The organism is Streptomyces sp. NPDC015144 (assembly GCF_043079735.1).
Taxonomy (GTDB): Bacteria; Actinomycetota; Actinomycetes; order Streptomycetales; family Streptomycetaceae; genus Streptomyces.
The window spans coordinates 255642-312601 of record NZ_JBIBUU010000005.1; the positions used below are offsets into that span (position 1 = coordinate 255642).

48 protein-coding genes and 1 CRISPR repeat array (2 of these 49 cut by a window edge) are annotated in these 56960 nt (G+C 72.3%); of the genes, 26 read left to right on the plus strand and 22 right to left on the minus strand.

The window, feature by feature from the left end:
• Positions 1-445 carry the 3' end of a GGDEF domain-containing protein gene (locus tag ACF08W_RS11900; RefSeq protein ID WP_352273456.1) on the plus strand. It extends 713 nt beyond the left edge of the window, so 445 of the gene's 1158 nt are visible here — the last part of the coding sequence; its start codon lies beyond the left edge, outside the window; it ends in the stop codon at positions 443-445.
• 100 nt (positions 446-545) lie between these two features.
• Entirely contained in the window at positions 546-2105 is a 1560-nt protein-coding gene (hutH, locus tag ACF08W_RS11905; protein ID WP_385214487.1) for a histidine ammonia-lyase, read from the plus strand.
• A 115-nt stretch (positions 2106-2220) separates the two neighbouring features.
• On the opposite strand, the gene ACF08W_RS11910 is transcribed toward hutH, so the two are convergent.
• Together ACF08W_RS11910 and ACF08W_RS11915 are read right to left on the minus strand one after the other, a co-directional pair.
• On the minus strand, positions 2221-6312 hold the full coding sequence (locus ACF08W_RS11910) for a hypothetical protein (protein WP_392279170.1): 4092 nt from the start codon (positions 6310-6312) through the stop codon (positions 2221-2223).
• 433 nt (positions 6313-6745) lie between these two features.
• Positions 6746-7057 (minus strand): hypothetical protein, encoded by a 312-nt coding sequence (locus ACF08W_RS11915; protein WP_392279171.1) that lies wholly within the window; start codon positions 7055-7057, stop codon positions 6746-6748.
• Positions 7058-7164: 107 nt separating this feature from the next.
• Here ACF08W_RS11915 and ACF08W_RS11920 point away from each other — a divergent pair, with 107 nt between their 5' ends.
• Together ACF08W_RS11920 and ACF08W_RS11925 are read left to right on the plus strand one after the other, a co-directional pair.
• Complete coding sequence (locus ACF08W_RS11920; protein ID WP_392279172.1) at positions 7165-7587, plus strand: hypothetical protein; 423 nt, start codon at positions 7165-7167, stop codon at positions 7585-7587.
• Between the two features lie 275 nt (positions 7588-7862).
• Positions 7863-9122 (plus strand): Ig-like domain-containing protein, encoded by a 1260-nt coding sequence (locus ACF08W_RS11925; protein ID WP_352273451.1) that lies wholly within the window; start codon positions 7863-7865, stop codon positions 9120-9122.
• A 183-nt stretch (positions 9123-9305) separates the two neighbouring features.
• Here ACF08W_RS11925 and ACF08W_RS11930 read toward each other — a convergent pair whose 3' ends face one another.
• Positions 9306-9920, minus strand: coding sequence for an RDD family protein (locus ACF08W_RS11930; RefSeq protein ID WP_392279173.1), 615 nt, complete (start codon positions 9918-9920; stop codon positions 9306-9308).
• A 62-nt stretch (positions 9921-9982) separates the two neighbouring features.
• Between ACF08W_RS11930 and ACF08W_RS11935 the strand changes: the two genes are divergently transcribed.
• Positions 9983-10495, plus strand: a complete 513-nt coding sequence (locus ACF08W_RS11935; protein ID WP_392279174.1) for a hypothetical protein — start codon at positions 9983-9985, stop codon at positions 10493-10495.
• Positions 10496-10715: 220 nt separating this feature from the next.
• Here the strand turns inward: ACF08W_RS11935 and ACF08W_RS11940 are convergent, their stop codons facing one another.
• Positions 10716-11777, minus strand: a complete 1062-nt coding sequence (locus ACF08W_RS11940) for a hypothetical protein (RefSeq protein WP_392279175.1) — start codon at positions 11775-11777, stop codon at positions 10716-10718.
• A 197-nt stretch (positions 11778-11974) separates the two neighbouring features.
• On the opposite strand from ACF08W_RS11940, the gene ACF08W_RS11945 reads away from it, so the two are divergent.
• From ACF08W_RS11945 to gdhA, 3 genes are all read left to right on the plus strand, one after another.
• Positions 11975-12142 carry a hypothetical protein gene (locus ACF08W_RS11945; protein ID WP_392279176.1) on the plus strand — a complete coding sequence of 56 codons (168 nt, stop codon included), beginning with the start codon at positions 11975-11977 and terminating at the stop codon, positions 12140-12142.
• A 375-nt stretch (positions 12143-12517) separates the two neighbouring features.
• Entirely contained in the window at positions 12518-12697 is a 180-nt protein-coding gene (locus ACF08W_RS11950) for a hypothetical protein (protein ID WP_352273448.1), read from the plus strand.
• Between the two features lie 209 nt (positions 12698-12906).
• The gene (gene gdhA / locus ACF08W_RS11955; protein ID WP_352273447.1) at positions 12907-14286 is read left to right on the plus strand and encodes an NADP-specific glutamate dehydrogenase; all 1380 of its coding nucleotides are present in this window, start codon (positions 12907-12909) and stop codon (positions 14284-14286) included.
• A 97-nt stretch (positions 14287-14383) separates the two neighbouring features.
• Here gdhA and ACF08W_RS11960 read toward each other — a convergent pair whose 3' ends face one another.
• A complete protein-coding gene (locus tag ACF08W_RS11960) occupies positions 14384-14779 on the minus strand; it encodes a YrdB family protein (protein WP_392279177.1) in 396 nt (131 codons plus the stop codon).
• Positions 14780-14888: 109 nt separating this feature from the next.
• Positions 14889-15326, minus strand: coding sequence for a peptidase inhibitor family I36 protein (locus tag ACF08W_RS11965; RefSeq protein WP_392279178.1), 438 nt, complete (start codon positions 15324-15326; stop codon positions 14889-14891).
• 883 nt (positions 15327-16209) lie between these two features.
• Between ACF08W_RS11965 and ACF08W_RS11970 the strand changes: the two genes are divergently transcribed.
• Together ACF08W_RS11970 and ACF08W_RS11975 are read left to right on the plus strand one after the other, a co-directional pair.
• Complete coding sequence (locus ACF08W_RS11970) at positions 16210-16977, plus strand: MarR family transcriptional regulator (RefSeq protein WP_392279179.1); 768 nt, start codon at positions 16210-16212, stop codon at positions 16975-16977.
• Positions 16978-17348: 371 nt separating this feature from the next.
• Positions 17349-17930: a GNAT family N-acetyltransferase gene (locus ACF08W_RS11975; RefSeq protein WP_392279180.1), complete on the plus strand. Its 582-nt coding sequence runs from the start codon at positions 17349-17351 to the stop codon at positions 17928-17930.
• Between the two features lie 67 nt (positions 17931-17997).
• Positions 17998-18333: a CRISPR direct-repeat array (repeat unit 31 nt; unit sequence CGGACCACCCCCGCATGAGCGGGGACGACAC).
• A gap of 83 nt (positions 18334-18416) precedes the next feature.
• Here the strand turns inward: ACF08W_RS11975 and msrA are convergent.
• Together msrA and ACF08W_RS11985 are read right to left on the minus strand one after the other, a co-directional pair.
• Entirely contained in the window at positions 18417-19082 is a 666-nt protein-coding gene (gene msrA, locus ACF08W_RS11980; RefSeq protein ID WP_392279181.1) for a peptide-methionine (S)-S-oxide reductase MsrA, read from the minus strand.
• Between the two features lie 119 nt (positions 19083-19201).
• Positions 19202-20305: a hypothetical protein gene (locus ACF08W_RS11985; protein WP_352273442.1), complete on the minus strand. Its 1104-nt coding sequence runs from the start codon at positions 20303-20305 to the stop codon at positions 19202-19204.
• Positions 20306-20373: 68 nt separating this feature from the next.
• Between ACF08W_RS11985 and ACF08W_RS11990 the strand changes: the two genes are divergently transcribed.
• Positions 20374-21519: a cystathionine gamma-synthase gene (locus ACF08W_RS11990; protein ID WP_352273441.1), complete on the plus strand. Its 1146-nt coding sequence runs from the start codon at positions 20374-20376 to the stop codon at positions 21517-21519.
• 71 nt (positions 21520-21590) lie between these two features.
• Here ACF08W_RS11990 and ACF08W_RS11995 read toward each other — a convergent pair whose 3' ends face one another.
• The 3 genes from ACF08W_RS11995 to ACF08W_RS12005 form a co-directional block, all read right to left on the minus strand.
• Entirely contained in the window at positions 21591-21839 is a 249-nt protein-coding gene (locus tag ACF08W_RS11995) for a hypothetical protein (protein ID WP_385214452.1), read from the minus strand.
• Entirely contained in the window at positions 21836-22330 is a 495-nt protein-coding gene (locus ACF08W_RS12000) for a sigma factor-like helix-turn-helix DNA-binding protein (RefSeq protein ID WP_392279182.1), read from the minus strand. The genes ACF08W_RS11995 and ACF08W_RS12000 overlap by 4 nt, the downstream gene beginning before the upstream one ends.
• Positions 22331-22430: 100 nt before the next feature.
• Positions 22431-22928 (minus strand): MarR family transcriptional regulator, encoded by a 498-nt coding sequence (locus tag ACF08W_RS12005; RefSeq protein ID WP_352273438.1) that lies wholly within the window; start codon positions 22926-22928, stop codon positions 22431-22433.
• A gap of 168 nt (positions 22929-23096) precedes the next feature.
• On the opposite strand from ACF08W_RS12005, the gene ilvA reads away from it, so the two are divergent.
• Entirely contained in the window at positions 23097-24326 is a 1230-nt protein-coding gene (gene ilvA / locus ACF08W_RS12010; RefSeq protein WP_385214446.1) for a threonine ammonia-lyase, read from the plus strand.
• Between the two features lie 97 nt (positions 24327-24423).
• Here ilvA and greA read toward each other — a convergent pair whose 3' ends face one another.
• Positions 24424-24921, minus strand: coding sequence for a transcription elongation factor GreA (gene greA, locus ACF08W_RS12015; protein ID WP_352273436.1), 498 nt, complete (start codon positions 24919-24921; stop codon positions 24424-24426).
• A gap of 218 nt (positions 24922-25139) precedes the next feature.
• Positions 25140-25556, minus strand: a complete 417-nt coding sequence (locus ACF08W_RS12020) for a DUF4307 domain-containing protein (protein ID WP_385214443.1) — start codon at positions 25554-25556, stop codon at positions 25140-25142.
• 112 nt (positions 25557-25668) lie between these two features.
• Between ACF08W_RS12020 and mca the strand changes: the two genes are divergently transcribed.
• Both mca and ACF08W_RS12030 read left to right on the plus strand, forming a co-directional pair.
• Positions 25669-26550, plus strand: coding sequence for a mycothiol conjugate amidase Mca (mca, locus tag ACF08W_RS12025; protein ID WP_385214440.1), 882 nt, complete (start codon positions 25669-25671; stop codon positions 26548-26550).
• A gap of 1 nt (position 26551) precedes the next feature.
• Positions 26552-26788, plus strand: a complete 237-nt coding sequence (locus ACF08W_RS12030; RefSeq protein ID WP_352273433.1) for a hypothetical protein — start codon at positions 26552-26554, stop codon at positions 26786-26788.
• 97 nt (positions 26789-26885) lie between these two features.
• Here ACF08W_RS12030 and ACF08W_RS12035 read toward each other — a convergent pair whose 3' ends face one another.
• The gene (locus ACF08W_RS12035) at positions 26886-30158 is read right to left on the minus strand and encodes a tetratricopeptide repeat protein (protein ID WP_392279183.1); all 3273 of its coding nucleotides are present in this window, start codon (positions 30156-30158) and stop codon (positions 26886-26888) included.
• Between the two features lie 155 nt (positions 30159-30313).
• On the opposite strand from ACF08W_RS12035, the gene ACF08W_RS12040 reads away from it, so the two are divergent.
• Entirely contained in the window at positions 30314-30904 is a 591-nt protein-coding gene (locus ACF08W_RS12040) for a helix-turn-helix domain-containing protein (protein WP_392279184.1), read from the plus strand.
• A gap of 90 nt (positions 30905-30994) precedes the next feature.
• Here ACF08W_RS12040 and ACF08W_RS12045 read toward each other — a convergent pair whose 3' ends face one another.
• Positions 30995-32014 (minus strand): SMP-30/gluconolactonase/LRE family protein, encoded by a 1020-nt coding sequence (locus ACF08W_RS12045; RefSeq protein WP_392279185.1) that lies wholly within the window; start codon positions 32012-32014, stop codon positions 30995-30997.
• Between the two features lie 177 nt (positions 32015-32191).
• On the opposite strand from ACF08W_RS12045, the gene ACF08W_RS12050 reads away from it, so the two are divergent.
• The 8 genes from ACF08W_RS12050 (at position 32192) to ACF08W_RS12085 (ending at position 44484) form a co-directional block, all read left to right on the plus strand.
• The gene (locus ACF08W_RS12050; RefSeq protein WP_392279186.1) at positions 32192-34015 is read left to right on the plus strand and encodes a flavin-containing monooxygenase; all 1824 of its coding nucleotides are present in this window, start codon (positions 32192-32194) and stop codon (positions 34013-34015) included.
• Between the two features lie 364 nt (positions 34016-34379).
• Positions 34380-37211 carry a CRISPR-associated endonuclease Cas3'' gene (locus ACF08W_RS12055; protein ID WP_392279187.1) on the plus strand — a complete coding sequence of 944 codons (2832 nt, stop codon included), beginning with the start codon at positions 34380-34382 and terminating at the stop codon, positions 37209-37211.
• Between the two features lie 189 nt (positions 37212-37400).
• A complete protein-coding gene (gene casA / locus ACF08W_RS12060; protein WP_392279188.1) occupies positions 37401-38963 on the plus strand; it encodes a type I-E CRISPR-associated protein Cse1/CasA in 1563 nt (520 codons plus the stop codon).
• A 26-nt stretch (positions 38964-38989) separates the two neighbouring features.
• Positions 38990-39634: a type I-E CRISPR-associated protein Cse2/CasB gene (casB, locus tag ACF08W_RS12065; RefSeq protein ID WP_392279189.1), complete on the plus strand. Its 645-nt coding sequence runs from the start codon at positions 38990-38992 to the stop codon at positions 39632-39634.
• A 52-nt stretch (positions 39635-39686) separates the two neighbouring features.
• Positions 39687-40880: a type I-E CRISPR-associated protein Cas7/Cse4/CasC gene (gene cas7e / locus ACF08W_RS12070; protein ID WP_392279190.1), complete on the plus strand. Its 1194-nt coding sequence runs from the start codon at positions 39687-39689 to the stop codon at positions 40878-40880.
• A 2-nt stretch (positions 40881-40882) separates the two neighbouring features.
• Positions 40883-41713 carry a type I-E CRISPR-associated protein Cas5/CasD gene (gene cas5e, locus ACF08W_RS12075; protein ID WP_352273424.1) on the plus strand — a complete coding sequence of 277 codons (831 nt, stop codon included), beginning with the start codon at positions 40883-40885 and terminating at the stop codon, positions 41711-41713.
• Positions 41710-42378: a type I-E CRISPR-associated protein Cas6/Cse3/CasE gene (gene cas6e, locus ACF08W_RS12080; protein WP_392279191.1), complete on the plus strand. Its 669-nt coding sequence runs from the start codon at positions 41710-41712 to the stop codon at positions 42376-42378. Before cas5e ends, cas6e begins: the two co-directional genes overlap by 4 nt.
• A gap of 90 nt (positions 42379-42468) precedes the next feature.
• Positions 42469-44484, plus strand: coding sequence for a thioredoxin domain-containing protein (locus ACF08W_RS12085; protein WP_392279192.1), 2016 nt, complete (start codon positions 42469-42471; stop codon positions 44482-44484).
• A gap of 119 nt (positions 44485-44603) precedes the next feature.
• On the opposite strand, the gene ACF08W_RS12090 is transcribed toward ACF08W_RS12085, so the two are convergent.
• The gene (locus ACF08W_RS12090) at positions 44604-45302 is read right to left on the minus strand and encodes a hemolysin III family protein (protein WP_385214406.1); all 699 of its coding nucleotides are present in this window, start codon (positions 45300-45302) and stop codon (positions 44604-44606) included.
• A gap of 212 nt (positions 45303-45514) precedes the next feature.
• On the opposite strand from ACF08W_RS12090, the gene ACF08W_RS12095 reads away from it, so the two are divergent.
• Positions 45515-47338, plus strand: a complete 1824-nt coding sequence (locus ACF08W_RS12095; RefSeq protein ID WP_385214403.1) for a phosphoenolpyruvate carboxykinase (GTP) — start codon at positions 45515-45517, stop codon at positions 47336-47338.
• Positions 47339-47643: 305 nt separating this feature from the next.
• Positions 47644-49398 (plus strand): Ig-like domain repeat protein, encoded by a 1755-nt coding sequence (locus ACF08W_RS12100; RefSeq protein ID WP_392279193.1) that lies wholly within the window; start codon positions 47644-47646, stop codon positions 49396-49398.
• 97 nt (positions 49399-49495) lie between these two features.
• On the opposite strand, the gene ACF08W_RS12105 is transcribed toward ACF08W_RS12100, so the two are convergent.
• The 6 genes from ACF08W_RS12105 to ACF08W_RS12130 all read right to left on the minus strand — a co-directional run bounded on the left by ACF08W_RS12105 (position 49496) and on the right by ACF08W_RS12130 (position 55819).
• Positions 49496-50149, minus strand: a complete 654-nt coding sequence (locus ACF08W_RS12105) for a hypothetical protein (protein ID WP_392279194.1) — start codon at positions 50147-50149, stop codon at positions 49496-49498.
• Positions 50136-51791 (minus strand): substrate-binding domain-containing protein, encoded by a 1656-nt coding sequence (locus ACF08W_RS12110; protein ID WP_392279195.1) that lies wholly within the window; start codon positions 51789-51791, stop codon positions 50136-50138. The genes ACF08W_RS12105 and ACF08W_RS12110 overlap by 14 nt, the downstream gene beginning before the upstream one ends.
• A 29-nt stretch (positions 51792-51820) precedes the next feature.
• Positions 51821-52924, minus strand: coding sequence for a hypothetical protein (locus ACF08W_RS12115; RefSeq protein WP_385214390.1), 1104 nt, complete (start codon positions 52922-52924; stop codon positions 51821-51823).
• A 143-nt stretch (positions 52925-53067) separates the two neighbouring features.
• Positions 53068-53463 (minus strand): hypothetical protein, encoded by a 396-nt coding sequence (locus ACF08W_RS12120; RefSeq protein ID WP_352273415.1) that lies wholly within the window; start codon positions 53461-53463, stop codon positions 53068-53070.
• Between the two features lie 83 nt (positions 53464-53546).
• Complete coding sequence (locus ACF08W_RS12125; protein ID WP_352273414.1) at positions 53547-54758, minus strand: pyridoxal phosphate-dependent aminotransferase; 1212 nt, start codon at positions 54756-54758, stop codon at positions 53547-53549.
• A gap of 227 nt (positions 54759-54985) precedes the next feature.
• Positions 54986-55819 (minus strand): arylamine N-acetyltransferase, encoded by an 834-nt coding sequence (locus ACF08W_RS12130; RefSeq protein ID WP_392279196.1) that lies wholly within the window; start codon positions 55817-55819, stop codon positions 54986-54988.
• Between the two features lie 273 nt (positions 55820-56092).
• Here ACF08W_RS12130 and ACF08W_RS12135 point away from each other — a divergent pair, with 273 nt between their 5' ends.
• A protein-coding gene (locus ACF08W_RS12135; protein WP_352273412.1) for a serine protease crosses the window boundary here: on the plus strand, positions 56093-56960 show its 5' portion. It continues 2 nt past the right edge of the window; 868 of the gene's 870 nt are visible here — the first part of the coding sequence; the start codon lies at positions 56093-56095; its stop codon straddles the right edge of the window (only 1 of its three bases is visible, at position 56960).

Here is a 56960-nt window from a genome sequence, read left to right on the forward strand (position 1 = left end):
CGGCCTCAAGTGCGTCAACGACACCCATGGCCACGCGGTGGGCGACCGGCTGCTGGAACGTTTCGGCTCGGTGCTGTCGCGGTGCGGGGCGATGCTGCCGGGGGCGCTGGCGGCGCGGCTCGGCGGGGACGAGTTCTGCCTGCTCGCGGTGGGGCCGGAGGAGGACGAGGTGATCCGGGTGGCCACCGAACTCTGCGACCGGGCGGCCGAGTTGGAGCTGGGGAACGGGGTGGCCTGCGGGATCGCGTCGACCGGGGACCCGGTCGGACCGGTGGTGTCGGCGCGGCGGCTGTTCCGGCTGGCGGACGCGGCCCAGTACCGGGCCAAGGCGGCGCGCGCCACGGGGCCGGTGGTGGCCGGGCGGGACGACGAGGCGATCCGGCTGGCGGACGCCCCGCCCCGGCACGGCCACGACCGCCGCCACCTGCGCGGCAGCCGGCCCTGAGACGCCGTTCCGGTCGCCGGAGCGCCCCGCTCCGGTCGGTAAGGGGTCAACCGGGCGACCGCTAGTGACATGAAGGGATTCAATCCGTACGCTGCTGAATATGGATATGCACACAGTCGTGGTGGGGACGTCCGGGACCACCGCACAGGACGTCATCGCCGTGGCCCGGGGCAACGCCCGCGTCGAGCTCTCGCCCGCCGCCCTCGACGCGCTCGCCGCCGCCCGGGAGATCGTGGACGCGCTCGCCGCCAAGCCCGAGCCGGTCTACGGCGTCTCCACCGGCTTCGGGGCCCTGGCCAGCCGGCACATCGGCCACGACCTCCGGGCCCAGCTCCAGCGCAACATCGTCCGCTCGCACGCCGCCGGCATGGGCCCGCGCGTCGAGCGCGAGGTGGTCCGCGCCCTGATGTTCCTGCGGCTGAAGACGGTCGCCTCCGGGCACACCGGCGTACGCCCCGAGGTCGCGCGGACCATGGCCGACGTGCTCAACGCGGGCATCACCCCGGTCGTCCACGAGTACGGCTCGCTGGGCTGCTCCGGCGACCTGGCCCCGCTCTCGCACTGCGCGCTGACGCTGATGGGCGAGGGCGAGGCGGAGGGCCCGGACGGCACCGTGCGCCCCGCCGGCGAGCTGCTCGCCGCCCACGGCATCACCCCGGTCGAGCTGCGCGAGAAGGAGGGCCTGGCCCTCCTCAACGGCACCGACGGCATGCTCGGCATGCTCGTGATGGCCCTGGCCGACCTGCGCCGCCTCTACACCTCTGCCGACATCACCGCCGCCCTCTCCCTGGAGGCGCTGCTCGGCACGGACAAGGTGCTCGCCCCGGAGCTGCACGCCATCCGCCCGCACCCCGGCCAGGGCGCCAGCGCGGACAACATGCTGCGGGTGCTGGCCGGTTCCGGCCTCACCGGGCGGCACGCCGAGGTCACGGGCGACGCGCCCCGCGTCCAGGACGCCTACTCGGTGCGGTGCGCGCCCCAGGTGAACGGCGCGGGCCGGGACACCCTCGACCACGCCGCGACCGTCGCGGCCCGCGAACTGGCCGCCGCCGTCGACAACCCGGTGGTCCTGCCCGACGGCCGGGTCGAGTCGAACGGGAACTTCCACGGCGCGCCCGTCGCGTACGTACTCGACTTCCTGGCGATCGTCGCGGCCGACCTGGGCTCCATCGCCGAGCGCCGCACCGACCGCCTGCTGGACAAGAACCGCTCGCACGGGCTGCCGCCGTTCCTCGCCGACGACGCCGGGGTGGACTCGGGCCTGATGATCGCCCAGTACACCCAGGCCGCCCTGGTCAGCGAGATGAAGCGGCTCGCGGTGCCCGCCTCGGCCGACTCGATCCCGTCCTCCGCGATGCAGGAGGACCACGTCTCGATGGGCTGGTCGGCGGCGCGCAAGCTCCGTACCGCCGTGGACAACCTCACCCGGATCGTGGCCGTCGAGCTCTACGCGGCGACCCGCGCCGTCGAACTGCGCGCCGCCGAGGGCCTGGTGCCCGCGCCCGCCTCCCGCGCCGTCGTCGAGGCGCTGCGGGCGGCCGGGGTGGAGGGCCCGGGGCCGGACCGCTTCCTCTCGCCGGACCTGGCCGGGGCGGACGCCTTCGTACGGTCCGGGAAGCTGGTCGAGGCGGTCGAGGCGGTGACCGGGCCGCTGGCCTGAGCGGTCCGCGGGCCGGTGACGGCCGAGGGCCCGCGTCCGGACTCCTGGGGAAGGAGCACCGGGCGCGGGCCCGTTCGTGGCCGGGGCGCCGGGGCGCCGGGTGGCCGGGTTCCGGCTAGGCGGACTTCTTGTGCTCGTCCTTTCCTGCGCGCTTCACCGCGACCGTGGCCGTGGCCTGCGGGGAGGCGACCTCGGTGCCGTGGGGGGTGCGGGCGTGGGCGATGGCCGTGTCGGTGACGCGGCCGGCCTTGGCGTCCCGCTCGGTGACCGTGTGCGGCGGGACGGCGCAGGTCATCGACTCGCCGGGGGCCAGGGTCGTCCTCGGGCAGGTGACCGTGCCGCCGGTCGGGTCGTCCACCGTGACGTCGTGCAGGGGGGTGTCGCCGGTGTTGGTGACCTTCAGCTCCCAGTGGATGATGTCGCCGGGCCGGGCGGTGACGCCGCCCGTGCCGCCACCGCCGCCGGACGGGCCGCGTGCGGAGCAGCCGCCGTGCTTGCCGCCGGACGAGCAGTGGCCGCCGTCCTTCTTCTCGACCCTCGCCTTCTTCACCAGGCCGAGCGAGCCGTGCTCGGGCGTACCGGCGACGGTGAGACGCGCGGAGTCCCCCGGGGAGACGACGACGGCGCCGACCCCGTTGACCGAGGTGGCGTGCGCGGTGTTGTCCACCCGTCCGGCCTCGGCGTCGGCCTGCGTCACCGTGTAGACGGCGGTGCAGGTCGTGGAAGCGCCCGCGGGCAGTTCCGTGACGGGGCAGGACACCGGCGACAGGGCCCCGGTGCCGGTGAAGGCGGTGTCGAGGACGCGCAGGTCGTGCACGGCCGCGTTACCGGTGTTGGTGACCTTGTACGTGTAGGTCACGGTCTCCCCGACGGCGGCCCTGGTGGGGCTGACGCCCTTGTCGAAGGCGAGCGTGGCGCGCGAGACCCCCACCGTGGCCTCCGCGTTGCCGGAGGTGACGTTCTCGGCGCTGTCGGGGCGGGTCGCCACGGCGTGCGCGGTGTTGGTGATCCGGCCCGCCGCGATGTCCTGGTCGGTGACGGTGTAGCCCGCGGTGCACAGGACGTCGCCGCCCGGCGGGACGGGTTCCTGGGGGCAGGAGGCGACCGGCGCCGGACCGCTGCCGCTGAACGCCGTCTCCACGATGCGGGGCGCCACCAGCGTGGTGGAGCCGGTGTTGGTGACCGTGTACGTGTACGAGACGGTCTCGCCCGCGGCCCACACGGTGCCCGGCGCGGCCGCCTTCGTCACGCGCAGCCCGGCGGTGCCGGCCGTGGTCAGCCGGCTGCTGCTCCGCTCGGAGCCGACGTCCTGCCCGTCCGGGACGAGCGCGGCGGCACTGGCGGTGTTGTCCACCGCTCCGGCGTCGATGTCGGCCTGCGTCACCGTGTAGGTGGCGGTGCAGGTGGTGCCGGCGTTCGGCGCGAGGGTCGTGACCGGGCAGGACACGGCGGGGGAGCCGCCCGTGCCGCTGAAGCCGTTCTCGACGATGTGCAGGCCGTGCAGGGTGGTGGTGCCGGTGTTGGTGACGCGGAAGGAGTACGTCACCCGCTGCCCGGCCGCGTCGACCGAGGCCGGGCTCACCGACTTCTCCAGCGTCAGGCCCGGCCGGGCCGGCGTCCCCTCCAGGACGACGGAGCCGGTGTTCGAGGTGACCGGGCCGCCCGCGGCGGTGCCGGTGGCGTGCGCGGTGTTCTCGACGGTGCCCCGGTCGATGTCCTCCTGGGTCAGCGTGTAGGTCGCGGTGCAGGTCCGGGACCCGCCCACCGGGAGGGCGCCCCCGGGGCAGTTCACGTCCGGCTCCGGGCCACTGCCGGTGAACTCCGTCTCGTCGATCGCGACGTCGTCCACGGTGGTGTTGCCGGTGTTGATCACTTCGTAGAAGTAGGTGATCTCCCGGCCGACGGTGAAGTCCTCGGGCGCGTCGGGCGCCGCGGACTTGCGCAGGGCGAGTCCGGGTTCCCGGTCGATGCGCACCGTGGCGCTGTCCTCCGCGGTCACCGCCTGGCCGTCCGGGGCGGACCCGGACGCCTGGACGGTGTTGGTGAACCCGCCCTGGTCCACGTCCAGCGGCTCGGTGAGGTAGCTGTTGTGGCAGGACACCGACTCACCCGGCGCGAGCGTGTGGTCCCACCCGTCGCAGTCCAGCGGCAGCAGCTGGCCGTGGCCGGTGAACGCGGTGTCCCGGGCCTGCACCTCGGCGAGCGTGGTGTTGCCGGTGTTGGTGAGGACGTAGGTGTACCGGACCTCCTGGCCGGGGTGGGTGATCGGCTCGTTGTCCACCGTCTTGGTGACGCCGATTCCCGGCCGCAGCTCCGCCGTGACGCGTGCCTGGTCGGGCGGCGACTCGGCGACCTGGCCGGAGTTGTCGACGGCGACGGCGGTGGCCGCGTTGTCGATGCCGCCCGCGTCGATGTCCTGCTGGGTGACGGCGTAGGTGGCCGTGCAGGTCATCTCCTCGCCGGGGGCGAGGGACGTGGCGGGGCAGGAGGGCTCGGGCCGGGGGCCGGTGCCGGTGAAGCCGTGCTCGTGGACCGTCACGTCCCGCAGCGCGGACGGCCCGGTGTTGACCACCTGGTAGCGGTACGTCACCTGGTCCCCGACGGCGTCCACGGTCGTCGGGTCGACGCTCTTGTCGATGCTGATCTCGGGGCTCGGCCGGAACACGTAGACGGTCGCCGAGGCGTCCGCCTCGGTCACCTGGCCGTTGCTGGCGTGGCCCGTGGCGTGGGCGTCGTTCCTGATGGCGCCCTCGTCCGCGTCCTCCTCACGGACCTGGTATTCGACGGTGCCGCACACCTGCTGCTCGCCCGGCAGGATCGGCCCGCAGTCGAAGTGGGCGCCGAGGCGCGGATCGTCGACGGTGACGTGGTCCAGCACGGTGGTGCCGGTGTTGGTCACGTGGAAGGTGTAGTGGAGCAGTCCGCCGGGCGTGGCGGCCTGCTGGTCCACCTCCTTGATCAGCTCCATCGAGGCGTGGCCGACGGCGAAGTTGTCGATCAGGCAGCGGATCTCCCCGGTCCGCACCGCGCGGAACGTCCAGTCGCCGGGCCCGCCTTCGAGCGGCAGCTCGTTGCCCGCGTCGTCGGTGCAGCGGGCCTCCGAGTGGTACTGGTCGGGGAAGGGCGGGAAGAAGTCGTTCGTCAGGTGGTCGAACAGGTGGTACGTGCGGCCCGGCTCGACCGGCACCGGCGGGGCGGTGACGCTGTCGTCGCCGTTCTGGCTGGTGTTCGAGGTGAGCAGGTTGCCGGTGTCGTCGAAGACCCCGATCTTGAACTGGTCGTCGGGGTGGTTGCGGCCGTGGATCTGCTTGGTCAGCACCAGGTTCGCCGCAGCCGCGGGCAGCGCGCACTGGGCGCCGTCCTGCTGGGTGTGCGGCAGCTCGCCGATCGACGTGGCGGCCCGCGCGCCCAGGTCGATGCGGACGAGGGTCCGGTCGGAGACGCCGTAGAGGTACGTGCCGTCGGTGAAGGTGGCGTTGAAGAGGGGCGACGGGTAGTTCCCGCTCACCGGCCCGAGGTCGTCCAGCGTGTGCGTGTCGGGGTTGAAGAACACCAGGTGGGCGGGCGGGGCGCTGTCCTCCTCCCGCAGCCCGTACAGGCCGGTTCCGGCCGGGCCGTCCAGGTACGACCAGTCGCCGGGCGCGTGCTGGCCCAGGTCGCCGGACGCGAGGATCCCGCCGTAGTTCGGCGAGCCGGGGGAGAGGTCGATCTCGGCCCACTGACCGAGATAGCCCATGACCCACCAGTGACCCAGCGGATCGATGTCCCCGGCGACCGGGGCGAACGGGACGTTCAGGCCCACCGGCTCCAGGACGCCGCTCTCCCCGACCCGGAGGACCCGGTGGGCGGGGTCGTCGACCTGCACCCCGTAGAAGTAGTCGTCGAGCGGGTTGTAGCCGACCGCCTCCATGCCCAGCGCGGTCTCACCGGCCGCCGACACATCGCCGGAGGACGGGTCGATCTGCATGATCCGCGGTCCGGGGGCGGGGGGCTCCCCCTCGGCCGGCAGGGTCTCGAAGGTGTAGCCGGTCGGCCGGTCGGACGGACAGAACCAGGTCGGCAGCCCGCTCACCGCGGAGGAGGCGACCGCGGAAGCGGCGGGCGGGTCTTCCGGCGCGCCCGCCGCGACGCCCTGACCGATCGTCATGACCAGTGAGGTGGCCCAGGCGACCGCCCAGCCGACGGCTCTCCGGCGTCGCCCGCGCACGCGGGTCCCGCCCCCTCCGACCCCCCTGGCGGAGCCGCCTCCAGGCAGGTCCGACCGCGCATGGTGTCGCATCCGTCACTCCTTGTCGACATATGTTGGTCGATCCGAGGACAGCAGACGGTGGGGCGGGGAGGAGGGAGCACGGGATGTGCCCGGCCGACGGATCAACCGAAAGATGCGCGCGATGTGGCGTTTGGCCCGATGGCTGCGGCCGCCCCGCTCCTGCGGTCCGGTGCGGGGCGGCTCTGCCGCGCGGCGTCCGGCGTGCCGTCCGGGGCTGACCGAAGTCACCTGAACGGTCGAGGAGTTGTCGTTGCCGCGGGTGCCGCGCCGTGCGGTGACGGGGCGGAGGCGGAGGCGGGCGGACCGTCCCGCCGGGCGAGGGGGTCTCGCCGGTCGATGAGCTCCGCCGGGCGGGGAGCTCCGTCGGCCGTCAGCTCCCGAGCGCCGCCGAGGCTCCTCGCGACGAGCGGGCGAACGCGGCGCCGATGCCCAGCGCCGTCGCCCCGCCGATCAGATACGGGGTGGCGTCGATCCCGGCACGCGCCCCGGTCGCGGTCTCCGCTTCGGCGCCGGACGGGCCCGGCACCGCCTCGGGGGCCTGTACGGTGACGGCCGGGCCGCCCCGTGCCTGTGCCGTACCGGCCGGTTCGTCCGTCGCGGTGGCGGACGGCACGAAACACAGTGCGGTCAGCAGGGCGGCCGCCGCGGTGGCGGTCAGGAGCGGGCGACGGGCGGCGGCCATGGAATCGATCCCCTTGTCACAGCCGTGAGTTGAACGCGTGCGCCGATGCTAGTGAAAGCAGCGGGTCGTGGGAAAGCCGGGGGCCCCGGGAGCTTACGCTCCGGCGCATGAGTACATCTGAGTCAGCGCGTTTCGTTCGGCTTCGCGTCGAAATGGTGCTGGAGATCACGGACTCCGCCGCTCTCGGCGGCACGGCCCTGGAGTCGATCGCCGCCGAGTACGGGGAGCAGGGCGGCGGGCCCGCCGAGGAGCGCCGCCGGGCCGAGACCGCCGTACGGGAGGACGACGCGGAGGCCCTCGCCTCGCTCATCGACCCGTTCGACCTGGTCAGCGGGGTGCCCGGGGTCGAACTCGCCCAGGCGTCCTGGAGCAGCGAGGCCGTCGACTACGACCCGGACGACCCGGAGGGTCTGGACCCCTGGGACCCCGACGACGAGGACGACGCGTCGGACCCGTACCCCGACGACTACGCCGAGGAGGAGGCCGACGACGCCGGGGAGGGGGTTGCGGGCGTCCCGCACAATGGATGAGAACGACTCGGTCGCGTCGCCCCGGGCGGCACGGCCGAGAGCTGGTGAACAACCGGCCCCGGCCCGCTTTCGGAGCGGGCCGGGGCCGCTCCGCCCGCCGGTCGCCGATGGGCGGCCGGCGTCGGGAACCGCCGCGGTCGCGGACGCGTCGATGAGTGTTGTTCCCCACATCCTTCGCGGATGTGGAACGGAGAACACTGCCCACGGGTTCTAGAACCAATGACGGTTTCGCCGGTGCGGCGGCTACGTCCGGGGTTTTTGGGGATTCGGCAACGATGGAGAAGCGTGTGATGACGGACAGCAAGCGGCGCAGGGGCCTGATGGCCGCGTCCGCACTGCTCGGTGGCGTTCTGGTACTCACGGCCTGCAACGACGACGGGGGCAGTGCCGACGGCTCCAACCAGTCACAGGCATCCGAGGTCGACAAGGCCGCGGCGCAGGACGCGTCCGAGGCCCAGATAACGATCTCGCCCAAGAACGGCGCGACCAACGCGAGCATCAACAACGACGCGAAGGTCACCGTCGCCAAGGGCACGCTGTCCCAGGTGGCCATGACCACCGCCGCCGGTGCCGAGGTCAAGGGCACGCTCGCCGCCGACGGCAAGAGCTGGAAGCCGGACGTCCAGCTGGAGCGCTCGACCACGTACAAGATCAACGCCACGGCGAAGGACGCCAAGGGCCGCGAGGCCCACGAGAACAGCTCCTTCACCACCGTCTCGCCCGCCAACAGCTTCATCGGGAACTTCACCCCCGAGGACGGTTCCACGGTCGGCGTCGGCATGCCGGTCTCGATCAACTTCAACAAGGCGATCACGAACAAGAAGGCCGTCCAGGCCGGGATCACCGTGACCTCCAGCAGCGGCCAGCAGGTCGTCGGCCACTGGTTCAACGCCCAGCGCCTCGACCTCCGCCCCGAGAACTACTGGCAGGGCGGCTCCACCGTCACGCTGAAGCTCGCGCTGGACGGCGTCGAGGGCGCCAACGGCGTCTTCGGCGTCCAGCAGAAGACGGTCACCTTCAAGGTCGGCCGCAACCAGGTCTCCACCGTCGACGCCAAGACGAAGATGATGACCGTCACCCGGGACGGCAAGACGGTCAAGACCATCCCGATCTCCTCCGGCTCCCCGGACAACCCCACGTACAACGGGCAGATGGTGATCTCCGAGAAGTTCAAGGAGACCCGGATGAACGGGGCGACCGTCGGCTTCACCGACTCCGACGGCAAGGGCGAGTACGACATCAAGGACGTGCCGCACGCCATGCGGCTGTCCACCTCGGGCACCTTCATCCACGGCAACTACTGGGGCGCGCGGTCGATCTTCGGCAGCGCCAACACCAGCCACGGCTGTGTCGGCCTCGCCGACGTGAAGGGCGCGGGCGACGCCAACCAGCCCGCCGCCTGGTTCTACAACAACTCCCTCATCGGCGACGTGGTCATCGTCAAGAACTCCCCGGACAAGACCATCAGCCCCGACAACGGCCTCAACGGCTGGAACATGAGCTGGTCGGAGTGGACGGCCGGTTCCGAGGCCTGATCCTCCCCGCCGGGCCCGAGATCTGATCCTCATCTCCCGGGCCCCGGCGGCCTTCCGGCGCCGCGCCCTGCCCGGCGCGGCCCGAACCCCGTACCAAGGCGGCGGTTGTCCCGGATCCTTCCCGGATCCGGGGCACCGCCGCCTTCGGCGTCCGGCCGGGCTCACCGGTTCGAGGGGCCGGGGTCAGCGGTACGCGGCGGTGGCGGCGCGGTAGGTGGCGAGGTCCGTGCGGCGGACCTGCCGTACGCCGAGGGGGTCGGCGCGGCCGAGTACGTTGCGGCCGGCCCTCGCGCCGGGGCCCGCGCCGACGCCCGGCCCCGGCCCCGGTCCCGTATCCGCCCCCGCTGCCCGCGCGCCCGTTCCCTTCCCCGTTCCCTTGAACAGCGAGCACAGCCCGTACCAGGGTTGCAGCAGCGTCCAGCTCAGCCCGTACAGCCAGCGCCGCACCAGCGTCCAGGGCCCCGGACGTCCGGCGTCGGGCATCCTGACCACCCGTATCCCCATGAGCAGCTTGCCCGCACCGGCCCCGGCGAGCGCGGTGAGCACCACATGGTTGAGGAAGGAGAACCCGAGCGCGGGCCCGAGCAGCAGACCGGCCGCCTCGGCGGCCGTGGCCGTGTCCAGGTGGGGCCTGGCCAGCAGTCCGGCGGTGATCAGGCAGAGGTAGGCATCGAGGCCGACGGCGAGATAGCGCCGCATCTCGCCCACGCGCGGCGGTACCCGCGCCCCGGCGGGCTGTCCGAATCCGGGCACTCCGGAGAAGTTCCGGTGGCGCCCCTCACCCCGTGAATTCGTCATGGCCGAATCATCGCCGAAGTACCCTCCACCGCGACTACGGGAGAGCTCTTAGGCTCCCGGTCATGACTGTCGCCGTCACCGCCATGATCACCGCCGTAGTCGGAGTGCTCGGTACCCTCCTCGCCCCCGTGCTGTCCCAGCGCATGACCACGCGTCAGCGCGCCGACGAGGCCCGACTGGCCGACGAGCGGCGGCGGTTCGAGGAACGGCGCGCCCAGTACACGGCCATGAACCGGGCGTCCCGGCAGTTCCACACCCTCCTCAAGGACGCCCTGCACCGCATCCGCGACGGCGTCTACACCGAGCAGGAGCGCACCCAGCTCGAAGAGGCCCGCCTCGACCACCGCGACCGCTACGCCGAGGCCCAGATGATCGTCCCGGAGCGGATACTGAGGGCCTCCCGCGAGGCCAACCGGGTCCTCGCCGCCGGGGACGCCACGGTCAAACGCCTGGACCGGGGCCTGGCCCGGGAGGGCGAGAACGTCGAGCAGGCCCTCCTCGACCTGAAGGCGGCCGACACCCGCCTCGCCGCCCTGCGCCGACTGATGCGCCAGGACCTCGGCGTCACCGACTAGGACCTGTCTTCAAACTGCCGTCGTCCGGCCGGAGGCCGGGCCGTGCGGTGTCCGGTGCGTGCGATCGCAAGGCGGAGGGTCGCTCCGATACTGGATGTATCGGGGTGACCCCGACAACGCGGCGAGCGTGCGTGCCGGGCGCCGCACGGCAGGCGGCAGTTTGAAGACAGGTCCTAGGGCGCACGGGGCCGGGGCCGTGCCGGGCCGGATCATGGCCGGATCAGGGCGCGGGGTCCGGCGCCGTGGGCCGGGGGGCGCGCCCCGGGGGCCGGCAACTCCCGTACGGGCGGAGCCGGTACGGCGCGTCCAGCCGGTACTCCCCGCCCCGTGGCACCGTCAGCCGCGTCCACCCGCCCTCCGCGCGCAGGCACCCGCCGCCCGCCCGCAGCCACGGCGAAGGGGCGATCCGTACCGTCACCGAACCGGCGGCGGGCATCCGTACGACCAGGGAGGCGTCGTCCCCGCGCACCACCGTGCCCGGCGCGGAGACCAGCGGCACCGCCCCGCGCACCCGGTAGATCCGCCACCCCGCGCCCCGCCACACCTGCTCCAGCCCGCCGGCGCCGCGCCGGACGAGCGCCGCCTCCGCCTCGGCCGGGCCGTCCGGCCTGCCGTCGTGCAGCACGACCAGGCCCACCGCCCACCGCTCCAGCCAGGCCCGGTACGCGGCCGGGGTCGGCCCGTCGCCGTAGAAGAGGCGTCCGCGCTCCACGTCCAACTGCCGGTTCCAGCCGCGCGCCAGATTCACGTACGGCGCCAGCAGCACGGCCTCGCGGTGGTCGCGGGCCGGCACCACCTCCACCCGGGTCCGTCCGGCACCCAGCAGGTGCAGCGCCGCGACCACGCCGTTGGTGTGCTCCGCCCAGGCGGGCACCGCCGTGGACGCCCGCAGGTCGTCGCCGGTCCGGTCGGCCAGCCACCCCAAGACGAACACCAGCGCACCGGCGAGCGCCACAGCCCGCGCCCGCGCCCTTGCGCTTCGCGAGGGGGACAGCGGCACCGAAGCCAGCGCCGCGAGCAGCACGGGCGGACCGGCGACCCCCACCAGCCGCTCCACGTTCGTCCCGACGGGCGAGGCCACGAGAAAGGTCAGGACGACCCCGACCGCGTACACCGCCGCCGCGCGCCGGACCACCCCGAGCCCCCTCCCGCGCGGCCCCGCCCACCCCAGCGCGGCACAGGCCACCAGCGGCACCCACAGCCTGCCCGCCGGTATCGGCTGCTCGCCGGTGAACGGGAACACCACCGTCGTGGCCGCCACCAGCACGATCGGCGGCACCACCAGCGCGGCCCCCCCGCCGCCACCGCCCGCCCAGCCCGTACGCCGCGCCCACCACCACCAGGAACAGCCCCGCCACCGGGCTCGCCGCCGTCGCCACCGCCGCCCACCCCGCCGCGAGGCCGGCCCGGCGCCGTACGGACAGCAGCGCGACCAGCCCGAGCGCGACCCCCACCGCGAAGGTGGTCCGCCCGGACGCCGTGTTGCACCAGAGCGTCAGCGAGCCCAGCACCGACACCGCGACCGGCCACCGCACCCCGCCCCGCACACAGAGCAGCCCCAGCGCCCACGCCGCACCGACCCCCGCCGCCACGGTCACCGTCCGCACCCCGAGGGCCGCCATCAGGTGCGGGGTCAGCAGGCTGTAGTTGGCGGGGTGCGCCCCTCCGTACCAGGAGAGGTTGTACGCGGACCACGGATGCCGCGCCGCGAATCCGGCCCAGGCGAGCTGCGCCGCCAGATCGCCGCCCCCGGTCGCCAGCACCAGCGCCCACAGCAGCTGGAGAGGCAGGGCGACGAGCACCGCGATCCCCGGCACCCGCCACCGGTCCGCCGCCCACCACCGCCCGTCGGATCCGGCCGGAGCGGCGCGCGTGCCGGTGTCCTCGGTGATCACCACCCGGAAAACCTAGGACGCGACAGGGGTACAGCCAGCTCCACCACGGCCTCGGGTGGTCGCTCCATTCCTGCGTACCCACCGAACGGAGCACGATGGGGACCACACCACAACACGGAGGAACCCCATGAAGGCCCTGCTCTGGATCGTCCTTCTCGGCGCGGTCGCCGGGAACGTCTCGCTCAACCTGATGGAGGACAACGGCCTGCACATCGCGCTGAGCGTGGTCTCCGGCGTGATCGTCCTCGCCTCGGGCGCGGGGCTGTGGATGCTGCGCGGCGGGGGCCGGGGTGAGTACCACGGTTAGGAACCGGTCCACCAGGGGAGATGCCCTTGCACGGACTCGGGGGGTAGCTGGGAGAATCGATCTGCCACAACGGTTCAGTACGTCGCTTCCGTGAGCCGCAGAGCGTGCGATGTCGAGCGACGCCCTCAATGGGGAGGGGGACCGCCGACACCTCCCGGGACGGGGGTGTCATCGCGCGCCATGCCCATCGACGGAAGGTATTGACCCAGATGCAGGCCACCCCTGATTCCGCGACCCCGCATGCCAACGAGAACCGCCTCATCGAGAAGCTGTACGGAGAGGTCCTCCGCCGCAACCAGGGCGAGCGGGAGTTCCACCAGGCGGTCCGCGAGGTCCTGGAGACCCTCGGCCCAGTCCTCGCACAGCGTCCGGAGTTCGTGGACGCCCGGATCATCGAGCGTGTCTGCGAGCCGGAGCGCCAGCTGATCTTCCGGGTGCCGTGGTCGGACGACTCGGGCGACATCCACGTGAACCGCGGCTTCCGGGTCGAGTTCAGCAGCTCGCTCGGCCCGTACAAGGGCGGACTGCGCTTCCACCCCTCGGTCAACCTCGGCATCGTGAAGTTCCTCGGCTTCGAGCAGATCTTCAAGAACGCGCTCACCGGCATGCCCATCGGCGGCGGCAAGGGCGGTGCGGACTTCGACCCCAAGGGCCGCTCTGACGCCGAGATCATGCGCTTCTGCCAGTCGTTCATGACCGAGCTCCACCGCCACCTCGGCGAGTACACCGATGTACCCGCCGGTGACATCGGCGTCGGCGGCCGGGAGATCGGCTACCTGTTCGGTCAGTACAAGCGGATCACCAACCGCTACGAGTCCGGCGTCCTCACCGGCAAGGGCCTCGGCTGGGGCGGCGCCCAGGCGCGTACCGAGGCGACCGGTTACGGCTGTGTCCTGTTCACCGCCGAGATGCTCCGCAGCCGGGGCGAGTCCCTCGAAGGCCAGCGGATCGCCGTCTCGGGCTCGGGCAACGTCGCGATCTACGCGATCGAGAAGGCCCAGCAGCTCGGCGCGACCGTGGTCACCTGCTCCGACTCCAACGGCTACGTCGTGGACGAGAAGGGTGTCGACCTGGCCCTCCTCAAGGAGATCAAGGAGGCTGGGCGCGGCCGGATCTCCGAGTACGCGGAGCGCCGGGGCAGCCAGGCCACGTACGTCGCGGGAACCGGTGTCTGGAACGTCCCCGTCGACGTGGCGCTGCCCTGCGCCACCCAGAACGAGCTGCACGAGGCCGACGCCGTCGCCCTGGTGCGCAACGGGGTGAAGGCGGTCGCCGAGGGCGCCAACATGCCGACCACCCCGGAGGCGGTGCGCGTCCTCCAGGAGGCGGGCGTGGCCTTCGCCCCGGGCAAGGCCGCCAACGCGGGCGGGGTGGCCACCAGCGCCCTGGAGATGCAGCAGAACGCGTCCCGCGACTCGTGGAGCTTCGCCCACACGGAGGAGCGCCTCGCGCAGATCATGCGCCACATCCACGACTCCTGCTACACCACGGCGGAGCGCTACGGCAGCCCCGGCAACTACGTGGTCGGCGCGAACATCGCCGGGTTCGAGCTGGTCGCGGACGCGATGCTGGCCCAGGGCCTGATCTGACCGCACCCGCCGCCTTCCGACGCCCCGGGACCGGCCGCCGACCTCGCGCGGCCGGGCCCGGGGCGTCCCCGTCGCGGGTACGAGGGCGGCGCGCGGATCAGGCCAGGTAACCGGTCCGCCGCCGGAAGCCCTCCGCCAGAACGGTGTTGACGACGACCACCACGGCGAAGCACACCGCCGCCACCGGGTGCCCCACGGCGTGCACCGCGTACGCCCCGCTGCCGAGCACCACCGCCTTGATCAGCAGCACCCCCGCCAACGGCGGCCGGAACCGGGCCCTGGGCGCGGCGAACAGCCCCCACACGACGGCGGCGACGACCGGCGCCCCGACCCCCAGCAGCACCCGGGCCGCCACCCCGTCCCCGGCGGCCACTCCCCACCAGGCCAGCGCGCCCAGCGCCGCCAGCTCGACGAGGAACGCCAGGACCTCATTGGCCGTGTACCAGGGCCGCCCCGCCAGGGCGGCGGGAACGCCACGCTCTTCGCTTGTCATGGCCCCATCCTCGCCGACGGGGGCGTGCGGGGCGCCGCATACGTCGTGGCCGTGGCCGCCACCCGCTGAGGGGAGACGGCCACGGCCCAGGAACCGCTTCTTGCGGCGGCTACGCCCAGCCGACGATGTCGACCGTGTCGTTCGTCTGCGGCGGTTCCTGGAGGGACTGGCGGGGGAAGAGCGGGCGGAGGGTGGTGCTGTCCGTGTCGATGAGCAGGGCGAGGTGGTCGGTGTGGTTCACCCACGACGAGACCTCATTGGCCGCACTGGACCCGTGGACGCCGCCGCTCATGGGCAGCTCGTGCAGGTCGACGGGGTGGCCCGCCCCGATGCCGTAGGCCGGGCCCCGGTTGTCGTAGTCGCGGTAGAGGCAGAGCGTGGCGGGCGGGCAGGGCTCGCTGTCCTGCAGCTCGACCACGCCGGGCGGCAGATAGGTGGCGGCGGCGTTGGCGCTCGCCGAGCCGGGCAGCAGGGCGACGGCCACGGCGGCGATGGCCGAGGCGGCGGCGCGGGCGAGTCTTTTGGGGCGCGGGAAACGGATCGTCATCTCTCGTCTCTCCAAGGGACTGGCCGCCCGGACATGCCGGGCGCGCAGAGGAACGGGCCGACCCCGGCGTCGAGTACCGGCCGGGGCGGCGGAATCCGCGAGTTTCGCGGTGGGCGTCTCCACCCGCAACAGAAGTTACGTTCCATATAGTAATAGTTACTGTATGTCGTCATATTGGGCGTGTCAGTCGGCCCGGACCTTTGAAATGCCTGCCCGAGGCGGCTCTGATCAGCATGGATGCCGGGAGCCGACGCCCCCTCGCCGCCTCTGTCGGGTGCTGGCCGGAATGCTTGCTGCACTCGACCGGTCGCATCGCGGGCGCCCGGCTGCGGTGGGGGGTGAATCTCGAGTCCCGAGCTTCGGGTGTCGAGCTTCGGGAGGGGCCGGTTCACTCTTTCGTGGGCGCGGGGTGGGCCTCTGGGCCGGGGCTTGAGCTTCGGGATCCGGGGGGCGGGATCCGGGCTTCGGGATTCGAGCGGTGTGTTCCAAGTGGTTGGTTTCTTGGGTGGGTTGGGGAACCCCACTCACCCTCCCGAACCCGTCACGGCCAGCAAGTATGACTAATCGTGATCGAGTTGCGGCGCAGAGTCGCGCCCGCTTACGGTGCGAACGAAACGACCCCGGCACAGTGTTGACGCACTGACCGGGGCCTGACCCCAAGATCGCAACCCAGTAGAAAGACGATCCCGTGGCTGTTTCCGAGCTTATCTCCGACCCTTGTGCGCCCGCAGCTCCGCGCGTTGCCCCGCCGAAGGCGAGGCCGGGTTACGGGAAGCGTTCCGTCCCCGAGGAACGACCGCCGTGTGAGGCCGACTTCGCGTTGTTGCCGGTGCGTGAGCGGCACATTGCGGGTTATGTGGAGGCGTTGGCGGAGGGTGCGGCGATGGACATCAAGTCGCTTGCGAAGTCTCTGCCGTTGTACGGGCAGATGGCGGTGGGCAGTGCGTTACGGGCGCTGAGTGTGGCCGGGCATCTTCGCCGGGGTCGTTGCGTGAGCATCGAGGACGGTCAGGTCCGTTGGGTCACGCGCACGTTCTGGTCGCGGGTCGCCCACGACAACGAGTGGTGGACCACCTTCCTTGCCGCCGAGAACCACCGAGCCGCCCAACAGCCCAACCCCCAAACCCCCGCCGCCGCTCCTTCGATGCCCGCCCCCGCTTCCGTACCCGTACCTGCTGCGCAGGTCCCGCAGCCGCGTGCGGCGGAGCCGGTGGGCCCGGTTCGGCCGCAGCCGCAGCCGCAGCCGCAGCCGCAGCCGCAGTCGCAGGGTGGTGTTCCCTCGCCCGCGTTCGCGGCGTTGGCGCGGCTGGGGCGGGTGGACTCCCGTCTGGCGCTTTCGGCGGCGGACTGTGCGGGGTTGGAGGGGCTGGTGGCCGAGTGGTTCGCGCGGGGTGTGGATGCCGATTATTTGACCCGGGCCCTGACGGCGGGGCTTCCCGATGCGGTCGGTTCGCCGTTCGGGCTGGTGCGCCGTCGCCTTCAGGACAAGCTTCCGCCTATCCTGCCCGCGACGCCCGTCCCGCCCGCACCGGCAGACGTCCCGGTGCGTCGGGTGATGCCGGAGTGCACCGAGTGCGGCGTACCGGGAAGGCCCGAAGCCTTCCGCGACGGACTCTGCCGTCCCTGCCGCGAGCTCGACCCCACCCCCTGAGAAAAATGTGACAGTTGGCCCCCAAGTGTCACGTTCGTTTCTCAGACCCGCAGGGCCCCGGCCAGCGGATCACGAGCCGTCCTCCAGCCGGACCCGCTCTGCATTCGTCGGTTCACCCCGTCCCATGCCTGGCGCAACGAGCCGGAGATCCGACAGGCGCATGACTCGCCGGACAGAACCTAGGCGGCGCGAGTCGCTGTGACCATCCAGACCGCACCCGGCATGCAGACGCCGTCCGGGGCCTCGAACTCCCGCAAGGCATCGCAGACTTCGCACCATATCTGCCTGGGGGACGGTGGCTGTTGCCCACCCGCCCACGTGCTTCTTGTGACAAGAGAGGGCCCGGCACGGAAGCCCGTAGGCTGCCGGCCATGAACCTGGCCAGGACAAGCGGTACGACCACTGGGCCCGCCATCCTCGACGCGATGGAGTTGGCTTCCGACCCGGAGCTGGAGGCCCGGTTCGTGGAGTCGGCCCACCGGATTCTGTCGGACCTGGTCGACGGAGGTGCCGCGCTGGGCTGGGTCGAGCCACCCTCGCTGGACGAGGTGGCAGGACTCCTCGGCGACGTCGTCTCCGCCGCGCGCGCCGGGGACGCGGCGCTGCGTGTCGCTTACCTCGGCCACCGACTCGTCGGGTTGGGGTACTGGCTCCGCTACAGCCGACCGACCCATCGGCCACATGCCGATCTTGAGAAGCTCGCGGTGGACGCCGCTGCCCATGGCCGGGGTGTCGGCCGGGCCCTGACCGCTGCCCTGATCGCCGATGCCCGGGAGGCAGGTATCGAAGTCCTCACCCTGGACGCCCGCGGCGACAACACCCGCGCCTTGCACCTCTACCGGTCACTGGGCTTCACCGAGTACGGCCGACTGCCCGAGTTCGTGGCTGTCGGCGACCGTCGCTACGACAAGGTCTTCTACATGCTGGACCTCCGCCGACAAGAACAAGACTGACCACCAACACACCCGAAGGCACGCCCGCCGCCCCGGTGGCTGTAAGCAGTTGAAGCCCCAGCCCCCGCAGACCACCCCCGCACGTGCGGGGACCACCCGGCGGCGGACCACATCAGCAGGGCCGCGGTCGGACCACCCCCGCACGCGCGGGGACGACACCTCGGCATGGCTGTCGCGTAGCCCGTCAAGCGGACCACCCCCGCATGAGCGGGGACGACACCTGCATGTACGGCGGCAAGGGCCGCTCGATCGGACCACCCCCGCATGAGCGGGGACGACACCCCGGCCCCGGTCGCCGAGCCGGAGCCGGGCGGACCACCCCCGCATGAGCGGGGACGACTCGATGAGAGTGATGAGGCGGGCGTCCGCAACCGGACCACCCCCGCATGAGCGGGGACGACACTTACTGACCTGGGGCTTTATCGAGCGATGGGGCTGTTTTCATTCAGTCGCCCCGACTCGGACCAGCCACGGCAGACACCCGCGTCAGCCCTCCGCCGGGGCCACTCCGATCGGGCAGGAGAGGCCCGTGCCGCCGATGCCGCAGTAGCCGCCCGGGTTCTTGTCGAGGTACTGCTGGTGGTAGGGCTCGGCGGGCCAGAAGGGGCGGTCCTCGGCGGGGAGGATCTCCGTGGTGATCGTCGCGTGGCCGGCGGCGGTCAGGACCTTCTGGTACGCGTCGCGGGAGGCGAGTGCGGCGGCCTGCTGCTCGGGGGAGTGGGTGTGGATCGCCGAACGGTACTGGGTGCCCACGTCGTTGCCCTGGCGGAAGCCCTGGGTCGGGTCGTGGGACTCCCAGAACAGTTTCAGCAGCTCCGCGTACGACACCACCTCCGGGTCGAAGACCACGCGGACCGCCTCCGTGTGGCCGGTCAGGCCCGAGCAGACCTCCTCGTACGCGGGGTTCTCGGTGTAGCCGCCCTGGTAGCCGACGAGGGTCGTCCAGACACCCTCCGTCTGCCAGAACTTGCGCTCGGCGCCCCAGAAGCAGCCCAGGGCGAAGTCCGCGACCTCCAGGCCCTCGGGGTACGGGCCCAGCAGCGGGTTGCCGAGGACCGTGTGGCGGGCCGGGACGGTGAACTCGGGGACCGGGCGGCCCTTCAGGGCCTCCTCGCGGGTGGGGAGCTGGGGGGTGCGGCGGTGCGGGAACATGCGGGGCTCCTCCTGGGACGGGTCTGCGGTCTCTATAACGTGCCGGGGACGCGGAGGATTCCGGCCGGGCCCGCCCGGCCACCCGGGCACCGCCACCCCGGGGCCGCTCCGGGCACCGCCTACCGGGGCAGCGTCGCCGCGCTGCCGCCGTTCGCCTCGTAGCCGGCCACCGCCAGCGCCCGGTAGACCGCGTACTCGGCGGCCGGGTCCGCGTCCTGCGTCCACGGCAGCGCGCCCACGTGACCGTCGATGCGGACGAGCTGGTTCATCGCCTCCGCCCAGCGCTCCATCCGTACCAGGAACAGGACCAGCAGATGGCGTACGTGCGCCAGCATCGGATCGTCCGGACGGGCCGCGTGCACCGCGAACAGCGCGCCCTCGACCGCCTTGGTCACCACCGCGCCCCGGTAGAAGCCCTGCACCAGATTGACCTCGGGCAGATGCTCGTACACCGCGAAGAGCGGCAGCGCCGCCAGCAGCGAGCCCTGCGGGGCGCGGGCCGCCGCCGCGGTGGCGAACCGGTCGGCGTCCTCGCGTGAACCGTGCCACTTCTCGCACCAGTAGTGCAGCGCCGCGATGTGCGCGCCCATGTGCGCCGGGGCCCGGTCGATCACCTTCGCCCAGAGCCGGTCGAACTCCTCGCCGGAGTAGCCCAGCCCGCGCCCCACCGCCAGCTCCACGATGTACGGGATCGGGTCGCCGGGCGCCAGCAGCGCCGCCTCGCCGCAGACCGTACGGGCCTCCTCCAGGATGATCCGGAAGTCGTCCGTCCCCGCCGTCGACGAACGCCACGCCTGCTGCACCAGGAACTCCGCGTGCACCGCCGCACCGCCCGCGTCCTTCGGCGCCTCGGCCCGCCACGTCCGCAGCCAGGCACCGCCCACCCCGGGCCGCTGCGCCAGCTCCAGCGAGGCCGCACCGGCGAACGCCTGCACCCGCTGCCACCGCACCTCGCCCTCCTTCGGCGTACCGGCCAGCAGCTGCGAGGCCGCCCGCCAGTCCTGGGTGCGCTGCACGACATCGAGCACATCGAGAAGATCCTGGTCCGGGCCCGGCAGCCGGACGTCCAGCTCCTCCTGCCGTACGAAGCCGTACTCCTCCGGATCCGCGGCGTCCGGCGAACCGGGCGCGACCTGGCGGATTCCGCCCCGGCGGCGCAGCACGAAGGGGCCGACGACCGCGGCGAGCATGCACAGGGCGATCAGGAACCAGAGAATCTCCATGCACCCATTGTCACCGGACGGCCGAGTAGCCCTGTGAGCACCCTCACGACGAACTACGCTCGGGCCCCATGAGTGATCAGCACAGCTTCGAAACCCTCGCCATCCACGCGGGCAACACCGCCGATCCCCTGACCGGGGCCGTCGTTCCGCCGATCTACCAGGTGTCGACGTACAAGCAGGACGGCGTGGGCGGGCTCCGCGGCGGCTACGAGTACAGCCGCAGCGCCAACCCGACCCGTACCGCCCTGGAGGAGAACCTCGCGGCCCTGGAGGGCGGCCGCCGCGGGCTCGCCTTCGCCTCCGGGCTCGCCGCCGAGGACTGCCTGCTCCGCACGCTGCTGACCCCGGGCGACCACGTGGTCATCCCGAACGACGCGTACGGCGGCACGTTCCGGCTGTTCGCCAAGGTCGTCTCGCGGTGGGGGGTGGAGTTCTCCGTCGCCGACACCTCGGACGTGGCGGCGGTCCGGGCGGCCGTCACCCCGCGCACCAAGGCGATCTGGGTGGAGACACCGTCCAACCCCCTGCTCGGCATCACCGACATCGCCGCGGTCGCCCAGGTGGCCCGCGCCGCCGGGGCCAGGCTCGTCGTCGACAACACCTTCGCCAGCCCCTACCTCCAGCAGCCCCTGGCGCTGGGCGCCGATGTGGTGGTGCACTCCACCACCAAGTACATGGGCGGCCACTCGGACGTCGTCGGCGGCGCGCTGATCACCGACGACGCCGACCTCGCGGAGGAGCTGGCGTACCACCAGAACGCGATGGGCGCGGTCGCCGGGCCCTTCGACGCCTGGCTGGTGCTGCGCGGCATCAAGACCCTCGCCGTCCGCATGGACCGGCACAGCGAGAACGCCACCAAGGTCGCCGACCTGCTGACCCGGCACCCCAAGGTGACCCAGGTCCTCTACCCGGGCCTGCCCGAGCACCCGGGCCACGAGATCGCCGCCAAGCAGATGAAGGCGTTCGGCGGCATGGTCTCGTTCCGGGTCCAGGGCGGCGAGGAGGCGGCCGTCGAGGTCTGCAACCGGGCCAAGCTGTTCACCCTCGGTGAGTCGCTGGGCGGGGTCGAGTCGCTGGTCGAGCACCCGGGCCGGATGACGCACGCCTCGGCGGCGGGCTCCCCGCTGGAGGTGCCGGCCGACCTCGTCCGCGTCTCCGTCGGCATCGAGAACGCCGACGACCTGCTCGCCGACCTGACGCAGGCGCTCGGCTAGGCGAGGCCCTCGCAGGCGTTCGCTCTCCCGGACGGGCCCGTCCCTCGGAAACGGGGTCCGTCCGGGAGCGCTCACCAGCCGTCCAGCGGGGTCGTCTCGGCCGGGGGCACCTCCCACGGATGCGTCCGCGCCGCCCAGACCGTGAACGCGACCACCGCCACGCACGCCACCAGCGTCATCAGCCGGCGGACGAACAGCCGCCGCCGCAGCAGTCGGCCACCCCGCTCCGCCGCCCGCCGGGACAGCTCCGCGGGCACGTGAGGATGCGGGCCGTCCAGCATCCGCCGGACCTGCTCCTCACGGTCGCCGGCCCGGCTCACCGCGCCACCCCCGGCAGGCCGGGCAGACCCCGTCGCGCCGTGGGCGGCCGGGTGCCGCGCATCGTGGCCACCGAACGGTGGCAGAGCGCCCGCACCCGCTCCACCGGCACCCCGAGCAGCGCCGCGGCCTGCTCCTCCGCGACCCCCTCGTACAGGCGCAGCACCAGCACCAGGCGCTCCAGCGGCGTCAGCATCTCCAGCACCCCGCCGCGCGGCCGCTGGTGGCGCCACGTCTCGCGGAAGAACCGGACGGCCAGCTCGCGCCGGGTCCGGTCGTACGGGTCCTCGCCGCGCAGCCGCTCCCAGCGCGCGTACGTGCGCGCCAGGGCGGCCGTCAGCAGCCGCTGGGCCCGCGGATTGGCGCCCGGGGGCCGCATCGGCTCGGCGGTCAGGAGTGTGGCGGTGTGCAGCAGGCGGCCGGCCGCGCCCCCGACGAAGGTCTCGAACTCCTGGGCGCGGCGCCGCTCCCGGCCCGTCTGGCGCTCTCGCACAGTCCACATACGAGCCCGCCGCACGGGCCCGGGTCAAGAGGTGTGCAACGGACGGAAACGGTCGCGCCCCCTCCGCGGGCCGGACGGAGGCCCGTCCCCGTCAGTTGGCGGACTGGGCCTGGTGCGCGGCCTGCCGGGCGGCCAGCGCGACGTTGAACCGGGTGAGGAGCGTGCAGAACGTGTCGCGCTCCTCGTCCGTCCAGTCGCCCGTCACCTGTGTCATCAGCTCGCGCCGGGAGTCGCGGACCTCGTCCAGCCGGGCCAGGCCGCGCGGCGACAGCTGGAGCACCACGGCCCGGCCGTCCTCCGGATGCGAGGTCCGCTTGACCAGACCGGTGTCGACGAGCGGCGCGACCTGCCGGGTCACGGTCGAGGAATCGATCCCCATGCCCGCGGCGAGCGCCTTCACGCCCATCGGACCCTCCCGGTCCAGCCGGTTGAGCAGCAGGTACGCGGCCCGGTCCATGGAGTTGCGTACCTGTCCGACACCGCCGAGACGGGTCTGTTCGGCACGGCGGGCGAAGACCGCGACCTGGTGCTGCAGGGCGTCGAGTACGCGATCGGAACCCGAGGGTTCGGGGGCGTCCTGAGTGGGCATGGCCGGGAGCTCTCTCCGTACGGTGTCGGGTGGGTGGGGGACAGAGTACGCGGCCACCGGGCAACGCGTACCAGTGCTGCACAAACCCGTGGACAACGGTTCAGGGCGCGGCCGCCGGTGGGGCCGGGGGCGGCCGGAAGTCGCCGTCGGGGCTGCGAGACTTGAGGTATGAACCTGCGCGTGACCGGCCACTTCCCTCCGGTGATCCTCGACGACGTCCGCGGGGCGCAGAAGATGCTCTCCGGGGTGGCCCGGACGACCCCCCTGGAGAACAGCCGTCACCTCGGCGGACTGGTCGGCGCGCCCGTCCACCTCAAGTGCGAGAACCTCCAGCGGACCGGCTCGTTCAAGCTGCGCGGCGCGTACGTGCGGATCGCGGGCCTGTCCCCGGTGGAGCGGGCGGCCGGGGTCGTCGCCGCGAGCGCCGGGAACCACGCGCAGGGCGTCGCCCTCGCCTCCTCGCTGCTCGGCGTGGAGTCCACCGTCTTCATGCCGGTCGGGGCACCGCTGCCGAAGGTGGCCGCCACCCGCCAGTACGGGGCCCGGGTCCGGCTCCAGGGGCAGGTCGTCGACGAGACGCTGGCCGCCGCGCAGGAGTACGCGCAACGGACCGGTGCGGTCTTCATCCACCCCTTCGACCACCCGGACGTCATCGCCGGACAGGGCACGGTCGGCCTGGAGATCCTCGAACAGTGCCCCGAGGTGCGGACCATCGTCGTGGGGATCGGCGGCGGCGGTCTGGCGGCGGGCATCGCGGTGGCGGTCAAGGCGGTCCGGCCCGACGTACGGATCGTCGGGGTCCAGGCGGAGGGCGCGGCCTGCTATCCGCCGTCGCTGGCCGTCGGCCGCCCGGTCTCGATCGACGAGCCGCACACGATGGCCGACGGGATCAAGGTGGGCCGCCCCGGCGACGTACCGTTCGAGCTGGTCAGGGACCTGGTCGACGAGGTGCGCACGGTCTCCGAGGACGAGCTGTCCAGCGCGCTGCTGCTCTGCCTGGAGCGGGCCAAGCTGGTGGTGGAGCCGGCCGGGGCGAGCCCGGTCGCGGCCCTGCTGGGCGATCCGGGGGCGTTCCACGGGCCGGTGGTCGCGGTGCTCTCCGGCGGCAACGTCGACCCGCTGCTGATGCAGCGCGTCCTCACCCACGGCATGGTGGCGGCCGGGCGCTACCTGAGCCTGCGGCTGCGGCTCACCGACCGCCCCGGCGCCCTGGCCACGCTGCTGTCCGTGCTCTCCGCGGTCGACGCCAACGTGCTCGACATCGGCCACGTACGGACCGACCCCCGCCTCGGGCTCACCGAGGTCGAGGTCGAGCTGCACCTGGAGACGAAGGGCCCCGAGCACTGCGCGGAGGTCTCCGGCGCGCTGCGCGCGGCGGGACACCTGGTGATGGACTGACCGGCCGGACCCCGCCCCGTGGGCGGACGCGCGAGAGCCCCCGGCCGACGTACACGCGTACGGGCCGGGGGCTCCCGGAGGTCGGCGCGGGGCCGGATCAGCCGGTGTAGGGCTTCGCCGAGAGGATCTTCACCATGGCCATCCGGCCGTTCGGCAGCTCGTACTCGGCGTCGTCGCCCATCCGCTTGCCGTTGACGCCGGTGCCGAGCGGCGACTGCGGGGAGTACGTCTCGATGTCCGAGCTCGCGTACTCGCGGGAGGCCAGCAGGAAGGTCAGCGTGTCGTCCGGGTCGCCGTCGAAGGCGATCGTCACGACCATGCCGGGCTCGACCACGCCGTCGTCGGCCGGCGCCTCGCCGACCTTCGCGTGCTCCAGGAGCTGGGTCAGCTGGCGCACCCGGAGCTCCATCTTGCCCTGCTCCTCCTTGGCCGCGTGGTACCCGCCGTTCTCACGCAGGTCGCCCTCCTCACGGGCCGCCGCGATCTTTACGGCGATCTCCGTGCGCGCGGGACCAGACAGGTACTCCAGCTCGGCCTTGAGCTGGTTGTACGCCTCCTGCGTGAGCCAGGTGACGTTTTCGCTGGTCTGGGTCACAGGGTGCTCCTCGTCGGTACTGGGAATACAAAGCATCGCCCTACCCGTAAGCATGTGCCACCACGGGTGGGCGAAACCACGAGCCTAACAATTCCCCAGGAAAAGGGGGAGAAGGTAAAAGGTCCTGACCGTGTCCGTGCAGGTCAGGACGGAAACGACCGTTCAGTCACGGTGCGTGCGCACGGGCGTGTGGGCGGGAGTCCGGGCCGGGGGCGCGGTCATCGCCCCGCCCCGCCGTCGGCCGTGCAGCCCAGCAGTTCCACGCTGGTCGCCCTGGCCGTCGTCCGCAGGGTGAGGACCTCGTCGATCCGGTCGGTGCGCGCGTCGAACCGGAAGTCCTTGCGGGCCACGTCGCTGCCGTCCTGGTGCTGGGCGCGCAGCGTGCAGTAGCCCTTGGCGTCCTTGTCCTTGCGGACTTCGAGATGGACGTCGACCTGCTGGTCCGAGACGACCTGGCGCTTGATCACCTCGGCGCTGATGTCCTGGCCCGTGACGTAGTCGTAGCCGATCCAGCCGACCACACCGAGGAGGACGACGCCCAGCACCGAGCCGATGATCTTGAGCTTGCGGTCGGCCTGCTGGTCCGCGGAACGGCCGTAGCGGTTCTCCACCGTCGTCTCGCGTACCGCGGTCATGATCGCTCCTCCTGTACCGGGGATCCCCGTCCCGGGGATCGAGGAATTTTCCGCCCCCCGGTTCGGTCACTATAGAAGCCTGCCCACATGCCGAATCACTGAGGATCGAGTCTTGACCGAGCAGCTGCGACTGATGGCCGTCCACGCCCACCCCGACGACGAGTCGAGCAAGGGCGCGGCCACCATGGCGAAGTATGTGTCCGAGGGGGTGGACGTGCTGGTGGTGACCTGCACGGGAGGCGAACGCGGCTCCATCCTCAACCCGAAGCTCCAGGGCGACCCGTACATCGAGGAGAACATCCACGAGGTGCGCCGCAAGGAGATGGACGAGGCCCGGGAGATCCTGGGCGTCGAGCAGGAGTGGCTCGGCTTCGTCGACTCCGGCCTGCCCGAGGGCGACCCGTTGCCGCCGCTGCCCGAGGGCTGCTTCGCGCTGGAGGACGAGCAGGTGGCCGCGGGCCGCCTCGTCCGCAGCATCCGTACGTTCCGTCCGCAGGTCATCACGACGTACGACGAGAACGGGGGGTACCCGCACCCCGACCACATCATGACCCACAAGATCACGATGATCGCCTTCGACGGCGCGGCGGACGCCGAGCGGTTCCCGGAGACGGAGTTCGGCCCCGTCTGGCAGCCGCAGAAGCTCTACTACAACCAGGGCTTCAACCGGCCGCGCACGGTCGCGCTGCACGAGGCGCTGCTGGCCCGCGGCCTGGAGTCGCCGTACGGGGACTGGCTGAAGCGCTGGAAGGAGTTCGAGCGCGACGAGCGCACGCTGACCACGCACGTCCCGTGCGCGGAGTTCTTCGAGATCCGCGACAAGGCGCTGATCGCGCACGCCACGCAGATCGACCCGGACGGCGGCTGGTTCCGGGTGCCGATGGACATCCAGAAGGAGGTCTGGCCGACCGAGGAGTACGAGCTGGCGAAGTCCCTCGTCGATACCTCCCTCCCCGAGAGCGACCTCTTCGCGGGCATCCGCGACAATGCCTGATATGTACGCGACCCAGGCACTGACCGATCTCGTTCCGCTTGCCGCCGAGCTCGACAAGAACAAGGTGACCCCCGGTGTTCTCGGCTTCATCGTCTTCGCGGCGCTCGCCGTGGGCGTGTGGCTGCTGATGAAGTCCATGAACCGGCACATGGGCAGGGTCGACTTCGAGGAGGCCCCGGACCCGGACGCGGTGCCGGCCGAGGCCGCCGCGGGGGCGGGCCCGGCCAAGGGGAAGTAGCACCCGGCGGGCGGCCCCGGGACCCTTCCGGTACCGGGGCCGCCCCGCCACGCCCGTCGCACCTGACCCCCGGTCGACGGGGGCCGTACGCCGTGCCTCAGGCGCTGTACGCGGCCGGCAGCGGCACGCCCATGACGTCCCGGGCGTGGTGCGACGGAGTCATGCCCAGACGCCACGCCTGCCAGCCGTCCTCCAGGTCGACGCCCCGGTCCAGCACGACCGCGAACGCCTCGGCGCAGTCGGTCAGCTTGCCGTCGCGCGCCGGGTGCCCGGCCGCCAGCAGCTCCGCCAGCTCCTGCTGGGCCACCACCGTGCCCACCTCGCTGCCGCCCGGCGACGCGTACGGCAGCAGCGTGCACCGCAGGAACCGGGCCCAGTCCGCGCCCCGCGCGTCCTCGTACGAGCCGAACAGCTCCACCGCCTCGCCGCACAGCTCCAGCGCCTGGCCGGCCCGGTCGTTGCCCGCGTCGATCAACGCCAGCTCCAGGCACGTCCACGCCTCGCCGTGGGCGACCCCGATGCGTCGGAAGTCGGCGCGGGCGTCCGTCAGCAGCTGGCGGGCGAAACCGGAGTTGCGGAGGTTCCCGGTGCGGGCGGCCCGCTGGTCCCGGGTGACCCGGCCCGAGTGGTGGCGGGCGCACGCCAGCCCGTACCCGTCCCGCATCCGGGAGAACATCGTGCGGGCCCGCTCCAGCTGCCGGACCGCCTCGTCGGTGTCGCCCTCCTCCTCCAGCGCCTGGCCCAGGTAGAACAGCGTCCACGCCTCACCGCGCGCGTCCTCGTTGTCCCGGTGCCGGGCCAGCGCCGCCTCCAGCCGCTCCACCGCATCGGCCGGGTCGCCGTCCAGCAGCCGGGCGCGGGCCAGCTGGGTCAGCGCCCACGCCTCGCCCCGCTCGTCCCGGGTCCGGCCGTACAGCTCCAGCGCCTCGCGCAGCGCGTCCTCGGCCCGCGTCAGGCGGCCCATCACCAAAAGCGTCTGACCGAGCTGGAACCGGGTCCACGCCTCCCCGTGCAGCGACTCGCCCTCCTGGTGCAGCACCAGCGCCTCGTCCAGCAGGGTCAGCGCCTCGGAGATCCGGGCCCGGTCCCGCTCCACGGCCGCCAGCGCGTGCATCGACCACGCCCGGTCCTCCGCCTGCTCCGGCGAGGACTGCAGCCCGATCGCCTCCCGCAGCCGGGCCGCCGCCTCGGTCAGACTGCCCTGGTGGTGCAGGGTGATCCCGAGCGAGCAGAGCGCCAGCGCCGTACCCGCGTCGTTCTCCGCCTCCCGGTAGAGGCCGACCACCGACGACAGGGTCGTCCGGGCCTTGTCCAGCTCGCCGAGCTGGCGCGCCGCGATCCCGGTGCGCCACTGCACCGACCGCTCCAGCAGCCCCTTGTCCACCGCCTGGGTCAGCTCACTGATCTCGCCCAGCCGGTAGAGGTCGCCGCGCAGCAGGCAGTAGTCGCAGAGCGCGCCCAGCAGATCCAGCACCGCCCGCTGGTCGACGCCCTCGGCGTGGCGCAGCGCCGAGGTGATGAAGCTCGTCTCGTGGTCCAGCCAGCCCAGCGCCGCGTCCAGCGAGTTGAAGCCGTGCGAGCCGAACTGACCGGCCCGGGTCGACATCTTGCCGTCCACCATGCGGATCACCGCACCGGCCAGATCCGCGTAGTTGCGGATCAGCCGCTCCTGCGCGGCGGTACGCTCCGCCGGCTCCTCCTCGTCCCGCAGCCGCGCCAGGGCGAAGGTCCGCACCAGATCGTGCAGCCGGTAGCGCGAGCCCCTCACCCGGCTCAGCAGCCCGGCCCCGGCCAGCTCGCCCAGCAGCCGCTCGGCCTCCTGCTCGTCGGCGGCCAGCAGCGCCGCCGCCGCGGCCGTCCCCAGACTGGCCCGGCCGGCCAGCGCGAGCCGGCGCAGCAGCCGCCGCGCCTGCTCGGACTGGTCGGTGTAGCGCAGCCACAACGCCCGCTCCACCGGCTGGACCCGCCGGTACTCGGCGAGGTCCGTGGCGAGCGAGCCGGGGCTGCGCGTACCGAGCGAGGAGCCCGCGATCCGCAGCGCCAGCGGCAGCCCGCCGCACAGCTCGGCGACGTCGTCCGTCCCCCGCGAGTCGTACGGGCCCTCCTGCGGCGCCCCGGCCGCCTCGCGCAGCAGCTCCTCCGCGCCCACCGCGTCGAGCGGGCCGACCGCCAGCCGGTGCACCCGGGCCGGCAGGTCGGCGGGCAGCTCCAACGGCTCGCGGACGGTGACCAGCACCAGGCTGTCCGAACCCTCGGGCACCAGGGCGCACACCTGTGCCACGTCGGCGGCGTCGTCCAGCACCACCACCACGGGGGTGCCGGCCAGATGCTGGTCGTACAGCTCACCCAGCCGCCGCACCTGCTGCTCCGCCGGGCCCCGGGACGACGGGTCCGCGCCGGAGCGGCCGGAGCCGCCGTCCCGGAAGAGCAGCTGTTCACGGGGTGCGCCCAGCCGGTTCAGCAGATGCAGCAGCGCGTCCCGGGTCGGCAGCGGCGTCTCCCCGGCGCTGCCGCCGCGCAGATCCACCACGCAGGCGCCCCGGAACAGGTCCTTCAAGCTGTGCGCGGCACGCACCGCGAGGGCGGTCCGCCCCGAACCGGGCGCGCCGTGCAGAACGACGACGGTCGGCTTGGTCTCCGTCGCCGCACGGGCCTCGCGCACCCACCGCCCGATCTGCTCCAGCTCGGCCCGCCGCCCCGCGAACGCCCCGTAGGACGACGGGAGATGGCCGAACGACTGCTCCAGCATCGCCCGGGTGCGGGCCGCCGCGCTGCGGTCCGTCCGGCGGCCCGGCGCCGCGGCGGCCCGCGACTGCTGCGGCACCTGCTTGGCCGGGGTGCGCGAGGCGGCGGTGAGCATCCGCTGCTGGTCGAGGAAGGGGCGCACGCCCCGTACCTCCAGCGCCGCCAGCCACTGGAGCCGCAACTGCTCGGCCCCGCCCGGCTGTCCGAGCGCCCCGGCCCGGCGGTGGGCGGCGGGCCAGTGCGAGGCGGTGGCCCGGGCGACGGTCGCGGTGGCCCCGGCGACCGCGACCACCGCCCCCGCGCCGAGCGCCGGCCCCGCCGTCGTGCCGAACGCGAGGTCCGCGCCGAAGGCTGCGACCGCGGAAACCCCGGTGACCAGCAGGGGAGTTCCCAGCGTCGCCCGGTTGAGCCGCCCCGACAACGGCCGCTTCCCCGCCTCGTCCGCCTCCAGCGCCCCGACGTACGCCGCGTACTCCTCCGCCGCCGCACCCGCCAGCGTGTCCAGCGCCTCCCGCCCGCGCGCCGTCAACGTCCCGGCATCGGCGCGGCCACCGGACCGCCGCACCTCCTCCTCGACGGCGCGCACCAACAGCCCTTCCACCTCGGCCCGATGGCTGTCCCGCATATACGTGTCCCCCTTCGGTCACGTTCCGTGCTGTTTGCCGCCGCCAGTCTTCCGGCAACGGGGCGCCGAGGCGAGGGACCGCTCCGGGGAGGCGGAAACGGGGTGGGCCCGAGTACGCCGGGGAGGCACGGGCCCACGGCCGGTACGCTGCCGGGGTGACGGAGCAGACCGGGCAGGACGCGCGGCGGCCCGCGAACGACGGGCCGAGGGCCGCCGTCCGCAACCGGGCCGCGCTGGTCGCCGCCGCCCGGGAGGTCTTCGCGGAGCACGGTCTGGAGGTGCCGCTGTCCGCGATCGCCCGCAGGGCCGGGGTCGGGCAGGGCGTGCTCTACCGGCACTTCCCGGACCGGGCCGCCGCGGTGGCCGCGGTGCTGGAGGAGAACGTCCGGCAGATCGAGCGGGCGGCCGAGACCGGGGGCATGGCCTTCCCGGACGTCCTCGGAGTGCTGACCTGGCATCTGATCGAGTCGTCGGCCTTCATCGGCCTGCTGCACACCGACCGGCCGGGCGGCCGTTCCGACGTCCGCGCCCACGCGGTGGGGCTGTCCGGGCGCGTCGAGCGCGCGCTGCGGCGCCGGCTGCCCGGCGGCCATCGGCTGGGCGCCGGGCAGGACCTGACGCTCGCGGTCGCCATGGTCTCCGCCGCGGTCGCCGGAGCCACGCGCGAGGAGAGGGAGCGCCGGGCGCTGGCCGCCTGGCGGCTGCTCGGCGTCGAGGTGGGACGGGTGGCCCCCTTCGAGGGCTGAGCCGGTCCGGGTGCCGGGGTCCGGGTACCGGCCTCCGTCAGCCTCTACCGACTTCCGTCAGCTTCCGTCGACCTTTGTCGTCGACCTCCGTCAGCCCCCGTTGGACTGCCGAGTGCCCTCCGCGAGCGCGTCGAAGGCGTACAGATACCCGCCGGCCGGGCCGCTGACGGTGAGGTAGGCCCGGGTCCCGCCCGGCGTGATGGCCACGTTCGTCGCCGACTCCAATCTTTGTGTGTCGGAAGGGAGTTCCACGGTCGCCAGCCGCTTGCCGTACCGGTCGTACACGGCCATCGCGGCCCGGCCGTGGAGCCCCTGGTAGAGATTGCCGTCCGCGTCCACGGCGATCGAGTCGGTCTGCGCGATCCCGCCGTCCACCCGGATCGCGGTGTGCCGGGACGTGACCTTCCCGTCCTGGTCGAGGCGCAGGTAGGAGATCCGGTTCTCGGTGAGCTCGCTGAACCACAGCCCGCGGTACTCCGCGTCGAACGAGATCCCGTTCGGGGCGGCCAGCTCCCCGGCCAGGACCGTGGCGTTCCCGCCCGCGCGGTCGATCCGCACCACGCGGCCGTGCGCCTCGTTCTCGGACAGCCCGCGGGAATCGCTGACGTACAGGTTGCCCTCCGGGTCGAAGGCGATGTCGTCCGGGCTCATCCGCACCCCGTCGACCTCGCCGGAGAAGAAGGTCCGGCGATCGCCGCCACCGGGGGCCAGGCTCACGATCTCGCCGTGCGCGAAGTCGCTGAGGTAGAGCCGCCCGTCGTACGGGCTGAACTGCGCCGAGGTGTAGGCGCCCCGGTCGTCGGTGTGGAACGTGCGGAAGGTCTTCCTCCCGACGTCCACCCGCATGACCTTGGGTTCGCCCGCGGGCGCGGTGACATCGACGACGAGCAGGTCGCCGTTCCCGTCGAACGTGGGTCCTTCCAGCAGGGTCATCCCGGTCCCGGCGTGCGGCCGGGTCAGCCGCATGACCTTCTGCGCCCGGACGGTCCTGCCCTCGGTGGCGGTGGGTGCCGTACCCCCGGGGTCGAAGCTCTCCGTGCCGCACCCGGTGAGGAGCAGGGTGCCGACCGCGGCGAGCACGGCGAAGGAACGGGCCGAGAACTGCTGCATGGGAGATCACACTTCCTGTTCGTCGCGAGGTTTCCGCTGCTCCGGAGCGTGTACGCGCCAACGGGGCGATGTGTTGTGTGGCCGAATACCGCCGTGCCGTCGAACCGTAACCGGACAGTGTTGTCCGGTACTTGCTACCGTAGCCGACCACACCCGCCCCGCGCCCCCCAACAGCCCATGAACGGAATCCACGTGACGGTGCATCAGCTTGGCGACCCCGACGAACTGACGGCGCTGCGGCGGCGCTACCGGCTCGAACGCGAACGGCGCGTCCGCCCCGACGGCGCCGCCCAGTACCGCACCGCGGACGCCGGTTTCGGCTACTACGCGGCCGACCCGTACACCACCGGGCCGGACGAGCGGGAGCCCCGCCGCGACACCGTCGACGTCGCCGTGATCGGCGGCGGGTTCGGCGGCATCCTCGCCGGGGCGCACCTGCGGAGCCACGGCGTCCAGTCCGTCCGGATCGTCGAGAAGGGCGGCGACTTCGGGGGCACCTGGTACTGGAACCGGTACCCGGGCGTCCACTGCGACATCGAGTCCCACGTGTACCTGCCGATGCTCGACGAGACCGGCTACGTACCGGAGTGGAAGTACGCCCCCGGCGACGAGATCCGCCGCCACGCGGTACGGATCGCGCACCACGCCGACCTCTACGCGGACGCCTTGTTCTCCACCGCCGCCACGGCGCTGACCTGGGACGAAGCCTCGGAGACCTGGATCGTGGCCACGGACCGCGGCGACGCCTTCCGGGCCACGTACGTCATCACCGCCACCGGAACCCTCACCGACCCGAAGCTGCCCGGGATCCCCGGGATCGAGACGTTCACGGGGCACACGTTCCACACCTCGCGATGGGACTACGGCTACACCGGCGGCACCCCCGGCGGCGGCATGACCGGACTCGCCGACAAGCGGGTGGGCATCGTCGGCACCGGCGCCACCGCCGTCCAGGCCGTCCCCATGCTGGCCGAGGACGCCGCCCACCTCTACGTCTTCCAGCGCACCCCCTCCACCGTGGACGTCCGCGCCAACCGCCGCACCACCGCCCGGGACGTCGGCGCCGACCACGAGGGCTGGGCCCGCGAACGCCGGGAGAACTACCTGCGCATCGTCTCCGGCGAGCCCGCCGAGGAGGACCTGGTGGCGGACCGGTGGACCGCGTCGGCCGGCCTGCTGGAGAAACTCCTGCCCAGCTTCCGGCGCCACGGCGACCGCGAGGCGTTCGAAGCCGCCTACGAGACCGCCGACGCCGCCAAGATGAACGAACTCCGCGCCCGCGTCGACGAGACCGTCACCGACCCGGAGACGGCCCGCAAGCTCAAGCCCTGGTACCGCTACGCCTGCAAGCGCCCCACCTTCTCCGACCTGTACTACCCGGCGTTCAACCGCGACAACGTCACCCTCGTCGACACCGCGGACACCCACGGCATCGAGCGCGTCACCGAGGACGGCGTCGTGGTCGGCGGCACCCCGTACGCGCTCGACTGCCTGATCTTCGCCACCGGGTTCGACGTCGGCGCCTCCGGCATCCACTCCGGCAGGCTCCCCGTCCGCGGCCGGGACGGCGTCGAGCTCCTGGACAGATGGGCGCGCCGGGGCCCGCGCACCCTCCACGGCTTCACCAGCAACGGCTTCCCGAACCTCATCCAGCTGGGCTCCCTCCAGAACGCCAGCAGCGTCAACTTCACCCACATCCTCGACGAACAGGCCCGCCACGCCGCCGCCCTCGTCGCCGCCGCCGAAGCCGCCGACGCCCTCATCGAACCCTCCACCGGGACCGAGGACGCCTGGCTCGCCCTCCTGGCCGAAGGCGCCCCCGACCACGAGTGGTTCCACGCCGAATGCACCCCCGGCTACTACAACCGCGAAGGCCGAGGCCGCCCCAACGGCCCCACCGCCTACCCGCACGGCGCCGTCGCCTTCCACGAACTCCTGGCCCGGTGGCGGGAGGAGTCCCTGGGGGAGGTGCTTCGGGGGAGGGCGGGTCAGCGGCCGTGACGACCAGAGCCGGCACGGGGCCAGGAACAAGAAGAGGCCCGGACCGAAGTCCGGGCCATGGGTCGGGACTACTGTCCTGACCACCAATCCAGCAGGATCCCCGCAAGCAACTTGCCGACGAAGGAGCCGGCAAACTGCTTGAAGAACCCACTGCAGCGGTTCTCGGACTTGTTCATGTAGTGACACCTTGGAGATCGGCGGCTACACGGATACCAGGCTCGGGACCCGCTGGGCAGTGTCACTGAGCCGTGGGGACGCATCCCCTGTCGTGCAGTCGCTGGATCTCCTTGACCCGCCCCCGACTGTACGCCACATGAAGTCCGTTTGAGGGTAGATGTCTTGGAGGCCCTGCTAGAACACTCATATGGAGAGCAGTGCCGAAACCGGGTCCAACGGCGAGAGCCCCCTCTGTCACCACGGCCGTACCCGATTCCTGGACGCCCGCCTACGGGGCAAGGACAGGGGACTGACGAAGCCGTACCCGGTGGTCTGCCATCTCGTCGACACCGGCGCCTACTTCGCGGAGCTGTGGGAGTTGACCGTCGGGCCGTCCCTGCGCGCCCGTGTCGCCCTGGAGCTTGGGTTGTCGGAGCCTGACGCCGCACGGGAGTTGGCCTTCTGGGCCGCGCTGCACGATCTGGGGAAGATCTCTCCGTCCTACCAGCATTTCCTCTCCACGGAAGCGTGTAAGGACTACCCGGAGTACTTCGAACAACTACTCGCTGACGGTCGCTACCGGCACGGCAGGGGCGGCACCAACAACAGAACGGCGCCGCACGACAGGATCACCCACTGGGCCCTGCCCGGGATCTTCGAGCAACTGGGCTACTCGGCGGACGCTCCCGGCGGGCAGGCCCGCGATCTCATCGGTCATGCCGTCGGGCAGTTGCTGGGTGGGCACCACGGGTCGTTCTACCCGCGGATGGAGAGGCGGCAGCTAAGAAGCCCGGCAACATTCCTGCCGCAGCTCGGGCTGGGCGCATGGCCGGAGCAACGCCTCGGCCACGCCCGCATGGTGCGGACGCTGATCACGGACGACGGCCCGGTACCGACAGGCATGCTCCCGGTCGAACTCGCGGTCGTGGTGCTGGGCGTGGTGATGGTGGCGGACTGGATGGCCAGCGACACGAAATCGATCGAGTCGGTGCGCTGTCTCGCGGACGAGGCGTGCTGCTGCGACGAAGCCCTTCGGCAGCACTGGGAGCGTGTCCGGGAGACAGCCCGTGAGCGAGTGGGGAAACAGGCTCTGGGGCGGTGTGGATTCGCTGCCTCGCCGGAGGAGGAACTGCTGCGGGCCGCCGGGTTCCCGGACGGCTCCGTGCACGGCCGACTCGCGCGACGCCTCCTCACGGAGGCCGGGCCCGCGCAGGGCGGCATGCTCCTGGTGAGTGCTCCCACAGGGCCTGCCCGCCGACGGCTGGGGATGGTGGCGGCCTCGAAGCTGGGCCGCGCGTCCAAGGCCCGAGGCATCGCTCTCGCGCTACCGGACGAGATGCACCTCGATGATGCGTCGAAGGAGCTGGCGTCGTTGGCCGGCACGCTTCTGGAGGGCTCCGGCGAGCTCGTCCGCCTTCACACGATGTCCTTCGACGTCGGGCCGGAGACCGCCTTCGAGGACATCCCCGAACTCAGCCTCGCCCCGGAGGACCAGGCCGTCGCGAAGAAGTGGCTCACCCAGCAGCGCCGTGGGTTGCTGGCCCCGCTCGGGGTGGGCGCGCTCGACCAGTTCCTGTTGGCCGTCCTGCCCGTGCCGGACAACGCGGTGCGACTTTTCGGGCTCAGCGAGAAGGTCTTCGTGGTGGACGACGTGCGCCCACAGGAGCCGGCGCTCCATCAGCTCCTGTGCTCGCTGGTGGAGTGGCTGGCGGCCCTCGGGACATCCGTGGTCCTGCTGACCGACACCCTGGCCGGGGAGAGTGCCGACCGTCTGGTGACGGCATACCGGAGAGGCGCGCAGGTGGCCCGGGGGCCGAAAACCCGGGAGAACGGTGCGTCGCCGTCGGCGGAGCTGCCGAGGCCGGGCTGGCTGTACGTCGACGGGCGGGACGGGTCGGTCACCGCGGTCGCCGACGACGCTCCGGAGGATTCGGTCCTGCCTGTTTCCCTGCTCGAAGCCCGGTCGAGGCCCGGGGGCGCGGACCCGTACGTGGACGCCGTCACGGACCGGTCCGGGGGCACCGGCTCAACCCTTGTGTGCTGTGACAGTGTGGAGGAGGCCCAGCGGACCTTCATCGCGATCGAACAGCACCGTCGCCTGCACGCGACACCCGGCGAGGTCCGGTTGCTGCACCAGCGCTTCCGCCGACACCACTTCCGCGAGCTGATGGAGGAATGCGCGGCAGCCCACAAGAATGCGGCGCAGGACGGCTCGGTGCTCGTCACCACCCCCGCCTTTGCCGAATACCTCCCGTTCCGTTTCGAACGTGTCGTCACTCGTTCCGCCCCGCTGCCGTCGCTGTTGGCCCGCGCTTCCCACGGCCGATGCCTGACCATCCTGGAAGGCGGGGAGCAGACCGGCTCGCCGATGGACCGGGCCTTGCGGCAGCACACGGTCCAAGCGCTCCGATCGCACGGACCGCAGCTTCGACTCCCCGATGACGCAGCTCGGTTGATCCGCCAGGTCTATGACTCGGACAGCTATCTGGCCGCTTTCGAGGACATCAGAGCCAGGCGGAAGGGGCACCTTCTGGCCGCCGCGGCCGAAGGACACGAGGCATGGCTGCTGCACGAAGCCCGGCGCGCCGGCATCCGCGGTCCAGCGGACGTCCACGGCGATCTGTACGAGCTGACCCGGACCGAGCGCGGCCTCACGAAGGAGCGCCTCGCAGCCACGATGGGCATCGAGGAGGCATACGTGCTGTTCATCCACCTCCGGGGCGAGGTTCCCTTCCTGGATCCCGAGGGGAAGGAGGAGGTGCCGCGCCTCAAGGAGGGCGGAGGCTCGGCCGTGGCCGCTCTGGCCCGGCACGCGATTCCGGTTCCGCCGCAGTGGGCGCCTGCGGGAGGGCTGTCGGAGCAGATGGGCCGTGAGCGGTTCCCCCGCCTCAAGAACCTCAATTACACATATTGGATAAAGCGGACGTGGCTGAATCAGGTGTATCCCGTGGTGCTCGGCGCGGACGGCGACCCCGACACCGGTCTCCTCGGGGCCATGCGGGTCGGGTACACCAGGACCGGCCTGTTCAGGCACGGTTGATCGCCTGATTCTCCGAAAAGGGCGCACTGCACATGGTGATCGTCTACGCTCACCGACAACCCGGGGCTACGTAAAGTCCCGTCGTGGGCACGGTGAGTGCGCGGCCTTGCCGGGGTAGGGCTGCCATACGGGTCTCCGGGGCGGAAGAGAACGCGGGAGACCGGGGGAACAATGGAACCGTCACGGGCGATGAATCTCTTCGACGAACCGTGGATTCCGGTGCGTTGGCTCCCCGGCCGGGACGGCCCGGAATCCGTGGGCCTCCGGGAACTTCTGCGGTGCTGCCAGGACATCGAAGCTCTGGACATCCCGCTCGCCGCCGCCCACTCGGCACTCCTGCGGGTGCTGTACGCGCTCACCGCACGGGTCACCAGGCTCGACGAGGAGCAGGACGACGAGGCCCTGGACACCGACTGGCTGCGCCGACGTCAGGAAGTCCTCGAAAACGGAGCACTGCCGGAGTGCCGCATCGCGAGGTACGTCGATCAGTGGCACCACCGCTTCTTCCTCTTTGACGCTGGTCCGACCGGCCGTCCGTGGCTGCAGGACCCGCGCCTGGCGGAGGAGTGCACCGAGTCGAGCGGCGTCAACAAACTGGTGGTGACCCGGCCTTCGGGCAACAACCACTCCTGGTTCGGTCACGTCCGCGACGACGCCCCGCACCCGCCCTCCGCGGCCACGGCGGTGCTGTACCTGCTGATGTGGCACTACTACGGGGCCCCCGGCAAATGCACTCCCCGACTGCTCCACGGAGAGCGGATCTCCGAAGCCAGGCGCGGGCCCCTGCACGGATCGCTCTCCTACCACCCGGAAGGGGAATCGCTGCTGGTCACCCTTCTCGCCGGGCTTGTGCGCCCCGGGGCGGACGTACGGCGCACGGAAGACCTCTGCTCCTGGGAGCGGGACGAGCCGACGGACCCGGCGGGCGCTCCCCCCGTTCCGCTCGGCCCCTGCGGCTGGTGGACGGACATTTCGCGGCACGCTCTCCTGCTCCAGCCCGACGATCGCGGGGAGCACGTCACGGACGCCCGCATCACCTGGGCGTACCGCCTTCCGGGAGGGTTCGACGACCCGTACCTCGTCTGGGAGCACAGGACCGTCAAGAACGAGGACATCCGCTCCGCCCGACCGGCCAAGGCGAGCAGGGCCCTGTGGAGGGATCTGGACGGCCTGCTGGGCCATCAGCCCCCGGAGGCCGACGGTGAGGCGACCACGGTGGAACGTCCCAGACTGTTCGCGACGGCGGCCGAGCTCACCGAGCAACTGCGCATCAGGGCGCTCGGCCTGGACCAGAACAAGTCCAAGAACATCCAGTTCGTCAGCGGACTCACCCCCTCGACCGTGGGCCATCTGACCGATCGGGTCCCCGAAGCCCAGGTCGCGGTCGGACGACTGCGCAGGCTGGGCGAACGGTACGGGGAGAACCTCGTCGGAGCGGTGCGCAAGGCCTGGGAGCTGTACACGAGGGGAGATCCCAAGCAGGCGGGCAAACTCGTCCCGCAGGCCGAGGCCCTGTACTGGCCGGCTGCCGAACGCGAGTTCTGGTCCCGTTTCGACTGCCTCGACCGTACTCGCGAGGACCCCGACGGCGGCCTGGACATCCGCGGGGCGCGCGACGCCTTCCTGCGACTCGCCCAGGAGGCTTACAAGCACGCGACCGAACCGCTCACCCGTTCCACCCGCGGGAACCAGGCAGTGATCGAAGCCCATGGCCTGCTGTGGGCTACGCGCCCCGTGCGCAAGAACAAGTAGTCATCACGCCGACCGGAAGGTGCCCCATGGCAGAAGACCGCAGAGCCACGGTGCAGGAGCGCCGCGCCGAGAACCTGAGTTTCGTACGGGAGATCCGGCAGCTGTGCGCGGAAAACCCCGGGGCGCACGCGCGCCTGCGCCGAGGTCTGGGCAAGGACATCGACCAGGCATCCGGGATGCAGGAGTACATCGCACACTGGCTCCCCGAGAAGCGGAACCGGGAGCGGGACCGCGCCTACTACGCGGTCGCCGCGCTCATCGCCGATCAGCCCCGCCACGTCGTTCGCGACCGGCCGGTGGAGGAACCGAAGACGGAGCAGCCGAACGGTGTCTACGGTGCCAGCTTCGGCCACACCCTCGCCGAGTCCGTTCTCAAGGCTCCCGCACAGGAACGCTCACGCCGCCGGGACAACACCCGCAGGCGTCTGGACCTCCTCGTCCGCCAGAGCCCCACCGGGCTGCACCGCTACCTCCCCCAGACCACCCGCCTCCTGCGCCAGTACGAGACCGAACCCGACTGGGCCCAGCTGCTGAGCGATCTGACCCGCTGGCCGTGGAACGCCGCAGAGATCGGGAGCCGGTGGCAGCAGGACTACTTCCGTACCCTCCACCGCGATGAGTGGGGGAAGAAGGACCAGTCCGACGTAGCCCAGGCCGTCCCGGAAGCCTGAGCACCCTCAGTCCGACCGCCGTACCCGCACACCACTCCAGAAGGAGCCCTCCGTGGCGACCGCGCACCTGCCCGCCTGCTTCGTCGACGTGCACGTTCTCCAGAGCGTCCCCGTGTCCACGCTGAACCGCGATGACCTCAACGCCGTCAAGACGGTGGACTACGGCGGTGTGCGGCGCACTCGTGTCAGCAGCCAGTCATGGAAGAGGGCGCTGCGCGAGGAGTTCCAGAAGGAGATCGGACAGTACGCCACCCGGACCCGCCGGATCGACAAGGCCGTCGCCGACGTCCTCACGGAGAAGCACGGCTGGGACCACCAGGAAGCACGTCGGGCCGGTGCTCACGTCGTGGCGGCCTCCGGGATCAAGTTCGCCATCGACGGGAAACCGGACCAGGAGAACTACAAGGCCATCACCAACGGACTCGTCTATCTGTCCTCCGAGTCGATCGAGGAACTCGCCGACCTCGCCGCCGAGCACCCGGACAAGATCAAGAAAAAGAAGATCGAGAAGGCGACCGACAAGTCGCAGCTCCCCGCAGCCGAGATTCAGAGCATCATCCGTCGGGGCAACGCCGTCATCCACACCTTCGGCCGCATGCTCGCCGAGGTCGATGGCGCCGATGTCGACGGGGCGGTCCAGGTCGCCCATGCCTTCACCACTCACCGCAGCGACGTTCAGGTCGACTACTTCACCGCCGTCGACGACCTGACCTCCGCCTGGGGCGAGACCGGCAGCGGCCACCTCAACGAGGCCGAGTTCTCCGCCGGCACCTTCTACCGCTTCGCCACCATCGACCTGCGCGAACTCATCGCCAACATGGGCAAGGTCCGCACCTCCGGAGGCCCCCGCGACGCCTCCGAGGATGCCCGTAACATCGCCGGGGCCTTCCTCTCCGCCTTCATCCGCTCCCTGCCGCAGGCCAAGAAGAACTCCACCGCACCGCACACCGCACCGGACCTCGTTCACATCAGCGTCCGCAGCGACCGCCCGCTCTCCTTCGCCGCAGCCTTCGAAACCCCGGTGCGCTTCGCGCAGGGCGGCGGATACGGAGCCGCGTCCCGCGACCAGCTCGTCGCGTACGCACGGACCGCCACCACTCTCATGGGCAGCAACCGCATCCTCTCCGCCCACTGGGCCGGTACCGGCCAGGACATCGAGGGACTGGGGGCGCGCGTCGACTCCTTCGACGCGCTGGTCGAAGCCGGCGTCGGAGCCGCGTTCGCCCCGTTGGGGAGCGGAGCGTGACCGTGCCACAGCCACCTCGGGAGCCCGGGTTGCTGCTGCGCCTCGCGGCGCCGTTGCAATCCTGGGGAGAGCGCAGCCACTTCACCGAAGAGCGTGACACCGCCTCCTTCCCCACCAAGTCGGGCGTGCTCGGCCTGCTGTCCTGCGCGCTGGGCCGATCCCGCGGGCAGGACAACAGCGACCTGCGCCGACTGGGACTCACCGTGCGCATCGACCGGCCCGGCTACGTGCTGCGCGACCTGCACACCGTCGGTGGCGGCCTGGCCCCCAAGGACACCGTCCGAACAGCCAAGGGCGGCAACCGCGGCGAGAACAGGTCCACTCTCTACGGCCACCGGCTCTACCTTGCCGACGCCGCCTTCGTCTGTGCGCTCACCTGCCCGGAAGAGGCGGTTCTCGACCGCTGCGCCGACGCGCTGACCACTCCGCGCTGGCCCCTGTACCTGGGCCGCCGCGGCTGCCCGCCCGAGGGCCCCGTTCTGCTCGACCGCAGTGCGGACGTCCTCGGCGGCCTCCTGCGGCTTCCCCTGCCCGCGCGGTCCCGGACCTCTGCTGCCGTGACGCTGCTCGCCGACCGCCCCCTCGGCTGGCTCCCACGCCATCCCGAGGACACCGACGACGGCTCCCGCCCCAGCTCCGAGGTACAGGACGAACCGGTCGACACCGCTTCGCACCGGCGTGCTTTCCGCACCCGTCGGCTCTACCGGGGCTCCTGGCACCCGCCCGAGCAGCTGTACACCAACAAGCTCGGCGTCGACTACCTGGAAGAGCTCGCCCGGTATCTGAACCCCGCCACCGTGCCCTCGCCCGACGGTCCGGAGGCCGCCGTATGACCACCTGGCTCGCCCGCCTCGTTCTCGACACGTCCCGGACCGACGTACGCGAGGAACTGCGCAACGCCGTGGCCATGCACCGGCGCGTGATGTCCCTCTTCCCCGACCTTCCCGAACTCGAAGAGCCACGCAGACATTTCGGCGTACTGCACCGGGTCGAACGGACCGAGCGAAAGGCCGTGCTCATGGTCCAGAGCAATAAGGAGATCGCCCCGGAACGGCTTCCGGGCGGGTACGCGGTTGGGGTGGCCTCCCGCAGCATCGAGCCGCTTCTGGACGCCCTTGCCCACGGCCGCCTCCTGTCCTATCGCTGCGACGCCAACCCCATCCGTCGCCCCAGCAGCACCACGCGGGAGCTGTACACGAACCTGCCTTCGGTCGTTGCCCTCCAAGGCCGCCATGCCGACGACTGGTGGCACCGACGGGCAGAAATCGCCGGTCTCAAGATTCACACACACCTCTCCCACCCGCTGGACGCGGCTGTTGGCCGCCGTGGAAAGGGCAGCGGCGCCCAAAAGGTGCGTCATCACCGGGTCCGCTTCGAAGGCACCGCGGAGATCGTCGATCCCGATGCGCTGCGAGCCGCGATGACCGGTGGCGTCGGAAAAGGGCGGGCGTACGGGTGCGGGCTGCTGACCATCGCGCCGCTACGGGCGGGGGAGTAGGCGCGGGTGACTGCCCTTTTCGGCGGACCGAATCCGGGACCCGCCCCTGCGGGCTGGGTCGACAGATCGGGATCGTGCGAGGGTGGCCGCATGAACCACCTTGCCGAAGCGCAGTCACCGTATCTGTTGCAGCATGCCCACAACCCCGTCGACTGGTGGCCGTGGTCGGAGGGGGCCTTCGCGGAGGCGCGGCGGCGGGATGTGCCGGTGTTTCTGAGTGTGGGGTACAGCTCGTGCCACTGGTGCCACGTCATGGCGCACGAGTCCTTCGAGGACGGGGCCACCGCCGCGTATCTGAACGAGCACTTCGTCTGCGTCAAGGTGGACCGCGAGGAGCGGCCCGATGTGGACGCGGTGTACATGGAGGCGGTGCAGGCGGCGACCGGGCAGGGAGGGTGGCCGATGTCCGTGTTCATGACGGCGGACGGGGAGCCGTTCTACTTCGGTACGTACTTCCCGCCCGAGCCGCGGCACGGGAGTCCGTCCTTCCGGCAGGTGCTCGAAGGGGTGGCGGCCGCCTGGGGCGGGCGGCGGGGGGAGGTCACCGAGGTCGCCGCGCGGATCGTGCGGGACCTGGGCGGGCGCTCGCTGGTCGGCGGCGGGGACGGGCTGCCCGGGGAGCCGGAGCTGTCGCAGGCGTTGCTCGGGCTGACCCGCGACTACGACGAGAGGTACGGCGGATTCGGCGGGGCGCCCAAGTTCCCGCCGTCGATGACCGTCGAGTTCCTGCTGCGCCACCATGCCCGCACCGGGGCCGAGGGCGCTCTCCAGATGGCCGCCGACACCTGCCGGGCGATGGCCGAGGGCGGGATCTACGACCAGCTCGGCGGCGGGTTCGCCCGGTACGCGGTGGACCGGGAGTGGGTCGTGCCGCACTTCGAGAAGATGCTCTACGACAACGCGCTGCTCTGCCGGGTGTACGCGCATCTGTGGCGGGCCACCGGTGCGGAGCAGGCCCGGCGGATCGCCCTGGAGACCGCCGACTTCATGGTGCGTGAACTGCGCACCGCCGAGGGCGGGTTCGCCTCCGCGCTGGACGCCGACAGCGAGGACGCGGCCGGCCGGCACACCGAGGGCGCGTACTACGTGTGGACGCCCGAACAGCTGCGGGAGGTGCTCGGCGAGGCGGACGCCGCCTTCGCCGCCGAGTACTTCGGGGTGACCGAGGAGGGAACCTTCGAGGAGGGTGCCTCCGTGCTCCGGCTCGCGGGGGGCGGGGTGGCGGACGCGGAGCGGGTCGCCGGGGTCCGGGCCCGGCTGCTGGCCGCCCGCGAGGCGCGCCCGCGCCCCGGCCGGGACGACAAGGTGGTGGCCGCCTGGAACGGGCTGGCCGTCGCCGCGCTCGCCGAGACCGGGGCCTACTTCGACCGGCCCGACCTGGTGGAGCGCGCCACCGAGGCGGCCGACCTGCTGGTCCGGGTCCATATGGGGGACACCGCGCGGCTGACCCGTACCTCGAAGGACGGCCGGTCGGGTGACAACGCCGGGGTCCTGGAGGACTACGCCGACGTCGCCGAGGGCTTCCTCGCGCTGGCGGCGGTCACCGGGGAGGGGGCCTGGCTGGAGTTCGCCGGGTTCCTCCTCGACATCGTGCTCGTGCACTTCACCGGCGAGGGCGGCGAGCTGTACGACACCGCCGACGACGCCGAGCAGCTCATCCGCCGCCCCCAGGACCCCACCGACAACGCGGTCCCGGCCGGCTGGACGGCGGCGGCCGGGGCGCTGCTCTCGTACGCCGCGCACACCGGTTCCGAACCGCACCGGACCGCGGCCGAGCGGGCACTCGGCGTGGTGAAGGCGCTGGGGCCCCGGGTGCCCCGGTTCATCGGCTGGGGGCTCGCGGCCGCCGAGGCGCAGCTCGACGGGGTGCGGGAGATCGCGGTCGTCGGACCGGTCGGCGGCGAGCTGCACCGTACGGCGCTGCTGGGTACGGCGCCGGGGGCGGTGGTCGCGGCGGGGGAGGCCGGTGGGGCGGAGTTCCCGCTGCTGGCGGACCGGCCGATGGCGGGCGGGGCGCCGACCGCGTACGTCTGCCGGCGCTTCGTGTGCGACGCGCCGACGACGGACGCGGCCGAGCTGGCCCGGAAGGTCGGGGCGCGGCGGTAGGGGAGCGGGGAAGCGAGCGGGGAAGCGCCTCCGCTCTCGGCCGGCCGGTCCTGTCGCGGAACGAGTACGCGGGCGCACCGGGCCCCCGGGAGGGGGCGGTGCGCCCGTGTGGCCGACGGTCAGTGGTGGTTGTAGGCGACCAGCGAGATGCCGACGTAGTGGACGACGAAGGCCGCCAGGGTCAGCGAGTGGAACACCTCGTGGAAGCCGAACCAGCGCGGCGAGGGGTTGGGGCGCTTGATGCCGTAGATGACCCCGCCGGCGCTGTAGAGCAGCCCGCCGACGACCACCAGCACCAGGACGGCGATCCCGCCGGTCCGCATGAAGTCGGGCAGGAAGAAGACCGCCGCCCAGCCCATCGCCAGGTAGCACGGGGTGTACAGCCAGCGCGGGGCGCCGACCCAGAACACCCGGAAGGCGATCCCCGCCGCGGCCGCCGCCCAGACCGCCCAGAGCAGCGGTGTCCCGGTGGACTCGGGGAGCAGCAGCAGGGTCAGCGGGGTGTACGTGCCCGCGATGATCAGGAAGATGTTGGCGTGGTCGAGGCGGCGCAGCACCGCCTCGCCGCGCGGACCCCAGGTGCCCCGGTGGTAGAGCGCGCTCACGCCGAAGAGCAGACAGGCGGTCAGGGTGTAGATCCCGCAGGCGATCCGGCCCCGGGAGCTGTCGGTGAACGCGATCAGCGCCACCCCGGCGACGATCACGGCGGGGAACATCCCGGCGTGCAGCCAGCCGCGCAGCCGCGGCTTCACGGGAAGGGCGTCGGACTCGGCTGATTCCGGCCCGGTGGGCGCGGGTGCGGCAGCGGCAGCAGTCATCCCCGCATCGTACCTACGCAACCGTAGGTAACCGATACAAGTGGCGATGCTCACGTGTGCGGCCCCCTGGACATATGGGCGGAACGGGCGGATGATCAAATGAGTGCGGTCGGCACCGGATGAGCGCCAACGGGATTCGAAGGGGTAGAAGCATCCGGGTCGCAGCCCCCACGGGGCAACTACCAAGCAGACACCCTCTACAAGGAGCGATCGTGGCGCGCGACATCGCGGCTCCCCCCACTCTTCCCACCGACCACCAGGAGCTCGTCTCCTGGGTGAACGAGATCGCCGAGATAACGGAACCGGACCGGGTGGTCTGGTGCGACGGCTCCGAGGCCGAGTACGAGCGCCTGTGCGGGGAGCTCGTCGCCAAGGGCACGTTCACCAAGCTGGACGAGAGCAAGCGCCCGAACTCCTACTACGCCGCGTCCGACCCGAGCGATGTCGCCCGGGTGGAGGACCGCACGTTCATCTGCTCCGAGAAGGAGGAGGACGCCGGTCCGACGAACCACTGGAAGGCCCCCGCCGAGATGCGGGAGATCTTCACCGGTGAGAAGGGCGTCTTCCGCGGCTCGATGCGCGGTCGCACGATGTACGTCGTCCCGTTCTGCATGGGCCCGGTCGGCTCCCCGCTCTCCGCGATCGGCGTCGAGATCACCGACTCCGCCTACGTCGCCGTCTCGATGCGCACCATGACGCGCATGGGCCAGGCGGTGCTGGACGAGCTCGGCACCGACGGCTTCTTCGTCAAGGCCGTCCACACCCTGGGCGCCCCGCTGGAGGAGGGCCAGGAGGACGTTCCGTGGCCGTGCAACTCCACCAAGTACATCTCGCACTTCCCCGAGGACCGCGAGATCTGGTCCTACGGCTCCGGCTACGGCGGCAACGCCCTGCTCGGCAAGAAGTGCTACGCGCTGCGCATCGCCTCCGTCATGGCGCGTGACGAGGGCTGGCTCGCCGAGCACATGCTCATCCTCAAGCTCACCCCGCCGCAGGGTGAGGCGAAGTACGTCGCGGCCGCGTTCCCGTCGGCCTGCGGCAAGACCAACCTCGCCATGCTGGAGCCGACGATCCCCGGCTGGACCGTGGAGACCATCGGCGACGACATCGCCTGGATGCGCTTCGGCGAGGACGGCCGCCTCTACGCGATCAACCCCGAGGCCGGCTTCTTCGGCGTCGCGCCCGGCACCGGCGAGCACACCAACGCCAACGCCATGAAGACGATGTGGGGCAACTCCGTCTTCACCAACGTCGCGCTCACCGACGACGGCGACGTCTGGTGGGAGGGCATGACGGAGACCGCTCCGGCCCACCTCACCGACTGGAAGGGCAACGACTGGACGCCCGCGTCCGACACGCCCGCCGCCCACCCGAACGCCCGCTTCACCGTCCCGGCCGGGCAGTGCCCGATCATCGCGCCGGAGTGGGAGGACCCGAAGGGCGTGCCGATCTCGGCCATCCTCTTCGGCGGCCGCCGCGCCTCCGCCGTCCCGCTGGTCACCGAGTCCTTCACCTGGCAGCACGGCGTCTTCCTCGGGGCCAACGTGGCCTCCGAGAAGACCGCCGCCGCCGAGGGCAAGGTCGGCGAGCTGCGCCGCGACCCGTTCGCCATGCTGCCGTTCTGCGGCTACAACATGGGCGACTACATGAACCACTGGATCAAGGTCGGCGCGGACAAGGACCAGTCCAAGCTCCCGAAGATCTACTACGTGAACTGGTTCCGCAAGAACGACGCGGGCAAGTTCGTGTGGCCCGGCTTCGGCGAGAACAGCCGCGTCCTGAAGTGGATCGTCGACCGTCTCGACGGCCGCGCCGAGGGCGTCGAGTCCCCGATCGGCGTCCTGCCGGCCAAGGGCTCCCTCGACACCGAGGGCCTGGACCTCTCCGAGGACGACCTGGACTTCCTGCTCGACGTCGACAAGGAGGTCTGGCGCGAGGAGGCGGCGCTGGTCCCCGGCCACCTCAACACCTTCGGCGACCACACGCCCAAGGAGCTGTGGGACGAGTACCACGCGCTGGTCGAGCGCCTGGGCTGACGCTCCCCGGGCGCGCCCCGCGCGGGACGCGCCCGCACACCCCCGCGGCCGGGCCCCGGACATCCGCCCTGACCTGTGGGGCCGACAGCCCGCCGCGGTACGACGACCCCCGGAACCCCCTCGCGGTTCCGGGGGTCGTTCCCCTTTCCGGTTATTCCAGCCATTCCGGCGTTTCGCGGTGAACGCCCGAGGATCGCCCGAAGTCCCCTCAGGGCTTGCGCACCGGACCTTCACAACGCTTCGATGATCCTTCACATCGGCTCCGGCGCGGTCGGCCGGGGCAACAGAGCCTGTGGGGGATCCAGTTGAGCAGGAAAAGGCACTCCGTACGTATCGCGGCGACGCTCGCCGCGCTGACCCTCGGCACCGCGGGACTCACCGCGCTCGCGCCGCCCTCCGCCCACGCCGCGGACGGCTCCGGGCCCGCCTCCGCACCTGGCGACACTGTGGCCAAGCTCCCGATGTCCACGTTCGCGGCGATGGTCGTCGACTCGGTGCACGAGCGCGTCTACGTGACGGACGGCCAGGCCCGCACCACGAACAACCAGGTCCACATCTACAACTTCCAGGGGCAGAAGACGGGATCCGTCGCCGTCGGCACCGTCCCGTCCGGGATGGCGCTGAGCACGGACGGCGGGACGCTCTACGTCTCGCAGTCCTCGGCCGTCCTGGCCTTCTCCACCGAGACCTGGGAACGCACCGGGATCGTCGGCACCGCGACCGCGCCGAACTGCCCGCGCGACGTCGCCTTCGCCGGCGGCAAGGAGTGGCACGCCGAGACGCCGTACAACGGGACCGACTGCACCAACTTCTGGAGCGGGCTCTACGGCTCGGCGGGCAACGCGTCGGTCAACACCGGGTGGAACGCGGCGAGCCGGCTGCGGCTGGAGAGCGACCCCGAGGTCCCGGACCGCCTGCTGATGGCGCAGTCCCGCACCGCCACCGAGACCAACCCCTTCGTCACCTACTTCGACGCGAGCGGCGACACCCTCGTGCGCGGCCCGGAGCGCCGCTTCGCCGACGCCCAGGGGCAGGGCGGCCTCGACATGAAGGACGTGGCGCAGACCCCGGACGGGCGCCGGATCGCGGTCGCCGACGCCGCGTACGGCACCCGGCTCCTGGACGCGGCCGACCTGTCCGACGCGCCCGTCCCGTACCAGCCGCTGCCCGAGGGGGCCAAGGCGTCGGCGGTGGCGTTCAGCGGCGACGGCACGTACGTCGCCCGGGGCGCCAGCGCGACCGGGAGCACGCCCGACCTGCTGGTGCAGCCCGCCGACCCGGCGTCCGGCCGGGCCCCGCTGGAGTTCGTCTTCGAGGGCGCGCTCGACGGGGACCGGGTCGTGCCGCGCGGGCTGGGCTGGTCGGCGGACGGCTCGCGGCTGTTCGCCGTCACCACCGACCGGACCACCACCGAGTACTGGCTGCACATCATCAAGCCCCCGGCCGCCCAGTACGACTCCCGGTTCACCGGCGGGCTCTCCACCACACCGGGGCAGCCGGTCGTCGGCGAACCGGTCGGGATCAGGGGCCGGCTGGAGCTGGACGGGCCCGCCCCCGCCGAACCGGTCAGGGTGACGGCGGTACGGCACGACGCGAACGGCGACCGGAAGCTCGCCGCCGTGGACGTGGACAGCGACGGTTCGTTCACCGTCCTCGACGTGCCGTCGCTGGTCGGGGACGCCACCTACACCGTCTCCTTCACCGGTGACGTCACCCACCGCCCCGCCGAGGACGTCGGCCTCGCCGTCACGGTGGCCAAGGCCCCGACCGCGCTCACCCTGCGGGCCCCGGCGGAGGCGGTCAAGAGCGAGGGCCTGACGATCACCGGCACCCTCACCGGACAGGGCCGGGCGCTCCCCGCCGGGATCACCGTCTCCGTGGTGCGCACCGACCGGAAGGGCACCGGCACCCTCACCTCGGCCGCCGTCGCCGCCGACGGCACCTTCACCGTCAACGACCTGCCCCGGGCCGCCGGGCAGGTGACGTACGAGATCGGCTACGCCGGGGACGAGCTGCACGCCGCCTCGACGGCCACGGCGACGGTGCGCGTCCGCAACTGACGCGCGGGGCCCTGCCGGGGCCTGCCCCGACGTGCCGACGCCCCGCCGGAAGGCCGGGCGCCGGCACGTCGGGGACCCGCCCTGACCGGTCCGTCCCCTATCCGCCGCGTCCCCTGTCCTCCAGGTGGCGGGTGTGGGACTGCTGGCGGCGGGCCTCCGTCTCGCGGAGGGCGGCCGCCAGGGCCGTGGCCTCGCGGTGCAGCAGGGACAGCTGGTGTTCCAGCTGGCGCTCGGGCGGTTCCGCGCCGGGGGCGACCCGGGTCCACCAGCGGGTCCGTACGAAGGTGTCGACCGCCTCCGGGATGTCCTGGTGCACGGTGCGGGACAGGGCGTGGACGCCCTCCGGGTCGGTGGTCAGGGCCCCGGACGCCCAGCCGGGGGCGAGGAGCCCGTCGAGCAGCTCCATCAGCTCGGTGAGCCGGCCCGACGCGGCGGGCGGCAGCTCCACCGTGTCCAGGTACTCCCGCAGCGTCCCGAAGCCCTCCCGCACCGCGTCCAGCCGCGACGACGTGTCCGGGAGGGCCGGGAACCCCGGCGCGGGCGGCCGCTCGGGCGGGGCGATCAGCGCGCCCGCCGCGTACAGCGCGGCCACCACCGCCGGCCAGTACGTCCCGGCGAGGTGGGTGAAGGTGAGGGCGAGGCCGGTCAGCCCGCCGGCGCACCCGGCGATGTTCTTCCGCGACCCCAGGTACGCCGCCACCCGGCCCGGGGCGCCGCCGCCCGGGGCCGCCCCGTTCCTACTGGTACCCACGGATCTCCTCGAAGGCGCCGTCCAGCGAACCCGGCCCCCGCTCCTTCGTCGCGTCGAAGAGCCGTCCGCCGGTCAGGGCGGCGATCCGGTCCAGCTCGGCCCGGTCCGAGTCGCCGAAGACGACCGGGAAGACCGGGGTGGCCCGGCGCTCGTCGGGCAGGGCGCGGTAGTAGGCGGTGAAGTCGCGGGCGGTGTCGCCGACGGTGTTCTCGCCGTCCGTCATCAGCACGATCGAGGTGAACGCGGACGCGGTGTCGGCGCCGATCCGCTCGTACGCCGACCGCAGGCTGGAGTAGATCGCCGTCTCGCCCCCGGCGCTCAGCGCTGCGGTGTCGGCGCGCAGCGCGGCCGGGCCCCGGCGCGGGTCGGCCGGGTCGACGGTATGGGTGCGGACCTGCTTCACCGAGGAGCCGAACGGCAGCAGGGTGACCTCCTCCCGCTCCCGGAAGTCCCCGGTCAGCCCGGTCAGCGCCGCCTTCAGCGCCGCCAGCCTCTCCCCGGCCATCGAGCCCGAGGTGTCGAGCACGTACACGGTCCGCGAGGGGCGGCGCAGCTTGTTCTCGTAGGCGTGCAGCAGCCCGTCGGCGACGGACCGGGAGCCGGGGAAGGGCAGTTCGCGGCGGGTGCCGGCGGCGAGCGACGGGGCGGGCCGCACCGAGGGGACGACCGGGCGGCGGAAGGTGTCCAGGGTCAGCTTCCGCTGCGCGTCGGGGGTGCGGAGGTACGCGGTGAGCGCGCGGACCGCGTCCTTGGCCCCGGGCGTGGCGGAGGTGAGCGCGCTGAGCGGGTAGTCCGCCGTCAGCACGCCGTCGCGGGGGCGGATCACGGTCAGCCCGGTGTGACTGTCGCGGTTCAGCGAGAGCAGCACCGACTCGTAGTTGATCAGCGCGTCCACCGTGCCGCGCCGGGCGTACGCGGTGGCCAGCCAGCCCGAGGAACCGGAGGTCAGCCGCTGCCCGGCGAAGAACTCCTTCAGCTTCCCGCTCGCCCCGCGCACATCGGCGTCGGTCAGCGCGGCCTGGGCGCCCGAGAGCCCGGAGGCGACCGAGACCAGCGCGGAGAAGCCGGAGTTGGAGCGGGCCGGGTCGGTCATCCCGTACGTCAGCCGGCCCTCGGCCACCGCCCGGTGCACCTGCGACCAGGTCACCTCCGAGGGCCGCCAGCCCAGCCGGCGCACCGTCGACGCGCGGACCCCGAGCGCCACCGGCGACGTCATCAGCGGGGTCTCCGAGGTGAGGTGCGCGGCGGCGTCCGGGTGCAGCCGCAGATAGTCGTTGGAGGAGAGCCAGACCGCGTCGTACGCCCGGTCCGCCGTGCCGGAGCCGAGCTGTTCGACGGCGTCGAGGGTGCCGGTCCAGGTGGGTTGGACGGTGATCCCGGTCGCCTCCCTCGCCTCCTCCAACAGGGGCTTCATGTCGGCGAGTTCGCTGGAGGCCAGGATGCGCAGGGTGCCGGGGCGCCGCGCGTGGCCGCTCTCCCCGGACCCGTCCGGGGAGCCGTCGCCGACGGGACCCGAGCAGGCGGCGAGCAGGGCGATTACGGTGGCGGACAGCAGGGCGGCGAGCGGGCGCGGCGCCCGGCGCCGGGGCGCGCCGGGCCGTCTTCCGGGGCGGTACGTCGTCGGCCGGTGCTCTTCGGTCATGGCGGGGTTCTCCCGGGAGGCGTGGGGTGTCAGCCGCGGGTCCGCCGGGCCATCGCGCGCAGCACCGTCGCGGTGGGCACGGGCGCCTGACGGACCCCGGTCAGCTGCTGGTCGATGTAGTCGGTGTGACCGGCGGTGGCCGCGGTGAACTCGGCGGCCGCGCCCTGCGGCCGGAAGCCGTGGCGCACCGCGAGCCTGCGCAACTCCGGGTCGGTGGAGAGGAGTTCGCCCAGTCGGCGGCCCGCGGCGGTGAGCGGTACGAGGGTGTGGTCGCTGGAGACGGTGGTGTCGGGGTAGAGGAGGACCAGGTCACCGGCGTCCTGGTGCTGCATCAGCAGCGCGGCCACCTGGGACTCGTAGACCAGCACCAGGGGGTTGCCCACCCCGCTGATGAAGTCCCGGAACGGGGCGTCGCTGCTGGTCTGCTGGGCGCCCTGGACGCGGATCAGCTTCCTCAGGAGCGGGGCGGTGCGGTCGATCGCGGCGCTGTCGGCGGCGACCCGGCCGCCGTCGGCGACATAGGACGCGGCGGCGAGGTAGAGGGCGCCGGAGTTGGACGAGACGGGGTCGGTGCTGGTGATGAACATCGTGCCGGTCAACTCGGCGCGACCCTCGGCCCCCTTGAGCTGCTGCCAGGTCCGGTCGTCGCGGGCGGCCCGGAGGTAGGGGCCCATCAGCAGCTTGCCGCTGGTCCGCCCGCGCAGTACGGCGAGGCCGTTGGCGGCCAGGACCTGGGCGGCGGCCCGGTGCGCCACGACGACCAGCGGGGAGTAGAAGGGCCGGAGCGGCCCGCCGGTGACGGCCGACCGGCGCTGGAGGTCGTCGGCCGGGGCCTTCGAGCCCGGGAAGGCGAAGTCGTACCCCTTGAGGGAGAGCCGGTCCATGGCCCAGGAACCGGAGGTCTCCGCCTTGACGGTGAGCCCCCGCCCGGCGAGGGCCTTCACCACGCCGGGATCGGCGAAGAACTCGGCCTTCTCCGACCCGATCACGCCCCGCACGGTCTCCGTCGCCGTGCCCGGGTCCTTGCTGTCGCGGCCCGCTGCGACGGCTATGGCCACCCCGCCGATCAGCAGCACCGCCAGAACGATGCCCACGATGCGTCTCACAGCGGAAGCCTGCTCGCGGAAACCCACATTCCGGGTCGGGCCGGGTGGACGGGAGGTGAAGCGCTGATCCCAGTACGCAACGGGGGCGGTACGGGGGTGGAAACGGCGCGGGGGCGCGCGGGTGGAGGGCGCCCGGTCCGCGCGCCTCGACGGCACGCGGACCGGGGCCGTCAGCGGGCGCCGGCCAGGCAGGCCGGTGCGGGGGCGGCCAGCGCCGCGGTGTGGGCGTCCATGCGCTCGGCCGCCAGGATCGCCGCGGCCGTGTCGGCGCGCGACGCGGCGACCACCAGCGCGCGGCCCGCGAGGGCGTGGGCGCGGCGGTGCAGCGCGGCCTCGGGGGCGCCGGTCCGGCCGGCGTGGCGGGCGGGCGGTGCGCCGCGCAGCCGGGCGACCTGGGTGGCGATGGCATCGCCCGCCGTGCCGAGGCCCAGTTCGTCGGTGACCGCGAGGAGCGCCGCCAGGTGCCCGGCGAGCTGGATGTCCAGCTCCTCCTCGCGGGAGCGGCCCGGGAAGTCGTCGTGGTCAACCGGTGTGTGGACCGACTTGGTGCGGATCGGTTCGTACATGGATGGCCTCCTGGGGGGTGCGTGTGGCCATCCTACATTGGATTGAGTCTAAAGTTGACCGCGATCGAAGCCGGGGTGGGTGCTCAGGGCTGGCCGTATCCGTCCAGGAAGTGCGCGATCCGGGTCACCGCGTCGGCCAGGTCCTCGGTCGTCGGCAGGGTGACCACCCGGAAATGGTCGGGTTCCGGCCAGTTGAATCCAGTGCCGTGCACGACCATGATCTTCTCGGCCCGCAGCAGATCGAGCACCATCTGCCGGTCGTCCTTGATCGGATAGACCTTGGGGTCCAGACGCGGGAAGAGGTACAGCGCCCCCTTCGGCTTCACGCAGGTCACACCGGGGATCCGGGTCAGCAGCTCATACGCGGTGTCCCGCTGCTCCCGGATGCGCCCGCCGGGCAGCACCAGGTCGTCGATCGACTGCCGGCCGCCGAGCGCGGTCGCCACGGCGTGCTGCGCGGGCATGTTGGCGCAGAGCCGCATGTTGGCCAGGATCGTCAGCCCCTCGATGTACGAGGAGGCGTGGGCCTTCGGGCCGCAGACGGCCAGCCAGCCCGAGCGGTAGCCGGCCACCCGGTAGTTCTTGGAGAGCCCGTTGAAGGTGAGGACCAGCAGGTCGGGGGCGATCGTGGCGGTCGGGGTGTGGGTCGCGCCGTCGTACAGGATCCGGTCGTAGATCTCGTCGGAGCAGACCACCAGGTTGTGGCGGCGGGCGATCTCGGTGAGCCCGCGCAGCATCTCCTCGTCGTACACCGCGCCGGTCGGGTTGTTCGGGTTGATGATCACCAGGGCCTTGGTGCGGTCGGTGATCCGCCGCTCGATGTCGGCGAGGTCCGGCATCCAGTCGGCCTGTTCGTCGCACCGGTAGTGCACCGCCCTGCCGCCGGCCAGCGACACCGAGGCCGTCCACAGCGGATAGTCCGGGGCCGGTACGAGCACCTCGTCGCCGTCGTCGAGCAGCGCCTGCATCGACATCTGGATCAGCTCGGAGACGCCGTTGCCCAGGTAGACGTCCTCGACGTCGAGCTCGACGCCCTTGGTCTGGTAGTGCTGCACCACCGCCCGCCGTGCGGACGGCAGCCCCTTCGCGTCCCCGTAGCCGTGCGCCCCGGCGACGTTGCGCAGGATGTCCTCCAGGATCTCGGGCGGGCACTCGAAACCGAACGCGGCCGGGTTGCCGGTGTTCAGTTTGAGGATGCGGTGACCGGCCGCTTCCAGCCGCATCGCCTCCTCCAGCACCGGACCCCGGATCTCGTAGCAGACGTTGGCGAGCTTCGTGGACTGGATGACCTGCATGCCCGGGAGCTTACGGCCGTCCGCGCCCGGCGCCGGGGTATTCGTCCACAAACGCCCCCACCGCCCCGCCCGTCCTGTCCGGCCCCGACTTCCATCGCCATGCGCCCGTCGTCCCGCGCCGTGGGAACGCCGGGCGGGAGCGCCGCCGCGGCTTCGAATGCACCGGAGAACGGGCGGGACGGGCCCGGACGGGTGAGATGCGCCACGGCCCGTCCCGTCCCGGCCCGTTACCCGGGCAGCCAGGTGTCCGACGGCAGGTGGATGCCGAACTCGGCGGCCAGCACCCGCAGGACCTCGTCGCCGTCGGCCAGCTCCCGCACCTCGCGGCCGCCGTCGTCCGCCGTCACCGTGAGGGTGCGTCCGGCCAGCGACAGATGGGCGCCCGGGACGGTCCGCTGAACATGGACCCCGGTCCTGAACGGGGAGCGCGGGTGGGTCGCGATGTGCCAGTTCATGACCTCGAAATCCGGGGCCTCGAAGGGCTCCAGGGTGAACGCGTACAAGGACTCCCACGTCCCCTCGGCGGTGTACGCCTGGAGCTCCCACCGCTCCAGCGGGCCGTCGTGAGGGGTGGTCACGAGCCGGTGGTGGCGCGGGCCGGCGTGCGACTCGGCGCCCGCGACCAGCGGAATCGGCTCCAGCAGCCCGCTGCTGGAGCCGAAGCCCACGTCCGCCAGGTACGGCGTGGACCCGCCCGGCACCGCCACGGTCATCAGCATGTGGGTGCGCGGCCGGACGGCACCGGGCGCGGCCCCCAGCACGACCCGCGCGCCCAGCGTGGTGACCCGGAATCCGAGCGCGGTCAGCGCGGCGGCGAACAGGGTGTTGTGCTCGAAGCAGTAGCCGCCGCGCCGGCCGCGGACGAGCTTCGCCTCCAGGTCGGCGAGGGCGAGCGAGGGTGCGCTGCCGAGGACCGGATCCAGGTTCTCGAAGGGGATGGCCAGGGCGTGGGCGCGGTGTACGGCGCGCAGCACCTCCGCGGTCGGCCGGTGCGCCCCGGGGAGGCCGATCCGGGTGAGGTAGGCGTCGAGGTCGAGCGGGTGGGCGCGGTCGGAAGTCATGTCCGTGACGGTAATGCGGTGGCGCGATCGGACGCCTCCGGCCCGGGGCGGAGGCGGGCTGGTCCTTCGGTCCGACGTCCCGGGGCGGTCCGGGACCGGGGTGATCCGGGACCGGGGTGGTTTGGGACCGGAGCGGTTCCGGGTCCGGGGGCGGCTGGAAACCGCCCCTTGTGGGGGGTCCTGTTGTACGCCAACATGCGCATGTCAATTTGGACAGGACTTCGCGGGCGGGGCCGTCGGGCTCCTGCCCGGGTCACTTGAGAGGACCCCCACATGAAGAAGCCTCTCGTCGGTGCGGTGTTCGCCGTCGCACTCCTCGGGGCGGGTGTCGCGCCCGCGACCGCCGCGACCGCTCCGGCCGGCGACGCGACGGCGCCCGCCGCCACGGTGAAGGCCAAGCCCGGGGTGAAGGCGGTCAATTTCGCCGGGACCGTGGCGCTGAGCAACTGTTCCGGCTCCGTCGTGCGCACCCCCAGCTCCCAGCCGGGCGACCCCGCGCTGGTGCTCTCCAACGGGCACTGCATGGAGACCGGGTTCCCCGGCCCCGGCCAGGTCGTCCGCAACCAGCCGTCCACCCGCAGTTTCACCCTGCTGAACGCCTCGGGCACCGGCGTCGGCACCCTGCGCGCCAGCAAGATCGCGTACGGGACGATGACCGACACCGACATCTCGGTCTACCAGCTCACCAGCACCTACGCCCAGATCGAGAGCACCTACGGCATCAAGGCGCTGGAGCTCAACACCGCGCACCCGGTCCAGGGCACCGCCATCACGGTCGTGTCGGGCTACTGGAAGCGGACGTACGCCTGCAACATCGACGGCTTCGTCTACCGCCTCAAGGAAGGCTCGTGGACCTGGAAGGACTCGGTCCGCTACACCTCCGCCTGCCAGACCATCGGCGGCACGTCCGGCTCCCCGGTGATCGACAACGCGACCGGCAAGGTCGTCGCCGTCAACAACACCGGCAACGAGGACGGCCAGCGCTGCACGGACAACAACCCGTGCGAGGTCGACGAGAGCGGCAACGTGACGGTGCGCCAGGGCATCAACTACGCCCAGGAGACGTACGGCATCGTGCCGTGCATCGGCCCCGGCAACCAGTTCGACCTGAACCGCGCCGGGTGCGTCCTGCCCAAGCCGT

Bases quoted from the DNA above. Each gene is read 5' to 3' on its own strand.
- ACF08W_RS12120 (WP_352273415.1), bottom strand. From the start codon at position 53,463: ATGTACGAACCGATCCGCACCAAGTCGGTCCACACACCGGTTGACCAC.
- ACF08W_RS12085 (WP_392279192.1), top strand. From the start codon at position 42,469: ATGAACCACCTTGCCGAAGCGCAGTCACCGTATCTGTTGCAGCATGCC.
- gdhA (WP_352273447.1), top strand. From the start codon at position 12,907: ATGCAGGCCACCCCTGATTCCGCGACCCCGCATGCCAACGAGAACCGC.
- ACF08W_RS11935 (WP_392279174.1), top strand. From the start codon at position 9,983: ATGACTGTCGCCGTCACCGCCATGATCACCGCCGTAGTCGGAGTGCTC.
- ACF08W_RS12110 (WP_392279195.1), bottom strand. From the start codon at position 51,791: ATGACCGAAGAGCACCGGCCGACGACGTACCGCCCCGGAAGACGGCCC.
- ACF08W_RS11970 (WP_392279179.1), top strand. From the start codon at position 16,210: ATGGACATCAAGTCGCTTGCGAAGTCTCTGCCGTTGTACGGGCAGATG.
- casA (WP_392279188.1), top strand. From the start codon at position 37,401: ATGAATCTCTTCGACGAACCGTGGATTCCGGTGCGTTGGCTCCCCGGC.
- ACF08W_RS11930 (WP_392279173.1), bottom strand. From the start codon at position 9,920: ATGACGAATTCACGGGGTGAGGGGCGCCACCGGAACTTCTCCGGAGTG.
- ACF08W_RS11925 (WP_352273451.1), top strand. From the start codon at position 7,863: ATGGAGAAGCGTGTGATGACGGACAGCAAGCGGCGCAGGGGCCTGATG.
- msrA (WP_392279181.1), bottom strand. From the start codon at position 19,082: ATGTTCCCGCACCGCCGCACCCCCCAGCTCCCCACCCGCGAGGAGGCC.
- ACF08W_RS12030 (WP_352273433.1), top strand. From the start codon at position 26,552: ATGTACGCGACCCAGGCACTGACCGATCTCGTTCCGCTTGCCGCCGAG.
- ilvA (WP_385214446.1), top strand. From the start codon at position 23,097: ATGAACCTGCGCGTGACCGGCCACTTCCCTCCGGTGATCCTCGACGAC.
- ACF08W_RS11975 (WP_392279180.1), top strand. From the start codon at position 17,349: ATGAACCTGGCCAGGACAAGCGGTACGACCACTGGGCCCGCCATCCTC.
- ACF08W_RS11915 (WP_392279171.1), bottom strand. From the start codon at position 7,057: ATGGCCGCCGCCCGTCGCCCGCTCCTGACCGCCACCGCGGCGGCCGCC.
- ACF08W_RS12035 (WP_392279183.1), bottom strand. From the start codon at position 30,158: ATGCGGGACAGCCATCGGGCCGAGGTGGAAGGGCTGTTGGTGCGCGCC.
- ACF08W_RS11960 (WP_392279177.1), bottom strand. From the start codon at position 14,779: ATGACAAGCGAAGAGCGTGGCGTTCCCGCCGCCCTGGCGGGGCGGCCC.
- ACF08W_RS11950 (WP_352273448.1), top strand. From the start codon at position 12,518: ATGAAGGCCCTGCTCTGGATCGTCCTTCTCGGCGCGGTCGCCGGGAAC.
- ACF08W_RS12130 (WP_392279196.1), bottom strand. From the start codon at position 55,819: ATGACTTCCGACCGCGCCCACCCGCTCGACCTCGACGCCTACCTCACC.
- ACF08W_RS12050 (WP_392279186.1), top strand. From the start codon at position 32,192: ATGAACGGAATCCACGTGACGGTGCATCAGCTTGGCGACCCCGACGAA.
- hutH (WP_385214487.1), top strand. From the start codon at position 546: ATGGATATGCACACAGTCGTGGTGGGGACGTCCGGGACCACCGCACAG.
- ACF08W_RS12055 (WP_392279187.1), top strand. From the start codon at position 34,380: ATGGAGAGCAGTGCCGAAACCGGGTCCAACGGCGAGAGCCCCCTCTGT.
- ACF08W_RS12125 (WP_352273414.1), bottom strand. From the start codon at position 54,758: ATGCAGGTCATCCAGTCCACGAAGCTCGCCAACGTCTGCTACGAGATC.
- ACF08W_RS12005 (WP_352273438.1), bottom strand. From the start codon at position 22,928: ATGCCCACTCAGGACGCCCCCGAACCCTCGGGTTCCGATCGCGTACTC.
- ACF08W_RS11990 (WP_352273441.1), top strand. From the start codon at position 20,374: ATGAGTGATCAGCACAGCTTCGAAACCCTCGCCATCCACGCGGGCAAC.
- ACF08W_RS11985 (WP_352273442.1), bottom strand. From the start codon at position 20,305: ATGGAGATTCTCTGGTTCCTGATCGCCCTGTGCATGCTCGCCGCGGTC.
- ACF08W_RS12020 (WP_385214443.1), bottom strand. From the start codon at position 25,556: ATGACCGCGGTACGCGAGACGACGGTGGAGAACCGCTACGGCCGTTCC.
- ACF08W_RS12090 (WP_385214406.1), bottom strand. From the start codon at position 45,302: ATGACTGCTGCCGCTGCCGCACCCGCGCCCACCGGGCCGGAATCAGCC.
- casB (WP_392279189.1), top strand. From the start codon at position 38,990: ATGGCAGAAGACCGCAGAGCCACGGTGCAGGAGCGCCGCGCCGAGAAC.
- cas6e (WP_392279191.1), top strand. From the start codon at position 41,710: ATGACCACCTGGCTCGCCCGCCTCGTTCTCGACACGTCCCGGACCGAC.
- ACF08W_RS11920 (WP_392279172.1), top strand. From the start codon at position 7,165: ATGAGTACATCTGAGTCAGCGCGTTTCGTTCGGCTTCGCGTCGAAATG.
- ACF08W_RS11965 (WP_392279178.1), bottom strand. From the start codon at position 15,326: ATGACGATCCGTTTCCCGCGCCCCAAAAGACTCGCCCGCGCCGCCGCC.
- ACF08W_RS12045 (WP_392279185.1), bottom strand. From the start codon at position 32,014: ATGCAGCAGTTCTCGGCCCGTTCCTTCGCCGTGCTCGCCGCGGTCGGC.